General features: G+C 71.1%; 54 protein-coding genes (2 of these 54 only partly in view). 34 read left to right on the forward strand and 20 right to left on the reverse strand.

Annotated features, from left to right (window positions below; genetic code table 11):
* The 3 genes from sucB to HP445_RS15650 all read right to left on the reverse strand — a co-directional run.
* Positions 1–1,086: the 5' portion of a 2-oxoglutarate dehydrogenase, E2 component, dihydrolipoamide succinyltransferase gene (gene sucB / locus HP445_RS15640; protein ID WP_128779818.1), read on the reverse strand. The gene continues 417 nt to the left of window position 1, outside the view; only the first 1,086 of its 1,503 coding nucleotides appear in the window; it begins with the start codon at positions 1,084–1,086; its stop codon lies beyond the left edge, outside the window.
* A gap of 70 nt (positions 1,087–1,156) precedes the next feature.
* Positions 1,157–2,530 carry a dihydrolipoyl dehydrogenase gene (lpdA, locus tag HP445_RS15645; RefSeq protein WP_111022800.1) on the reverse strand — a complete coding sequence of 458 codons (1,374 nt, stop codon included), beginning with the start codon at positions 2,528–2,530 and terminating at the stop codon, positions 1,157–1,159.
* Positions 2,531–2,686: 156 nt separating this feature from the next.
* Positions 2,687–4,177 (reverse strand): leucyl aminopeptidase, encoded by a 1,491-nt coding sequence (locus tag HP445_RS15650; protein ID WP_128779819.1) that lies wholly within the window; start codon positions 4,175–4,177, stop codon positions 2,687–2,689.
* 76 nt (positions 4,178–4,253) lie between these two features.
* Between HP445_RS15650 and HP445_RS15655 the strand changes: the two genes are divergently transcribed.
* The 6 genes from HP445_RS15655 (at position 4,254) to HP445_RS15680 (ending at position 10,736) form a co-directional block, all read left to right on the forward strand.
* Entirely contained in the window at positions 4,254–5,183 is a 930-nt protein-coding gene (locus HP445_RS15655; RefSeq protein WP_027465460.1) for a proteasome assembly chaperone family protein, read from the forward strand.
* Positions 5,184–5,340: 157 nt separating this feature from the next.
* The gene (locus HP445_RS15660; protein ID WP_071403956.1) at positions 5,341–6,660 is read left to right on the forward strand and encodes an MFS transporter; all 1,320 of its coding nucleotides are present in this window, start codon (positions 5,341–5,343) and stop codon (positions 6,658–6,660) included.
* Between the two features lie 193 nt (positions 6,661–6,853).
* A complete protein-coding gene (locus HP445_RS15665) occupies positions 6,854–8,113 on the forward strand; it encodes an RNA polymerase sigma factor (protein WP_027465462.1) in 1,260 nt (419 codons plus the stop codon).
* A gap of 6 nt (positions 8,114–8,119) precedes the next feature.
* On the forward strand, positions 8,120–9,379 hold the full coding sequence (locus tag HP445_RS15670) for a MurT ligase domain-containing protein (RefSeq protein ID WP_128779820.1): 1,260 nt from the start codon (positions 8,120–8,122) through the stop codon (positions 9,377–9,379).
* On the forward strand, positions 9,376–10,149 hold the full coding sequence (locus tag HP445_RS15675) for a type 1 glutamine amidotransferase (protein WP_128779821.1): 774 nt from the start codon (positions 9,376–9,378) through the stop codon (positions 10,147–10,149). Before HP445_RS15670 ends, HP445_RS15675 begins: the two co-directional genes overlap by 4 nt.
* A 128-nt stretch (positions 10,150–10,277) precedes the next feature.
* Complete coding sequence (locus HP445_RS15680; protein ID WP_128779822.1) at positions 10,278–10,736, forward strand: hypothetical protein; 459 nt, start codon at positions 10,278–10,280, stop codon at positions 10,734–10,736.
* Positions 10,737–10,807: 71 nt separating this feature from the next.
* Here HP445_RS15680 and HP445_RS15685 read toward each other — a convergent pair whose 3' ends face one another.
* Positions 10,808–11,032: a DUF7455 domain-containing protein gene (locus HP445_RS15685; RefSeq protein WP_017886093.1), complete on the reverse strand. Its 225-nt coding sequence runs from the start codon at positions 11,030–11,032 to the stop codon at positions 10,808–10,810.
* A 167-nt stretch (positions 11,033–11,199) separates the two neighbouring features.
* Between HP445_RS15685 and HP445_RS15690 the strand changes: the two genes are divergently transcribed.
* On the forward strand, positions 11,200–13,326 hold the full coding sequence (locus HP445_RS15690; RefSeq protein ID WP_071403953.1) for a DNA gyrase/topoisomerase IV subunit B: 2,127 nt from the start codon (positions 11,200–11,202) through the stop codon (positions 13,324–13,326).
* A gap of 265 nt (positions 13,327–13,591) precedes the next feature.
* Here HP445_RS15690 and HP445_RS15695 read toward each other — a convergent pair whose 3' ends face one another.
* Positions 13,592–16,078, reverse strand: a complete 2,487-nt coding sequence (locus HP445_RS15695) for a DNA gyrase/topoisomerase IV subunit A (protein ID WP_128779823.1) — start codon at positions 16,076–16,078, stop codon at positions 13,592–13,594.
* Between the two features lie 43 nt (positions 16,079–16,121).
* Here HP445_RS15695 and HP445_RS15700 point away from each other — a divergent pair, with 43 nt between their 5' ends.
* Entirely contained in the window at positions 16,122–17,288 is a 1,167-nt protein-coding gene (locus tag HP445_RS15700) for an alkaline phosphatase family protein (RefSeq protein ID WP_164941098.1), read from the forward strand.
* A gap of 30 nt (positions 17,289–17,318) precedes the next feature.
* Here the strand turns inward: HP445_RS15700 and sepH are convergent, their stop codons facing one another.
* Entirely contained in the window at positions 17,319–18,347 is a 1,029-nt protein-coding gene (gene sepH / locus HP445_RS15705) for a septation protein SepH (RefSeq protein ID WP_164941099.1), read from the reverse strand.
* Between the two features lie 298 nt (positions 18,348–18,645).
* Here sepH and HP445_RS15710 point away from each other — a divergent pair, with 298 nt between their 5' ends.
* The gene (locus HP445_RS15710; RefSeq protein WP_017886098.1) at positions 18,646–18,945 is read left to right on the forward strand and encodes a DUF4193 domain-containing protein; all 300 of its coding nucleotides are present in this window, start codon (positions 18,646–18,648) and stop codon (positions 18,943–18,945) included.
* A gap of 105 nt (positions 18,946–19,050) precedes the next feature.
* Here HP445_RS15710 and HP445_RS15715 read toward each other — a convergent pair whose 3' ends face one another.
* Complete coding sequence (locus HP445_RS15715; protein ID WP_110859581.1) at positions 19,051–19,482, reverse strand: DUF3093 domain-containing protein; 432 nt, start codon at positions 19,480–19,482, stop codon at positions 19,051–19,053.
* Between the two features lie 63 nt (positions 19,483–19,545).
* On the opposite strand from HP445_RS15715, the gene dut reads away from it, so the two are divergent.
* From dut to dxs, 5 genes are all read left to right on the forward strand, one after another.
* Entirely contained in the window at positions 19,546–20,037 is a 492-nt protein-coding gene (gene dut / locus HP445_RS15720) for a dUTP diphosphatase (protein ID WP_071403948.1), read from the forward strand.
* On the forward strand, positions 20,034–20,756 hold the full coding sequence (locus tag HP445_RS15725; RefSeq protein ID WP_027465470.1) for a DUF3710 domain-containing protein: 723 nt from the start codon (positions 20,034–20,036) through the stop codon (positions 20,754–20,756). Before dut ends, HP445_RS15725 begins: the two co-directional genes overlap by 4 nt.
* Before the next feature lie 32 nt (positions 20,757–20,788).
* Positions 20,789–21,592 carry a DUF3159 domain-containing protein gene (locus HP445_RS15730; RefSeq protein WP_128779826.1) on the forward strand — a complete coding sequence of 268 codons (804 nt, stop codon included), beginning with the start codon at positions 20,789–20,791 and terminating at the stop codon, positions 21,590–21,592.
* Positions 21,593–21,720: 128 nt separating this feature from the next.
* On the forward strand, positions 21,721–24,537 hold the full coding sequence (gene acnA, locus HP445_RS15735; RefSeq protein ID WP_027465472.1) for an aconitate hydratase AcnA: 2,817 nt from the start codon (positions 21,721–21,723) through the stop codon (positions 24,535–24,537).
* Positions 24,538–24,687: 150 nt separating this feature from the next.
* The gene (dxs, locus tag HP445_RS15740) at positions 24,688–26,625 is read left to right on the forward strand and encodes a 1-deoxy-D-xylulose-5-phosphate synthase (protein ID WP_128779827.1); all 1,938 of its coding nucleotides are present in this window, start codon (positions 24,688–24,690) and stop codon (positions 26,623–26,625) included.
* Positions 26,626–26,741: 116 nt separating this feature from the next.
* Here dxs and HP445_RS15745 read toward each other — a convergent pair whose 3' ends face one another.
* From HP445_RS15745 to HP445_RS15760, 4 genes are all read right to left on the reverse strand, one after another.
* Positions 26,742–28,880 carry a 3-hydroxyacyl-CoA dehydrogenase NAD-binding domain-containing protein gene (locus HP445_RS15745; RefSeq protein WP_128779828.1) on the reverse strand — a complete coding sequence of 713 codons (2,139 nt, stop codon included), beginning with the start codon at positions 28,878–28,880 and terminating at the stop codon, positions 26,742–26,744.
* 2 nt (positions 28,881–28,882) lie between these two features.
* Positions 28,883–30,100 carry a thiolase family protein gene (locus HP445_RS15750; protein ID WP_027465475.1) on the reverse strand — a complete coding sequence of 406 codons (1,218 nt, stop codon included), beginning with the start codon at positions 30,098–30,100 and terminating at the stop codon, positions 28,883–28,885.
* Positions 30,101–30,228: 128 nt separating this feature from the next.
* A complete protein-coding gene (locus HP445_RS15755; RefSeq protein ID WP_372496367.1) occupies positions 30,229–31,518 on the reverse strand; it encodes an HRDC domain-containing protein in 1,290 nt (429 codons plus the stop codon).
* Positions 31,515–32,096: a DUF3000 domain-containing protein gene (locus HP445_RS15760; RefSeq protein WP_017886108.1), complete on the reverse strand. Its 582-nt coding sequence runs from the start codon at positions 32,094–32,096 to the stop codon at positions 31,515–31,517. Before HP445_RS15760 ends, HP445_RS15755 begins: the two co-directional genes overlap by 4 nt.
* Positions 32,097–32,119: 23 nt before the next feature.
* Here HP445_RS15760 and HP445_RS15765 point away from each other — a divergent pair, with 23 nt between their 5' ends.
* Positions 32,120–33,343: an alpha/beta fold hydrolase gene (locus HP445_RS15765; protein ID WP_164941100.1), complete on the forward strand. Its 1,224-nt coding sequence runs from the start codon at positions 32,120–32,122 to the stop codon at positions 33,341–33,343.
* A gap of 72 nt (positions 33,344–33,415) precedes the next feature.
* Here HP445_RS15765 and HP445_RS15770 read toward each other — a convergent pair whose 3' ends face one another.
* Positions 33,416–33,874: a SufE family protein gene (locus HP445_RS15770; RefSeq protein WP_128779830.1), complete on the reverse strand. Its 459-nt coding sequence runs from the start codon at positions 33,872–33,874 to the stop codon at positions 33,416–33,418.
* On the reverse strand, positions 33,871–34,782 hold the full coding sequence (locus HP445_RS15775) for a sulfurtransferase (protein ID WP_128779831.1): 912 nt from the start codon (positions 34,780–34,782) through the stop codon (positions 33,871–33,873). Before HP445_RS15775 ends, HP445_RS15770 begins: the two co-directional genes overlap by 4 nt.
* Positions 34,783–34,953: 171 nt before the next feature.
* On the opposite strand from HP445_RS15775, the gene zapE reads away from it, so the two are divergent.
* On the forward strand, positions 34,954–35,976 hold the full coding sequence (gene zapE / locus HP445_RS15780) for a cell division protein ZapE (protein ID WP_111030005.1): 1,023 nt from the start codon (positions 34,954–34,956) through the stop codon (positions 35,974–35,976).
* A 210-nt stretch (positions 35,977–36,186) separates the two neighbouring features.
* Entirely contained in the window at positions 36,187–37,461 is a 1,275-nt protein-coding gene (locus tag HP445_RS15785) for an ammonium transporter (RefSeq protein WP_111030006.1), read from the forward strand.
* A gap of 242 nt (positions 37,462–37,703) precedes the next feature.
* Here HP445_RS15785 and HP445_RS15790 read toward each other — a convergent pair whose 3' ends face one another.
* Complete coding sequence (locus HP445_RS15790) at positions 37,704–38,675, reverse strand: aldo/keto reductase (protein ID WP_128779832.1); 972 nt, start codon at positions 38,673–38,675, stop codon at positions 37,704–37,706.
* 133 nt (positions 38,676–38,808) lie between these two features.
* Between HP445_RS15790 and HP445_RS15795 the strand changes: the two genes are divergently transcribed.
* Positions 38,809–39,216, forward strand: coding sequence for a ChaB family protein (locus HP445_RS15795; RefSeq protein ID WP_128779833.1), 408 nt, complete (start codon positions 38,809–38,811; stop codon positions 39,214–39,216).
* A 72-nt stretch (positions 39,217–39,288) separates the two neighbouring features.
* Complete coding sequence (locus HP445_RS15800) at positions 39,289–40,257, forward strand: beta-ketoacyl-ACP synthase III (RefSeq protein WP_128779834.1); 969 nt, start codon at positions 39,289–39,291, stop codon at positions 40,255–40,257.
* A gap of 93 nt (positions 40,258–40,350) precedes the next feature.
* Here the strand turns inward: HP445_RS15800 and HP445_RS15805 are convergent, their stop codons facing one another.
* Positions 40,351–41,223 carry a hypothetical protein gene (locus HP445_RS15805; RefSeq protein ID WP_175330826.1) on the reverse strand — a complete coding sequence of 291 codons (873 nt, stop codon included), beginning with the start codon at positions 41,221–41,223 and terminating at the stop codon, positions 40,351–40,353.
* Positions 41,224–41,261: 38 nt separating this feature from the next.
* Here HP445_RS15805 and HP445_RS15810 point away from each other — a divergent pair, with 38 nt between their 5' ends.
* On the forward strand, positions 41,262–41,909 hold the full coding sequence (locus tag HP445_RS15810; RefSeq protein ID WP_128779835.1) for a hypothetical protein: 648 nt from the start codon (positions 41,262–41,264) through the stop codon (positions 41,907–41,909).
* Between the two features lie 17 nt (positions 41,910–41,926).
* Here the strand turns inward: HP445_RS15810 and HP445_RS15815 are convergent, their stop codons facing one another.
* The 5 genes from HP445_RS15815 to HP445_RS15835 all read right to left on the reverse strand — a co-directional run bounded on the left by HP445_RS15815 (position 41,927) and on the right by HP445_RS15835 (position 46,261).
* Positions 41,927–42,847, reverse strand: coding sequence for a hypothetical protein (locus HP445_RS15815; RefSeq protein ID WP_128779836.1), 921 nt, complete (start codon positions 42,845–42,847; stop codon positions 41,927–41,929).
* A 253-nt stretch (positions 42,848–43,100) separates the two neighbouring features.
* A complete protein-coding gene (gene fliW / locus HP445_RS15820) occupies positions 43,101–43,469 on the reverse strand; it encodes a flagellar assembly protein FliW (protein WP_128779837.1) in 369 nt (122 codons plus the stop codon).
* Positions 43,466–44,347, reverse strand: coding sequence for a flagellar hook-associated protein FlgL (gene flgL, locus HP445_RS15825; RefSeq protein ID WP_128779838.1), 882 nt, complete (start codon positions 44,345–44,347; stop codon positions 43,466–43,468). Before flgL ends, fliW begins: the two co-directional genes overlap by 4 nt.
* A 2-nt stretch (positions 44,348–44,349) precedes the next feature.
* Entirely contained in the window at positions 44,350–45,771 is a 1,422-nt protein-coding gene (flgK, locus tag HP445_RS15830; protein ID WP_128779839.1) for a flagellar hook-associated protein FlgK, read from the reverse strand.
* A gap of 4 nt (positions 45,772–45,775) precedes the next feature.
* On the reverse strand, positions 45,776–46,261 hold the full coding sequence (locus HP445_RS15835; RefSeq protein ID WP_071403931.1) for a flagellar protein FlgN: 486 nt from the start codon (positions 46,259–46,261) through the stop codon (positions 45,776–45,778).
* 443 nt (positions 46,262–46,704) lie between these two features.
* Between HP445_RS15835 and HP445_RS15840 the strand changes: the two genes are divergently transcribed.
* From HP445_RS15840 to HP445_RS15905, 14 genes are all read left to right on the forward strand, one after another.
* On the forward strand, positions 46,705–47,520 hold the full coding sequence (locus HP445_RS15840; RefSeq protein ID WP_111030012.1) for a sigma-70 family RNA polymerase sigma factor: 816 nt from the start codon (positions 46,705–46,707) through the stop codon (positions 47,518–47,520).
* A gap of 118 nt (positions 47,521–47,638) precedes the next feature.
* The gene (locus HP445_RS15845; protein WP_071403929.1) at positions 47,639–48,478 is read left to right on the forward strand and encodes a flagellin N-terminal helical domain-containing protein; all 840 of its coding nucleotides are present in this window, start codon (positions 47,639–47,641) and stop codon (positions 48,476–48,478) included.
* A gap of 103 nt (positions 48,479–48,581) precedes the next feature.
* On the forward strand, positions 48,582–49,970 hold the full coding sequence (fliD, locus tag HP445_RS15850) for a flagellar filament capping protein FliD (RefSeq protein ID WP_241660354.1): 1,389 nt from the start codon (positions 48,582–48,584) through the stop codon (positions 49,968–49,970).
* An 11-nt stretch (positions 49,971–49,981) separates the two neighbouring features.
* Positions 49,982–50,455, forward strand: a complete 474-nt coding sequence (gene fliS / locus HP445_RS15855) for a flagellar export chaperone FliS (protein WP_084740422.1) — start codon at positions 49,982–49,984, stop codon at positions 50,453–50,455.
* Positions 50,445–50,771 (forward strand): hypothetical protein, encoded by a 327-nt coding sequence (locus HP445_RS15860; RefSeq protein ID WP_071403928.1) that lies wholly within the window; start codon positions 50,445–50,447, stop codon positions 50,769–50,771. Before fliS ends, HP445_RS15860 begins: the two co-directional genes overlap by 11 nt.
* A gap of 512 nt (positions 50,772–51,283) precedes the next feature.
* Positions 51,284–51,628, forward strand: a complete 345-nt coding sequence (locus tag HP445_RS15865; protein ID WP_017886135.1) for a flagellar basal body protein — start codon at positions 51,284–51,286, stop codon at positions 51,626–51,628.
* A complete protein-coding gene (locus HP445_RS15870; RefSeq protein WP_017886136.1) occupies positions 51,625–52,020 on the forward strand; it encodes a flagellar basal body rod protein FlgC in 396 nt (131 codons plus the stop codon). The genes HP445_RS15865 and HP445_RS15870 overlap by 4 nt, the downstream gene beginning before the upstream one ends.
* Complete coding sequence (gene fliE / locus HP445_RS15875; RefSeq protein WP_027465513.1) at positions 52,020–52,361, forward strand: flagellar hook-basal body complex protein FliE; 342 nt, start codon at positions 52,020–52,022, stop codon at positions 52,359–52,361. Before HP445_RS15870 ends, fliE begins: the two co-directional genes overlap by 1 nt.
* Positions 52,361–54,031: a flagellar basal-body MS-ring/collar protein FliF gene (fliF, locus tag HP445_RS15880; RefSeq protein WP_128779841.1), complete on the forward strand. Its 1,671-nt coding sequence runs from the start codon at positions 52,361–52,363 to the stop codon at positions 54,029–54,031. The genes fliE and fliF overlap by 1 nt, the downstream gene beginning before the upstream one ends.
* Positions 54,028–55,080 (forward strand): flagellar motor switch protein FliG, encoded by a 1,053-nt coding sequence (fliG, locus tag HP445_RS15885; protein ID WP_128779842.1) that lies wholly within the window; start codon positions 54,028–54,030, stop codon positions 55,078–55,080. Before fliF ends, fliG begins: the two co-directional genes overlap by 4 nt.
* Entirely contained in the window at positions 55,073–55,738 is a 666-nt protein-coding gene (locus HP445_RS15890) for a FliH/SctL family protein (protein WP_128779843.1), read from the forward strand. Before fliG ends, HP445_RS15890 begins: the two co-directional genes overlap by 8 nt.
* Positions 55,735–57,078 (forward strand): FliI/YscN family ATPase, encoded by a 1,344-nt coding sequence (locus HP445_RS15895; protein ID WP_128779844.1) that lies wholly within the window; start codon positions 55,735–55,737, stop codon positions 57,076–57,078. The genes HP445_RS15890 and HP445_RS15895 overlap by 4 nt, the downstream gene beginning before the upstream one ends.
* The gene (locus HP445_RS15900) at positions 57,078–57,509 is read left to right on the forward strand and encodes a flagellar FliJ family protein (RefSeq protein WP_071403924.1); all 432 of its coding nucleotides are present in this window, start codon (positions 57,078–57,080) and stop codon (positions 57,507–57,509) included. Before HP445_RS15895 ends, HP445_RS15900 begins: the two co-directional genes overlap by 1 nt.
* Positions 57,506–57,535 carry the 5' portion of a C40 family peptidase gene (locus HP445_RS15905; RefSeq protein ID WP_128779845.1) on the forward strand. It continues 708 nt past the right edge of the window, so the window shows 30 of its 738 coding nt (coding positions 1–30); the start codon lies at positions 57,506–57,508; its stop codon lies beyond the right edge, outside the window. Before HP445_RS15900 ends, HP445_RS15905 begins: the two co-directional genes overlap by 4 nt.

Genomic DNA, 57,535 nt, shown 5'->3' on the forward strand with positions numbered 1-57,535 from the left:
CGCGATGGAGACGTTCTCGGACTCCGGGTAGACGATCTCGTCGCCCTCGACCGTGGAGTTGATCTTCGGGTGGGCCTTCAGCGCCTCGGACGCCGCGAGGGCGAAGAAGGGCATGAAGGAGAGCTTCGAGCCGGTCTTCTCGAGGAACTCCGCCTTGTGCGCGTCGCGGAACTGCGCCACCTTCGTGACGTCGACCTCGACGACGCTCGTGAGCTGTGCGGTCGAGGTCATCGACTGCACGGCACGCTCGGCGACGACCTTGCGCAGGCGGGTCATCTTCTCGCGGGTCCCGCGCAGCGGCGAGACCTCGGCGACGAACGGGCCGGACGCGGCGGCGGGTGCTGCTGCTGCCGAGGCGGCCGGGGCCTTCGCGGCGGCGGCGAGGACGTCCTCCTTGCGGATGCGCCCCCCGACACCGGAGCCGGTGACCGTGGACAGGTCCACACCCTGCTCGTTGGCGAGCTTGCGCACCAGCGGGGTGACGTAGCCGGAGGCTGCGCCGTCCTGCGTGGGGTTCGGCACCGCTGCGGCGGCCGTGGTGCTCGGCGCGGACGCCGGAGCCGGAGCGGCCTGGGCCGGCACGGCTGCCGGCGGAGCGGCTGCGGGCGGCGGGACCGGAGCGGCGGCCGGGACCGGCGCTGCCGCGGGCGGGGCGGACGGTGCCTGCGGGGCGGCGGGCTGCGTCTGTCCGGCGGGGGCCGGCTCGGGCTCGGTGGGCTCGGGTGCGGGGGCCTCGGCCTCCTGCTCCGTGCTCGGAGCGGCCTCGGGCTCCTCGGCGTCGGCAGCGGCGGCGTTCGCGTCGTCGGCGCCGGAGTCGGACGAGTCCGAACCGCCGTCGGACGAGCCGGAGCCGTCACCGATCTTCACGAGGGCGGTGCCGACCTCGACGGTCTCGTCCTCGGGAACGAGGATCTCCTCGACGACGCCGGCGATCGGCGACGGGATCTCGGTGTCGACCTTGTCGGTCGAGACCTCGAGCAGCGGCTCGTCGACCTCGACCCGGTCACCGACGTTCTTCAGCCATCGGGTCACCGTGCCCTCGGTGACGCTCTCGCCGAGCGCCGGGAGGTTGACGGATTCGCTCATCGGGTGGACTCCTCTTCGCGGGGGATTGCAGTGGTTGTTGATGTCATTGTCACAGTGCGGCCGGTGCCGGTCACAGCGCGTGCAGCGGCTTGCCCGCGAGGTGCAGGAACGCCTCGCCGAGGGCTTCGTTCTGGGTCGGGTGACCGTGCACCAGGGGAGCGATGTCCTCCGGGTAGGCCTCCCAGTTCACGGCGAGCTGGGCTTCGCCGATGAGCTCGCCGACGCGGGCACCGATCATGCTGACGCCGACGACGGGGCCGTCCACGACGCGCACGACCTTGACGGAGCCGGAGGTCCCGATGATGTGGCTCTTGCCGTTGCCGGCCAGGTTGTACTCGTACGAGTCGACCTTGTCGGCGCCGTACTGCTCCTCGGCCTTGGCCTGCGAGAGCCCGACCGACGCGACCTCGGGGTCGGAGTAGGTGATCTTCGGGATGTTCTTGTCCTCGATGACCACCGGGTTGAGGCCAGCGATCTCCTCGGCGACGAAGATGCCCTGCTGGAAGCCGCGGTGCGCGAGCTGCAGACCGGGGACGATGTCGCCGACGGCGTAGACGTTCGGGATGTTCGTGGCGAGACGCTCGTTCGTGGTGACGAACCCGCGGTCCATCGCCACGCCGACCTCGTCGTAGCCGACGTTCTGCGTGACCGGGCCACGGCCGACGGCGACGAGCAGGACGTCGCCGTCGAAGGTCTTGCCGTCCTCCAGCGTGACGACGACGCCGTTCTCGTGCTGCTCGACGCCCTGGAACCGGACACCGAGCGAGAACTCGATGCCGCGCTTGCGGAACGCACGCTCGAGCTGCTTCGACATCGACTCGTCCTCGGCGGGGACCAGGTGCGGCAGGCCCTCGACGATGGTGACCTCGGCCCCGAAGGACTTCCAGACGCTGGCGAACTCGACGCCGATGACGCCGCCGCCCAGGATGACGACCTTGTTCGGGACGTAGTCCATGCGGAGCGCGGTCTCGGAGGTGATCACGCGGCCGCCGATCTCGAGCCCGGGCAGGGACTTCGAGTAGGAGCCGGTCGCGAGCACGATGTTCTTGCCGGTGACGGTCTGGTCGCCGACCTGCACGGTGTTCTGCGAGGTCAGACGACCCCAGCCCTCGACCACGGTGATGCCGCGGGCCTTGATCAGACCCTGCAGGCCCTTGTACTTGGAGTTGATGATGCCCTGCTGGTAGTCGATGACCTTGGGCACGTCGACACCGGCGAACTCCGCGACCACGCCGTACTTCTCGGCGTCGCGCGTCGCGTCGGCGACCTCGGCCGCGTGCAGCAGTGCCTTCGTCGGGATGCAGCCGCGGTGCAGGCACGTCCCTCCGAGCTTGTCGCCCTCGATGAGCGCGACGCTCATGCCGAGTTCGGCGGCCCGGAGCGCAGCGGCGTACCCACCACTCCCGCCACCGAGGACAACGACGTCGTAAGTCTGTTCCGTCACCTGGTGCAACTCCCTCGTGCGTGTCGGGCCGATCGGGCCCTACGTGGACACCGCGGAGGGCGGCGTCCGACGGTCGGACCGCGTGGTTCCGGTCCCGTCCCGTGCAGTACCGGTGGGAGGCGCGTCAGTGCGCCGTTCCCACCGGTACCAAACCTACTACTCGGACTGGAGGTCTTCTGCGAGAGCGATGAGCGTCCGGACCATCACGCCCGTCGCACCCTTGCCCAACCAGGCGTACCCGCCGCCCTTGTTCTCCGACGGACCCGCGATGTCGAGGTGCGCCCAGGGGACACCCTCGCCGGCGAAGCGCTCGAGGAACTTGCCCGCGAGCAGCATGCCGCCGGCCGGGTTGCCGACCGTGGCGTTGACGATGTCGGCGACGTCGCTGGACAGCCGGGCCTCGAGCTCCTCGGGCAGCGGCATCGGCCAGATCGGCTCCGCGACGCCCTCGGCGACGGCGCGGACCTTCGCGACGAGGTCGTCGCTACCCATCAGGCCGGTGGTGCGGTCACCGAGCGCGACGACCTGGGCGCCGGTCAGCGTGGCGACGTCGACGAGCGCGTCGGGCTGCTCGAGCGAGGCGGCGGCCATCCCGTCGCCGAGCACCAGGCGGCCCTCGGCGTCGGTGTTCGTGACCTCGACCGTGGTGCCGTTCTTCAGCGTCAGGACGTCGCCCGGGCGGGTCGCGGTGCCGGAGGGCATGTTCTCGGCGAGGGCGAGCCACGCGGTCACACGCACGTCGAGTCCCAGGCGGGCGGCGGCGACGGTCGCGGCGAGCACCGTGGCGGCACCGGTCATGTCGGTCTTCATGCCGAGCATCGACGCCGCGGGCTTGAGCGAGAGGCCGCCCGAGTCGAAGGTGATGCCCTTGCCCACGAGGGCGAGGTGCTTCGTGGCGGACTCCGGCGCGTACCGGACGACGACCAGGCGCGGGGGACGCGCCGACCCGCGGCCGACACCGAGGATGCCGCCGAAGCCCTGCTCCTCGAGCGCCTGCTCGTCGAGGACCTCGACGGTGAGCGGCAGGTCCGAGGCGAACCCGGTCGCGACGTCGGCGACGTCCTGCGGCCCGAGGTCGCCCGCGGCGGTGTTCACGAGGTCACGCACGAGCGACGCGGCGTCGGCGACGATCGCGGGGCGCACGGCGGCGTCGGCTGCGACGTCGGCGGGGGCGACGACCTCGATGCGCTGGTCACCGCGGGCCGGGGCCTTGGTGCCGCTGCCCTTGTGCCGGGTGAAGGCGTACGCGCCGAGCGCCGCGCCCTCGAGGGCGGCGTCGACGAGCTCGGCGGAGTCGGTGGGCAGGGCGAGCGTGATCGAGTCGACGCGGGGGAGCTGTCGCACGGCGCTGCCGGCCGCAGCGCGGATCGCCGCGGCGCCCGTGGCGGAGCCGAGCCCGATGAGCGCGACCGACTTCGCACCGACGCCGGTGGCGGGCAGCCGGACGAGCTGGTCCTTCGCGCCGGTGACCCCGATCGCGGCGAGGTCGAGGCCGGCGAGGGCGTCGAGCGTGCCGAGGGCGGTGGGGGCGAGCACAGCGGTGCTGTCGGCCTCGCCGGACGAGCCCGGACGGACCCCGACGACGAGCACGTCGGCGGTGGTGGTCTCGGGGGGTGAACTGGTGGTGGAGAGCGTCGGTCGGACCATGCTCCAACCCTACCGACGGCCTGTTCGCTGTCGGCGTGGTCATCACGCACCGGGGACGTCGGAGGCCCCGCCTAGCATGGGGACGGTGAACCACCCCGAGGAGCTCTACACGTTCGACGCGGACGCCCCGACCGTGCCAGCAGGGTTGCACCTGATCGCCGGGCTGACCGGTTTCGCCGATGCCGGATCGGCCGTCGCGCAGGTGACGAACTCGATCCTCGAGGACCTCGACACCGAGCTCGTCGCCGAGTTCGACCCGGACGTGCTGCTCGACTGGCGGGCCCGTCGCCCGGTCATCACCTTCGAGCACGACCACATCAGCGCCGTCGAGCCGCCCCGTCTGGCGCTGCACCTGGTGCGCGACGAGATCGGCCAGCCGTTCCTGTTCCTGTCGGGCTACGAGCCGGACTTCCAGTGGAACCGCTTCGTCCGCGCCGTCACCGGGCTCGCCGCCGACCTGCAGGTCGCCGACACCACGTGGGTGCAGTCCATCCCGATGCCGGTCCCGCACACCCGTCCGATCAGCCTGACCGTCTCCGGCACCCGGGCCGACCTCGTCGAGCAGATGAGCGTCTGGAAGCCCGAGACCCAGGCGCCGGCGAACGTCCTGCACCTGGTCGAGCACCGCCTCGCCGAGACCGGCGCGCAGGTCACCGGGCTCGTGCTGCTCGTGCCGCACTACCTGTCCGACACCGAGTTCCCCGACGCCGCCGTCGCGGCGCTGTCCGGCATCGCCGCCGCGACCGGGCTCATCTTCCCGACGGACGCCCTGCGCGAGTCGGGTCGCGAGTTCCTCACCCGCGTCGAGGAGCAGGTGGCCGGCAACCCCGAGCTGCAGCGCCTGGTCTCCGTGCTCGAGGAGCGGCACGACACGTACATGGAGGGCAACCCCGTCGCGTCGCCGCTCACCGGCGTGGACGGCGAGGTGCCGACCGCCGACGCGATCGCGGCCGAGCTCGAGCGCTTCCTCGCCGACCGGCGCACCCAGGGCGACGCGACCGACTGACCGTCGCGGGATCCGGACGTCCCCACAGGGCGGCCTGGAGGCCCGTGGCGGCCCCGCACCGCGCCTCCAGGCCGTCCTCCGGTCACCCGCACGACGTGACGCGCGTCGACGACGCTCGTCGCGCATCGACGCTGGGACGCGTCGGTAGCCTGGACCGGTGAACTCCCGTCGTGCCTTCCTGATCTGGGGCGTCGCGGTCCTCGCGTACGTCCTCGCCGTGGTGCAGCGGTCCTCGCTCGGGGTCTCCGGTGTCGACGCGCAGGACCGGTTCGCCGTCTCCGCCGCGGTCCTGTCCACCCTCGCCGTGGTGCAGATCGCCGTCTACGCGGGGCTGCAGATCCCGGTGGGGATCGCGCTCGACCGCGTGGGCCCGCGCCGGCTGGTGCTCCTCGGCGCCGCGCTGCTGGTCGTCGGACAGGCGATCGTCGCCGTGTCCCCGTCGATCGGGCCGGCCATCGCGGGGCGGGTGCTCGTCGGTGCCGGTGACGCCATGACCTTCATCTCGGTGATCCGCCTGGTTCCGATGTGGTTCAGCGGCCGGATCCTGCCGCAGATCTCGCAGTGGACGGGCAACCTCGGGCAGATCGGCCAGATCCTGTCGGCGTTCCCGTTCGCGGTGCTGCTGCACACGGTGGGCTGGACCCCGGCGTTCGGCGTCGCGGCCGCGGCCAGCGCTGTCGGTCTCGTGCTCGCCGCGGTCTTCGTGCGGAACGGTCCCGTGCCGGTGCGGACGGACACCATCCCGCTGCCGCACTCGTGGGGCGCCGCGTTCAGCACCTTCGGGCACGCGCTCCGACGCCCGGGCACGCAGCTCGGGTTCTGGTCGCACTACGTCACCCAGTCGTCGGGCACGGTGTTCTCGTTGCTGTGGGGCGTGCCGATGCTCCGAGGGCTCGGGTACTCCCCGGGTGAGGCTGCCGGGTTCCTCACGATCATCGTGGTCGTCGGGTTCGTCGCCGGTCCGGTGCTCGGCGTGCTCTGCGCGCGGTTCCCGATGCGCCGGTCGAACCTGGTGCTCGGCGTGGTCGTCCTGCTCGCGGTGCTCTGGACGGCGATCCTGCTCTGGCCCGGGCACCCGCCGACGTGGTTGCTCGTGCTGCTCGTCGTCGCGATGGGGATCGGTGGGCCCGGTTCCCTGATCGGCTTCGACTTCGCCCGGACCTTCAACCCCGTCGGATCGCTCGGTTCGGCGAACGGCGTCGTGAACGTCGGCGGCTTCCTGGCGGCCTTCGTGATGATGTACCTGATCGGCGTCGTCCTCGACGTCGCTGCGCGGGCTTCGGGCACCGAGGTGTTCGCCTGGGAGAACTTCCGGATCGCCCTCACCGTGCAGTACGTCGTGGTCGGTTTCGGCGTCGGGATGCTCCTGCACGCCCGCCGTCGGACCCGCCGGGTGCTGCACTCGGAAGAGGGAATACGCGTCGGACCACTCTGGGTTGCACTCGTTGCACGCCTGCGGAAGCGGCACGTGCAATAATGATCACGGACCCGTTCGGGACCCCTGTCTGTCGGAACACTTCGGTGCGCCGGTGAACTCGGGGGACTTGACATGGGTCCTAGTGCTGCCCGGAACGGTAGGACTCGTACGACGCGGGGGACTGCGGCGCGGGACCTGGGCGGCGAGGGAGGCCACGACCCCACGAACGTGGCACGACGAGAGAGGTGATCGCATGGCTGCCCGGAGCACGACGATCGATCCCACGAAGGACACCGAGCCCGAGGGCGCTGTGGCAGAGGACGCCACGGACACCGAGGGCACCGCAGCGCCGAAGAAGCGCGCCACGAAGGCCCCCGCCAAGAAGGCGCCCGCCAAGAAGGCGGCGCCCAAGGCGAAGAAGACCGACGCCGTCGACGAGGCGATCGCCTCCGACGAGCCCGTCGAGGAGCCGACCGACGAGGCCGACGACACCGACGACAAGACGGCGAAGCCCGACGCTGCTGCTGCAGTCGCCGCCGGTGCGCTCGTCATCTCGCAGACCGACGACGACGAGGCGCCGGTCTACTCGACGACCATCACGGGTGCCACCGCCGACCCGGTGAAGGACTACCTGAAGCAGATCGGCAAGGTCGCCCTGCTCAACGCCGAGCAGGAGGTCGAGCTCGCGATGCGCATCGAGGCCGGCCTGTTCGCCGAGGACAAGCTGCAGCACGCGACGGGGCTCTCCAAGCCCGCCGAGCGTGAACTGCGCTGGGTCGCCCGTGACGGACAGCGTGCGAAGTCGCACCTGCTCGGCGCGAACCTCCGCCTGGTCGTCTCGCTCGCGAAGCGCTACACCGGTCGTGGCATGCAGTTCCTGGACCTCATCCAGGAGGGCAACCTGGGCCTGATCCGTGCGGTCGAGAAGTTCGACTACACCAAGGGGTTCAAGTTCTCGACCTACGCGACGTGGTGGATCCGTCAGGCCATCACCCGCGCCATGGCCGACCAGGCCCGCACCATCCGCATCCCGGTGCACATGGTCGAGGTCATCAACAAGCTCGCCCGCGTCCAGCGGCAGATGCTGCAGGACCTCGGTCGCGAACCCACTCCGGAAGAGCTCGCCCGCGAGCTCGACATGACCCCGGAGAAGGTCGTCGAGGTCCAGAAGTACGGCCGCGAGCCGATCTCGCTGCACACGCCCCTGGGCGAGGACGGCGACTCGGAGTTCGGTGACCTCATCGAGGACACCGAGGCGGTCGTGCCGGCCGACGCAGTGGGCTTCACGATGCTGCAGAAGCAGCTCGAGAGCCTGCTCGACTCCCTGTCCGAGCGCGAGGCGGGCGTGATCCGCATGCGCTTCGGCCTCGGTGACGGCCAGCCGAAGACCCTCGACCAGATCGGTGACACGTTCGGCGTGACGCGTGAGCGCATCCGTCAGATCGAGTCCAAGACGATGGCGAAGCTCCGCCACCCGTCGCGGTCGCAGTCGCTGCGCGACTACCTCGAGTAAGCCGGCATGCGCTTCTTCATCCCGATCCTGATCGGGCGGATCCTCCGTGCTCTCGCTCGTGCGCGGGGCGGCGGGTCCGCCTACCCGGGGTTCATCGTCCTGAAGCTCGTGCCGGACTTCCTGCAGCACGTGACGAAGCAGTTCCCGAACGGCGTCGTCTTCGTGCTCGGCTCGAACGGCAAGTCGACGACCACGCACATGATCTCCGACATCGTGCGGGCCCACGGGCTGCGGGTCTTCACGAACCCGTCCGGCGCGAACCTGCCGCAGGGCATCGCGTCGGCCCTGCTGTCCGAGGTCTCGCTGACCGGTCGCCTGAAGGCGGACATCGGCATCCTCGAGGTCGACGAGGCCTTCGCGGTCGAGCTCGCCGGGATCCTGTCGCCCTCGACGGTGACGATGCTCAACGTGCAGGTCGACCAGCTGTACCGGTTCTTCGAGACCGAGCGTGTGGCGACGATGATGCTCGACACCGCCGCACTGTCGACGGCGAACGTCATCACGAACCACGACGACCAGTTCCTCGACGGCTACTCCGGTACCCCCGGGCAGCGTGTCCTGCGGTTCGGTGCGAGCGACGAGGTCATCGCCGCAGCGCCGAACGGCCTGCAGAACGCCGACTCGTTCGACGCCGGTGACCGTGCCCAGCACGCCGCCGAGGCCGAGGTCGTTGCCCACACGGGCGACGGCGCGACGATCCGCTTCGACGGCGCCGAGATCCCGGTCCGCCTGCCCGCCCGTGGCCTGCACTACGCGGTCGACGCCGCTGCGGCCACCGCGACGGCGAGTGCGGCCCTCGGTGCGCAGTTCCGCGCGGACGCCGTGACCAAGGCCTTCGGGACGATGAAGCCCGCGTACGGTCGTGGCGAGCGACTGCCCATCGCGGGCGAGTCCGCCGAGTTCACGATGTTCAAGAACGCCGCGAGCCTGCAGCTCAACCTCGACGCCCTGCCGGACCAGCCCGAGCAGGTCCTCATGGCGATCGACGAGGGCACGCCCGACATCTCCTGGATCTACGACATCGACTTCTCGAAGCTCGACCACGTGGACGTCGTCTCCGGTGACAAGGCGTGGCAGATCGCGATCGCGCTCGAGCACGCCGGTGTCCGCATCGGCCGGGTCGAGCCCGACGTCGAAGCGGCCATCAAGCACATGGAGCAGCTCGGCTCGACGACCCGCGGGACGAAGAACTTCATCGTCAACTACGAGATCATGATGATCGCCCGCAAGGCCCTCGGCCACCCGGACATGGAGAAGACCGCATGACGGCCGACCGGCTGACCATCCTGCACGTCTACCCCCGGCAGATGGGCGTCTCGGGCGACCGTGGCAACGTCGCGGCGTTGGTCCGCCGTGCGGCCGCCGCGGACATCGAGACCCAGGTCCTCGAGTACGCGCCCGGTGACGACCTGCCGACCTCGGCGGACGTCGTCGTCATCGGCAACGGTCCGCTCAGCGCGATGCGTTCCCTGGGCGACGACGTCACACGCGTCGGCGGGGCGCTCCGTGCGTTCGCGACCGACGGTGTGCCGCTGCTCGCCGTCGGCGGTGGGTTCGACCTCGCGACGAACGAGGTCGTGCCGACCGAGGGTGCGCCGGTCGCGGGCTTCGGCGTGTTCGACGCCCGAGCCGTCCGTGGTGCCGAACGTCGCGTGAACTACTTCGTCCTCGAGACTCGGTACCCGCTGCTCCCCGGAGCACCGAAGCGTCTCGCCGGCTTCGAGGACCACGCAACCCGCATCGAGCTCGCAGCCGGGGTCACCCCCTTCGCCGACGTCGTCTCCGGCGGCGGCAACCAGGCCGGCTCCCCGGTCGAGGGCGCGATCGTCGGGAACTCCTTCGGCACGCACACCCAGGGTCCGGTCCTGCCGCTCAACCCGCAGCTGACCGACGGCGTCCTCGCCGCAGCAACCGCGCGCCTCGGCCGCGAGTACGCACCGGACGCCGAGCGCACGGCGACCATCGACCGCTACGCCCGCGAAGCGCGAGCGACAGTCGACCGCTACGTCGACAAGGCGTTCAAGCGCATCGCCTGACGCACGAAGCAGAAGGCCGGGTCCCGACGGGGCCCGGCCTTCGTCGTCTCTAATGAGTGGCAACTATTGCCAAGTCGGTCCGCTCGTGTTCGAGATGTGAAATGTTGAAAGCCGACAAAGGAGGCTTCATGCTCACCAACAAATCCGTCCTCGCCCTGGTCGGCGCACTCGTCGTGGCGATCACCACTGCCGGTGCCGTCGTCCAGACAGCTCCGGCTGAGGCCGCGACGCCCCGCATCAGTTCGGCCTGCAGTTCGGTGCCGACGACCACGACCGAGTTCGACGGGGTTCCGGGGACGATCTTCTACAAGCGGCTCCAGTGCCTCGGCAGCATGGCGGGGTACTACGGCTACAAGGGACCGATCGACGGGATCATGGGTCCGAACTCGTGGACGGGTATCTCCGAGCAGCTCGCGAAGGGCGGGTACTTCCGTGCAGGCGACCTCCACAACTGGCAGAGCCCCGAGATCATCCGGGCACTGCAGCGATGGGCGGCCGCCCACGGCCGCTACAGCGGCCCCATCGACGGCATCTGGGGGCCGAACAGCTACCGCGGCGCCGCCTGGGCGCTGAACCGAGCGTTCTGAGACGCGCAACAGACAGACAGGAGGCGCGGTGCCAGCTGGCACCGCGCCTCCCGTCTTCGTGTCGGTCGCGACTACTTCGACTCGTAGAGTCGGCTGCTCTCGTCGTGCCACTCGATGGCGGTCGCCGCGAGCTTGTCCTTGAACTCGGCGCCGTGGTGGGCGCAGAAGTAGAGCTCGCCGCTCGACATGGTGGCTCGGATGTAGGCCTGCGCCCCGCAGCTGTCGCAACGGTCGGCGGCGGTCAGCTGGTGGTTGCTGACTTCGTCGATGGAGGGGTCCTGCACGGTCTGGGTCATTGCTGTGCTCCTCACGGATCGCAGGTGGTGCCGGGTGGTTGCACCATTTCAACACGTGATGCCTGAGAGCGACGCATTGTCGGGGCCTGTTTCGCTCAGCGCGGATCGCTTGGCCCCAGTGCGAGTGTCCCCACGGTGCTGTCGGTGCCGCTCGGTAAACTCTCACGGTGAGCTCCGACTACTCCGCACGCCATCTCTCCGTCCTCGAAGGGCTCGAGGCGGTCCGGAAGCGGCCGGGCATGTACATCGGCTCGACGGACTCCCGGGGCCTCATGCACTGCCTGTGGGAGATCATCGACAACTCGGTCGACGAAGCCCTCGCGGGACACGGTGACGAGATCGGCGTCGTGCTGCACGCCGACGGCTCGGTCGAGGTCCGGGACACCGCCCGGGGCATCCCCGTCGACGTCGAACCGAAGACCGGCCTCACCGGGGTCGAGGTCGTGTTCACCAAGCTGCACGCCGGCGGGAAGTTCGGCTCGGGGTCCTACGCGGCCTCGGGTGGCCTGCACGGGGTCGGCGCCTCGGTCGTGAACGCGCTGTCGGAGCGCCTCGACGTCGAGGTCGACCGGGGCGGCAAGACGTACGCCATGTCGTTCCACCGCGGCGAGCCGGGCATCTTCGACGACAGCAAGGGCATCGGCCCGGACGCCCCGTTCGCGCCCTTCACCTCGGGCAGTGAACTGCGTGTGGTGGGCAAGGTCAAGAAGGGCGTCACCGGCTCCCGGATCCGCTACTGGGCGGACCGCCAGATCTTCACCGCCGACGCCCGGTTCAGCACCGACGACCTCGTCACGCGGGCACGCCAGACCGCGTTCCTCGTGCCCGGCCTCGGCATCACCATCACCGACGAGCGCGCGGCGTCGATCGAGGCCGCTGCTGCCCGGGCCGAGGCGACGGGCACCACCGTGGCCGCCGGACCGGTGGTCGAGCGCTTCCGGTACGAGGGCGGGATCGGCGAGTTCGTCGAGCACCTCGCCGTCGACAGCCCTCTCACCGACGTCTGGCGCGTGCAGGGGACCGGCACCTTCACCGAGACCGTGCCGATGCTCGACGACAAGGGCCACATGGTCTCCACCTCGGTCGAGCGCGAGTGCGAGGTCGACCTGGCGCTCCGCTGGGGCAGCGGCTACGAGACCGTGTTCCGCAGCTTCGTCAACATCATCGCGACGCCGAAGGGCGGCACCCACCAGGCCGGGTTCGAGTCGGGCGTCGTCAAGGCGGTCCGTGCCCAGGTCGAGGCGAACGCCCGCAAGCTCAAGGTCGGGCAGGACAAGCTCGACAAGGACGACGTGCTCGCCGGCATGACCGCCGTGCTGACCGTGCGCCTGCCCGAGCCGCAGTTCGAGGGGCAGACGAAGGAGATCCTCGGCACCCCCGCGGTCCGCAAGATCGTCGACCAGGTCGTGTCGAAGCGCATCACCGAGATCCTCACCTCGACGCAGCGCACCGAGAAGGCACAGTCGGCCGCCCTGCTCGAGAAGGTCGTGTCCGAGATGAAGACCCGCATCTCGGCGCGGGCCCACAAGGAGACGCAGCGCCGCAAGAACGCGCTCGAGAACTCGTCGCTGCCGACGAAGCTCGCCGACTGCCGCTCGCAGGAGACCGAGGGCACGGAGCTCTTCATCGTCGAGGGGGACTCGGCCCTGGGCACCGCGAAGCTCGCCCGCAACAGCGAGTACCAGGCGCTGCTGCCGATCCGCGGCAAGATCCTCAACGTGCAGAAGGCGTCCGTGTCGGACATGCTCTCGAACGTCGAGTGCGCGTCGATCATCCAGGTCATCGGCGCCGGTTCGGGCCGTACGTTCGACATCGACCAGGCCCGCTACGGCAAGATCATCATCATGTCGGACGCCGACGTCGACGGCGCCCACATCCGCACGCTGCTGCTGACGCTGTTCTTCCGGTACATGCGGCCGATGATCGAGCAGGGCCGGGTCTTCGCCGCCGTGCCGCCGCTGCACCGGGTCGTCGTGGTGAACCGCGGCAAGCCGAACGACACGCTGTACACGTACTCCGAACAGGAGCTGCAGACGGTGCTGAAGAAGCTCGAGAAGACGGGCAAGAAGTACCAGGAGCCGATCCAGCGGTACAAGGGCCTCGGCGAGATGGACGCCGACCAGCTGGCGGAGACCACGATGGACCGCGCGCACCGCACCCTGCGCCGGGTGAACGTGACCCATGCCGAGGGTGCCGCGAAGGTGTTCGAGCTGCTCATGGGCAACGACGTCGCGCCGCGCAAGGAGTTCATCCTGGCCGGCGAGGGCCTGGACCGCGACCGCATCGACGCGTAGCGCGTCGCGCGTCGCGCGTCGCGCGTCGCGAAAGCGACACCGCTCGGCCGACTCACGCGGTCCATCCCGCGGAAGCGACAGAACCCCGCCGACAGTCGGCGGGGTTCTGTCGCTTCCGCGACGGCGGACGGGAGGCCCGTGGCGGGGCCGCCCCGCGCCTCCAGGCCGGTGCGCCCTGCGTTCTCACGCGCTGGGCGACACCTCATGGGTCTCGCAGGCCGTGAGGTGTCGCCAGGCGCGAAACGAGGCGGACACTGCCGCGCGCCTACGCCTCGCCGGCGGTGCCGTCGAGCGTCGCGGCGCTGCCGCCGATCGAGCCGATGACGGCCTCGAGCGGGGCACCCGACCCGTCACGCTTCGACAGCCAGTCGGGCAGGGTCCGCGCGGCGCCGTCCGTGCCGACGGCGTGCGGCGGCGCGATGCCGGCCCAGCCCACGGTGAGCCCGTCCTCGCCCTTCAGGAACGCGTGCGCCCGGACACCCTGGGTGGCGCGGCCCTTCGCCGGGAACTCCGAGAGGGCGGAGACCTTGGCGCGACCGGCGTCCGTGCCGGGCAGGGCGGTCGAGGTGGTGGACACCGTGGCGACCACGGCGTCGTCGGAGCGTGCGACCGAGCCGAACCAGATCACGGAGGCGCCGTCAGCGAGTGCCATGCCGGCCACTCCACCGGCGGGCAGCCCCTGCGCCCGGACGACGGACGCCGGGAACCGCAGCAGCTGCGCGTTCGAGCTGATGAACACGAGGTCGTCGGACTCCGGGGCCTGGGCAGCGCCGACGACCTGGTCGCCGGGCTTCAGGCCGATGGCGACGAACTCGGGCTTGTCGGGCCATGCACCCGCCACGACGCGCTTCACCACGCCGTGTGCGGTGCCGATCGCCAGCGAGTCCGAGGACGCGCCGGACAGGTCGACGATCGCCACGACCGTCTCGCCCTTGGTGAGCGCCAGGAAGTCGGTGACCCGGACGCCGGCGTCGAGCCGGACCGCGGCGGGCGGTACGGCGGGGACGTCGACGGGGGAGAGCCGGAGGACCCGCCCGGTCGAGGTGATCGCGCCGATCTGCCCCCGCACCGTGCTCACCACGGCGGAGCGGACGGCGTCGTGCTTCGAGCGCTTCGGCACGCGGACGATGCCGAGCTCCGACGTCGGGATGTCGACGCGGATGAGCCGTCCGGTGGTGGAGAGGAGCACGCGGCAGGGGGAGTCGGCGATCTGCAGGGACTCCGGGTCGACCGCGGCCTTCCGACCGCCCTTCACCGGGGCGTCGGCCTCGGTGAGCAGGGTGCGGCGCGGGGTCGCGAACTTGTCGGACACCTCGGTGAGCTCGAGGGCGACCTGCGCGCGGAGCCGTTCGTCGGACGCCAGCAGTTCTTCGAGCGCGGCGATGTCCGCGAGCAGCTGGTCGCGCTCGGCCTCGAGCTCCATCCGCGAGAACTTCGTCAGGCGGCGCAGGCGCAGCTCGAGGATGTACTCGGCCTGCACCTCGGACAGGTCGAAGACGTCGCGCAGGCGGTTGCGCGCCGCCTCGGAGTCGTCGGAGGTGCGGATGACCTGGATGACCTCGTCGATGTCGAGGATCGCGATGAGCAGGCCCTCGACCAGGTGCAGCCGTTCCTTGCGTCGTGCCAGCCGGTACTGCGACCGGCGGGTGACGACGTCGAGCCGGTGCTGCACGTAGACGTCGAGCAGCTCGCGGAGCCCGAGGGTGCGCGGTGACCCGCCGACCAGCGCGACGTTGTTGATGCCGAAGCCGTCCTCGAGCGGGGTGTGCTTGTAGAGCTGCTCGAGCACGGCGGTGGGGTTGAAGCCGCTCTTGATGCCGATGACGAGCCGGAGCCCGTGGTTGCGGTCGGTCAGGTCGTTGACGTCCGAGATGCCGACGAGCTTCTTGGACTGGACGCCGTCCTTGATCTTCTCGATGACGCGTTCGGGGCCGACCAGGTACGGCAGCTCGGTGACGACGAGCCCCACCTTGCGCGGGGTGAGGTTCTCGACGCTCACCTTGGCGCGGGTGCGGAACGAACCGCGGCCGGTGGCGTAGGCGTCGCGGACCCCGGAGAGCCCGACGATGGTGCCGCCGGACGGCAGGTCGGGGCCGGGCACGAACTCCATGAGCTCTTCGAGGCTGGCCTGCGGGTTCATGAGCAGGTGCTTCGCGGCCTCGACCACTTCGCCCAGGTTGTGCGGCGCCATGTTCGTCGCCATGCCGACCGCGATGCCGGAGGCGCCGTTGACGAGCAGGTTCGGGAACGCCGCCGGCAGCACGCCCGGCTGCATGATCTGGTTGTCGTAGTTCGGGACGAAGTCGACGACGTCCTCGCCCAGGCCCTCCGTCATCGCCATCGACGGTTCGGCGAGCCTGGCCTCGGTGTACCGGGCCGCAGCGGGGCCGTCGTCGAGCGAGCCGAAGTTGCCGTGACCGTCGACGAGCGGCACGCGCATCGTGAACGGTTGGGCCATGCGGACCAGCGCGTCGTAGATCGCGCCGTCGCCGTGCGGGTGCAGCTTGCCCATCACCTCGCCGGTGACGCGAGCGCTCTTGACGTGTCCGCGGTCGGGCCGCAGCCCCATCTCCGCCATCTGGTACAGGATGCGACGCTGCACCGGCTTCAGGCCGTCGCGGGCGTCGGGCAGCGCCCGCGAGTAGATGACGGAGTACGCGTACTCGAGGAAGGAGCCCTGCATCTCCTCGGAGACGTCGACGTCCTCGATGCGCTCACCGTCGGGCAGGCCGACTACGTCCGTGCGTGCCATGGCACCTTTCTGGAGAACCGGAGTCGTCTGGGAGACTCGTGGGATGGGAACAAGCGTACCGACGGCCCCCGTCGCCGTCGCGAACCTCGCCGACGTCTTCCCGAGTTGCCTCGTGGCGCTCGGCGCTGCGGACGACGCGTGGTTGCGGAACGACGGCCTGGAGGCCCGGATCACCCTCCGCCCCGCCCGCTCGGCGATCGTCGTGCTGGTCGACGGCCTCGGTTCCGCCGCGCTGGCGGCGCGCGCCGGGCACGCCCGCTGGTTGACCGGTGCGAAAGGCACCGGCACCGCGAAGAAGCTGCGGAGCGGGTTCCCGACGACGACGGCGGCGGCGCTGAGCACCCTGACCACCGGCCGCTCGCCCGGCACCCACGGCGTCGTCGGGTACAGCGGCTGGAACCCGGACACCGGTGCCGTGATGAACCTGCTCGGCGGCTGGGACACCGAGGTGCCCGCCGACTGGTTCCTGACGCAGACCCTGTTCACCCGGGCCGCGGAGCTCGGGCTCGACCCGGTCGTCGTCGGGCCGGACCGGTACCGCTCGTCCGGGATGACCGCGAACGTGCTCGGCGGCGCCCGGTACGTGTCGGCGGACACCATCCCGCAGCGTGTCGACGCCGCACTGGCCGAGACCGCCACCGGTCGCTCGCTCGTCTACCTGTACGTGCCGGAGCTCGACTCGATCGGGCACAAGTACGGCTGGCAGTCCGACCGGTGGACGGCTGCCCTCGAGCTGCTCGACGGGGAACTCGCCCGCCTCGATGCACGGACCGCCGACGACGTGGGAGTCCTGGTGACGGCGGACCACGGTGTGCTCGACGTGCCGGACCACGCGAACATCGCCATCGACCCGCTGCTGCTCACCGACGTCGTCGGCGTCGCGGGTGACCCGCGCTGCCGGCAGCTCACCGTCGCACCCGGCACGGACGTCCGCGCCCTCGTCGGAGCGTTCCGGGCGCGCTACGGCAAGAAGGCGTCCGTCGCCAGCCGTGCCGAGGCGATCGAGGCCGGGTGGTTCGGGCAGGTGTCCGACCAGGTGGTGCCGCGCATCGGCGACGTGCTCGTCGTGGCGCGCGGCTCGTGGGCGTTCAACGACGACCGTGCCCTGCGCGAGGACGAGACGCCGAAACGCATGATCGGCCAGCACGGGGCGATGACCGACGAGGAGACGATCGTGCCGCTCCGGCTCGCCGGCGCGTTCGCCCACTGAGGGCGCCAGCGCCGACCGGCGACGTGCCGATCAGGCGGGGTCGTCGTCCGGGCGGGTGCCGAAGACGATCTCGTCCCAGCTCGGCATCGAGCGGCGGTTGCGCTTCTTGCGTTCGCCACGGCTCTCGGGCTCCGGCGCCGAGGCCGGACGGGCATCGGCCGACTGTGGTGCGGTGTCGTGCGCGCCGCCGTCCTCGAAGCCCTGCAGCGGGATGTCGACGACGCTGATGGAGGTACCGCGGGCGGACTCGTCGCGCTGCTCGCCGAAGGACGCTGCTTCGCGCTCACCGCGGCGACGGCGGAGCGCCTCGAGCAGGTCGGCGGTCTCGTTGCCGGGAGCACGCTCTTCCACGGCGGCCTGGCCGATGCGGGGCAGCGGTGCACGGAGCGGCGCGTGCTGGGACGGCTCGGGCTCCGCGGCCGGCTGCTCCGGCTCGTCGACGCGGAAGGCGCCGGAGTCGAAGCGGGTGCCGTCGTCGTCCTGCTGCTCGAACTCGACCGCACGCAGGCGCGGGGCGATGCCCTCGTCGTCGGTGTGCGAGAGCCGGTGCGCGTCACCGTTGTCCGGCACGAGGGTCGAGGTCTTGGGGTCGAAGTGCCACTGGGCGTCGTGCTCGACCTCGCCAGCGGTGTAGCGGACGCGGACCTGCCAGCCGCTCTCCGGGTGCTTCCAGGAGCCCCAGGTGATCGCGGTGGCCTCGCCGGCCTCGAGCTTCGCGGTGATCGCGGGGCCGAAGGTGTCGGGGGCCTCGTCGTCGACCGGGGTGACCGGCACACGGTGCGAGGCGTCGAGGATGAAGGCACGCTCGGCGAGGACCGGGCCCTCGAAGCGGCGGACGTACTCGACGTCGACGTCGAGCGCGGCGGCCACGTCGGCGGCGTCGGCGCCACCACGGATGCGCGCCTGGACGTCCTTGGGGGAGACCCGCTTCTGCGGACCGGCGTCGGGGTTCGCCTGGCGCACCTGGCCTGCCAGCGACGACGTGACGGGCAACCGGAACTCGGTGCCGCCGTCGGTCGCCAGGAGGAGTGCGCCGGACTCGACTCCGATGACTCTCACGTCTTGCATGGTTCCGCCTTCCCAGCGTCGCGTACGGTCCTGCTGTCGTACCCCGTGAGTATGCAGGGACGACGGGCGGTTTCCGGGGAGGCGCACGGGCGTGCCGCGGACATCCGCACGGCCGATCCCGGGCGTGCGGCGCTCCGGCAACGGGTGTCGGGAATGTCCGGTTCCGGTCATGGGTTGCACAGCCAGCACGACCCGCCGCAGCACTCGGTTTGCGCTCTGGCGGGGCGTGGTGCAAACTGTCGCCGCCGATCACCCGGCGACGACCTCTCGATACGAGAAATGGATGGGCATGGCCACCGATTACGACGCCCCCCGGAAGACCGACGACAACTCTGACTCAGAGTCGATCGAGGCCCTCAAGGAGCGCGTTCCCGACAAGATGTCGGGGGTCGTCGACGATGATTCCGACAACCCCGGCAGCTTCGAACTCGCCGGGCAGGACCTCAGCGACGTCGACCTCGACGTCGTTGTGCTGCCCCCGCAGGTCGATGAGTTCACCTGCGTCGAGTGCTTCCTCGTGAAGCACCGCTCCCAGCTCGACCACGAGTCGAAGCTCGGACCGGTCTGCGCGGAGTGCGCTTCGCTGTAGACGCAACGATCAGCGAAGGCCCCGCATCCTCCAGGGATGCGGGGCCTTCGTCGTGTGCTGCGAGGCGGGGCCGAACCGCGCCTCCAGGCCGTGGGCAGTGGTCCGTCAGGACCGCAGCGCCTCGACGACCTTGCCCGGGTGCCGGACGCTGACCAGCCAGTAGGGCGTCGGGTCCGCGTCGTCGCGCACCTCGACCTTGACGACCCCGCGGACGTAGCCGCGGAAGAGGGTCCAGGCGCGGGCGTCGAGTGCCGGCCCGCGCTGCTCGGTGGCCGCTGCGCCCTCGAACGCCTCGGTCGTGCCGACGAGCGTGCGGGGGAGGTGTGCCTTGCCCGCGCGGAACTCGGTGTCGGTGACCTCGATGGTGGGTGCGAGTGCCCACAGGAGGACCAGGACCCCGAGCTCCATCCCGATCGCCACGAGGACGCCGGCCAGGACGCTGATGGGGAGGAAGACGAGCAGGGTGGCGGGGATGACGAGCGCCGTCGCCAGGTAGAGGGCGGGCGGGGCCCAGAGTCGTTCGCGGTACAGGGTCACGGGACCATTCGATCACGAGCGAGCGAGGTCACGGAACGGTCACGGCTGCACTACCCTCGTCACGTGACCGAACCAGTCGACGTCCTCTGGACCGGGGAGCACGCTCCCGGCCACGCCCACCCCGGCGACGCGGGTGCCGATCTCGTCTCCACCGAGGCCTTCGTGCTGCAGCCGGGGGAGCGACACCTGGCCGCCACGGGGCTGCGCATCGCACTGCCCGAGGGGTACGCCGCGTTCGTGGTCCCACGGAGCGGCCTGGCTGCGAAGCACGGCATCACGATCGTGAACAGCCCCGGCACCGTCGACTCCGGCTACCGCGGGGAGATCAAGGTCGCCCTGCTCAACACCGACCAGACGGAACCGTACGAGGTGCACGTCGGCGACCGCATCGCCCAGTTGATCGTGATGCCGGTGCCGCAGGTGACCTACACCCGGGTCGACGACCTGCCGGACAGTGTCCGCGGACAGGGCGGGTTCGGCTCGTCGGGCTACGGTGACCGGAGCGACGCCGTGACCGGTGCCGCCGCAGACGCTCAGGAAGGAACGCGCGCATGAAGTTCGGCCGACGCAAGCGGGACGAGGTCGAGGTGGCGGACGCCGTCGCCGACGACATCGAGGTCGCGGACACGTCCCCCGAGGTCGACATCGCGACGGATGCCGACGCGGACCTCGACGAGGTCGACGCGGTCGCCCCGACGGACAAGTCCGCTCCGGAGGACCGGGCCGAGAACGGCCCCCACGACGAGACCGAGGCGAACCTGGTCCGCCCCTACGTCGACCTGGGCGGGGTGAAGGTGCTCCCGCGCGAGGGCCTGCACCTGCGCCTCGAGGTCGAGGAGGGCTCCCAGCGCGTCGTCGCGGTCGGGCTCGACTACGATGAGTCCACGCTGCAGGTCCAGCCGTTCGCTGCGCCCCGGTCCACCGGCCTGTGGCACGAGATTCGCGCGCAGATCGCCGAGCAGATCGAGCGCCAGGGCGGTGTCGTGACCGAGGTCGATGGCCCGTTCGGCCCCGAGCTCCGCGCGTCCGTCCCGGTCGCCGTGGACGGCGACGGCGGCACCGCCGGCTCCCGCCCGGCCCGCTTCGTCGGCGTCGACGGCCCGCGCTGGTTCCTGCGTGGCGTGATCGCCGGCAAGGCCGCCGAGCAGCCCGACGACGCGAGCGAGATCGAGGAGCTGTTCCGCAGCGTCGTCGTCGTGCGCGGCACGACGCCGATGCCGCCGCGCGACCTCATCCCGCTGCACATGCCCAAGTCGACGCAGACCGCGATCTGACCGACTGACGACCAACCCCGCCTGGAGGCCCGGTGCCGGACCACGACGACACCCCCCGACCCGAGACGGCTGGCTCCGACCCCGCTGCACCGGCGGCTGAGTCATCGGCGACGCCGGCGGCCGAGCCGCCGGTCGCACCGTCCTTCTCCGCGCAGTTCCGCGACGCCGTGCAGAACGCGGGCATCGCCCGCGTGGCACCCGGTGAGGCACCGTCCGGCCGGGCGCTGCTCGGCGCGGTCGGCGGGGTGCGCGGCCTCGCCGAGTCGGTGCTGCCCGGGTTCGCGTTCCTGGTCGTCTACGCGATCACGAAGGAGCTCGTGCCGAGCGTCGTGATCCCGGTGGCCGTCGGGCTCGTCTTCGTGGTGCTCCGGCTGCTGCAGCGGCAGTCGGTGACGATGTCGTTCGCGGGCATCCTCGGCGTCGCCGTCTCTGCCGGCCTGGCGCTCATCACCGGCCGTGCGGAGAGCAACTTCATCCCCGGGATCGTCATCAACGCGGTCTGGCTCGTCGGGCTGCTGATCACGCTGGCGATCCGCTGGCCGCTCATCGGGCTCGTCGTCGGCTTCCTGCTGCCGGCGAACGAGGACGGCTCGCACGTCGACTGGCGCGCCGACCCCGTCAAGCGCCGCGTGCTGACGGTCGCCACCTGGATCTGGGTCGGGCTGTTCGCGGTCCGGCTCGCGGTGGAGGTCCCGCTGTACCTGACGGCGCAGGTCGAACTGCTCGCCGGGCTGAAGCTCATCCTCGGCGTGCCGCTGTACGCGGCGGTGCTCTGGGTGACCTGGCTGCTGGTCCGCACCGTGTTCGTCCGACGCGACGACGTCACCCCGGTGTAGAGTTCTCTCGACATCAAGATAGTTCTCGCAGGGCGCGCACGCGTCCTCGGGATTAGGTTTGCCTTGCTGGTGGTACGGTCCACGGCCCGCGAGGATGAGGGCAAACCGATCAGTAGGGAGGCGGCACGGTGGCTGCAGTCAATAGCTTCGGCTCGAAGGACACACTGTCGGTTGGGGGTGTCGACTACGCGATCCACCGGATCGACTCGGTTCCCGGGCACGAGAAGTTGCCCTACAGCCTGAAGGTGCTGCTCGAGAACCTCCTCCGCACCGAGGACGGCAAGAACGTCACCGAGGGACAGATCCGGGCGCTCGGCTCCTGGCGGCCCGACGCGGAGCCCGACACCGAGATCCAGTTCTCGCCGGCGCGCGTCGTCATGCAGGACTTCACGGGTGTGCCGTGCATCGTCGACCTCGCCACCATGCGCGAGGCCATGGCGGACATCGGCGGCGACCCGAACAAGATCAACCCGCTGTCCCCGGCCGAGATGGTCATCGACCACTCCGTCATCGCCGACCTGTTCGGCAGCACGGACGCCCTGCAGCGCAACACGGACCTGGAGTACGAGCGGAACGGTGAGCGCTACCAGTTCCTCCGCTGGGGCCAGACCGCGTTCGAGGACTTCAAGGTCGTCCCGCCGGGCACCGGCATCGTCCACCAGGTGAACATCGAGTACCTGGCGAAGGTCACCTACACGCGTGACTTCGACGGCGAGACCTACGCGTACCCGGACACCCTGGTCGGAACCGACTCGCACACCACGATGGTGAACGGCCTCGGCGTGCTCGGCTGGGGCGTCGGCGGCATCGAGGCCGAGGCCGCGATGCTCGGACAGCCCGTGTCGATGCTCATCCCGAAGGTCGTCGGCTTCAAGCTCTCCGGTGAGATCCCGGCCGGCGTGACCGCGACCGACGTGGTGCTCACCATCACGCAGGAGCTCCGCAAGCACGGCGTCGTCGGCAAGTTCGTCGAGTTCTACGGCGAGGGCGTCGGCGCCGTCCCGCTCGCCAACCGCGCCACCATCGGCAACATGTCGCCCGAGTTCGGTTCGACGGCGGCGATCTTCCCGGTCGACGACGTCACGCTGGACTACCTGCGGCTGACCGGTCGCGACGAGGCACAGATCGCCCTGGTCGAGGCGTACTCCAAGGCCCAGGGCCTGTGGCACGACGCGTCGGTCGAGCCGAACTACTCCGAGTACATGGAGCTCGACCTCTCCACCGTCGTGCCCTCCATCTCCGGCCCGAAGCGTCCGCAGGACCGCATCGAGCTGACGAACGCGAAGAGCCAGTTCGAGCTCGACCTGAACAACTACACGACGCCGTCCGAGCAGACCGACCTCGACGACGCGGTCGAGGAGACGTTCCCGGCCTCCGACCCGATCGCCGCCGGTTCGACCAACGAGGACACGGCGCTGCACGAGCACGTGCACGTGTCGAGCGCACCGTCGACGGCCTCGGCACCGACGAAGGTCGCGATGGACGGGGCCGACCCGTTCACGATCGACCACGGTGCCGTCGCGATCGCGGCGATCACCTCGTGCACGAACACGTCGAACCCGTCGGTCATGATGGCCGCCGGCATCCTCGCCCGGAACGCCGCGAAGAAGGGCCTCACCGCGAAGCCCTGGGTGAAGACCACCCTCGCACCCGGGTCGAAGGTCGTCACCGACTACTACGAGAAGGCCGGTCTCACCACCTACCTCGAGCAGCTCGGCTTCTACACGGTCGGCTACGGCTGCACCACCTGCATCGGCAACTCGGGCCCGCTGCCCGAGGAGATCTCGCAGGCCGTGCAGGACAACGACCTCGCCGTCACCGCGGTGCTCTCGGGCAACCGCAACTTCGAGGGCCGGATCAACCCCGACGTCAAGATGAACTACCTGGCGTCCCCGCCGCTGGTCATCGCCTACGCCCTCGCCGGGTCGATGCACTTCGACTTCGACAAGGACGCCCTCGGCACCGACCAGGACGGCAACGACGTCTACCTGACAGACATCTGGCCCGACGCGGCCGAGGTGCAGCAGGTCATCGACGAGTCGATCGACACCGAGATGTTCACCCACGAGTACGGCTCCGTGTTCGAGGGCGACGACCGCTGGAAGAACCTGCCGACCCCGACCGGCGACACCTTCGAGTGGGACCAGGAGTCGACCTACGTCCGGAAGCCCCCGTACTTCGAGGGCATGACGATGCAGCCCGACGCGGTGTCGGACATCTCCGGCGCCCGGGTGCTCGCGAAGCTCGGCGACTCGGTCACGACCGACCACATCTCGCCGGCCGGTTCGATCAAGGCCGACAGCCCCGCCGGCCAGTACCTCGCCGAGCACGGCGTCGACCGCAAGGACTTCAACTCCTACGGCTCGCGTCGCGGCAACCACGAGGTCATGATCCGCGGCACGTTCGCGAACATCCGTCTGCGCAACCAGCTGCTCGACGGCGTGGAGGGCGGGTACACCCGTGACTTCACGACGCCGGACGGTGCGCAGTCGTTCATCTACGACGCCTCGCAGCACTACCAGGAGCAGGGCATCCCGCTCGTCATCTTCGGTGGCAAGGAGTACGGCTCCGGCTCGTCCCGTGACTGGGCTGCCAAGGGCACGAACCTGCTCGGTGTCCGTGCGGTCATCACCGAGAGCTTCGAGCGGATCCACCGCTCGAACCTCATCGGCATGGGCGTCGTCCCGCTGCAGTTCCCGGCGGGCGAGACGGTCGAGTCCCTCGGGCTCGACGGCACCGAGGTCGTCTCGATCTCCGGGCTGACCGAGCTGAACGAGGGCCGCACGCCGAAGACGGTGCACGTCACCGCGACGCCGAGCGAGCACTCGCCGGCCGGCAAGCAGCCGATCGAGTTCGACGCGGTCGTCCGCATCGACACCCCCGGCGAGGCAGACTACTACCGCAACGGCGGCATCCTGCAGTACGTGCTCCGCTCGCTCGTCTGAGTCCGTTGACCGACAGGAGCGACGTGCGCACGGGTCGCTGACGCGACCACAGGACGGACGGGAGGCCCGTGGCGACACCGCCACGGGCCTCCCGTCCGTTGTCGGGTCCCGAGAATAGAGTGGGCCGACAGCCCCACGAAAGGAGCGCCCGTGAGCCTGCTCGCCAGCATCACGTCGCCGCGCGACCTGAAGCGTCTCTCCGACGCGCAGATGACCGACCTCGCCGCCGAGATCCGGCGCTTCCTGGTCGCCGAGGTCGCGAAGACCGGTGGGCACCTCGGGCCGAACCTGGGCGTCGTGGAGCTGACGCTCGCGATGCACCGTGTGTTCGACTCGCCGAACGACCCGTTCGTCTTCGACACCGGGCACCAGTCGTACGTGCACAAGCTCGTCACCGGGCGCCAGGACTTCTCGAAGCTGCGCGAACGCGGCGGCATCGCCGGCTACCCGCAGCGGAGCGAGTCCGAGCACGACATCGTCGAGTCCTCGCACGCGTCGTCGTCGCTGTCGTGGGCCGACGGCATCTCCCGCGCGTTCGGGCAGACCGGGCAGACCGACCGCACCGTCGTCGCGGTGGTGGGGGACGGCGCTCTCACCGGCGGCATGACGTGGGAGGCGCTCAACAACATCTCCGACGACAACGACCGTCGACTGGTCATCGTCGTCAACGACAACGGCCGCTCGTACGCCCCGACGATCGGTGGCATGGCGCGGTTCCTCAGCTCCGTGCGCACCCGCCGCGAGTACCGCGCCCTGTACGAGGGCACGCAGGCTGTGGCGGCGCGGTTCGGCGCTCCGGGTCGTGCGGTGTACCGCGGCATGCGCGGGGGCCTGCACGGCTTCCTCTCGCGGCTGACGAACAACGAGGCGCTGTACTCGAACCTCGACATCAAGTACATCGGCCCGGTGAACGGCCACGATCAGCAGGCGATGGAGGCAGCACTCCGGCAGGCGAAGGAGTACGGCGCTCCCGTGATCGTGCACGCGATCACCGAGAAGGGCCACGGCTTCGAGCCCGCCCTGCGCGACCAGGCCGACCAGTTCCACGCCGTCGGGCACATCGACCCGGAGACGGGGGAGTCGCTCGACGCCGCATCGGGCCCGTCGTGGACATCGGTGTTCGCGTCCTCCCTGGCCGAAGCCGGTGCCTCGGATCCCCGGATCGTCGCCATCACGGCGGCGATGCTCCGACCGACCGGGCTGCACCTGTTCCAGGAGCAGCACCCCGACCGCGTGTACGACGTCGGCATCGCCGAGCAGCACGCCGTGACGACCGCCGCGGGTCTGGCCTACGGGGGACTCCACCCCGTGGTGGCGCTCTACGCGACGTTCCTGAACCGCGCGTTCGATCAGGTGCTGATGGACGTCGCCCTGCACAGGGCCGGCGTGACGTTCGTGCTCGACCGTGCCGGGATCACCGGCCCGGACGGCCCCTCGCACCACGGCATGTGGGACCTCGCGCTGCTGCAGGTCGTGCCGGGGATCCGGATCGCCGCGCCCCGCGATGCTGCGACCCTGCGCGAGGAGTTCCGCGAGGCGATCGCCGTCGACGACGCCCCCACCGTGCTGCGGTGGTCGAAGGGGCAGGTCGGGCCGGACATCCCCGCGGTCCGTCGACTCTCCGATGGTGTGGACGTCCTGCACGCCGCCGCGGACGACGTCGAGGACGTGCTCTTCGTCGCCGTCGGGTCGATGGTGCCGGTGGCCCTCGAAGCGGCTGCGCTGCTCGAGGCGCAGGGCATCGGCGTCACCGTCGTGGACCCACGCTGGGTGGTGCCGATCCCGGCGTCGCTGATCGAGCTCTCGCGGACGCACCGACTCGTGATCACCATCGAGGACGGCGTGCGGGTCGGCGGCGTCGGGACCCGCCTGCGGCAGGACCTCCGCGCCGCCGGGGTCGACACCGGGGTGAACGAGCTCGGGCTGCCCGACGCGTTCATCGACCACGCGACCCGGTCGCAGATCCTCGCCGACGCGGGGCTGACGGCGCAGGCCATCGCCCGCGACGTCATCGACCAGGTCGTCGGGACGAAGTTGCCGCAGGCGAAGCCCGCGCGGTCCCGCGAATCGGCGGCGTCCGACCGCTGACGGCTCGGCCGCGGCCGGCTGGTTCGGGTCCGGTCAGCAAAACACCGGTGTTCGCGCTCCACGCCGTACTTTGCGGGTGTTCGGTGCGCGAACACCGGTGTTTTGGGTGATGGGCTCTAGCGGGAAGCGGGGCCGACGATCCGGGGCGCGTGGAACGTGCCGCCGAAGACCCGCTCGGACGCACCGGAGCGGTCGAGGTACGGGCTGATCCCACCGGCCTGGAACGGGTAGCCGGCACCGAGGATGAGCCCGAGGTCGATCTCCTCGACGTGCTCGACGACCCGGTCCTCGAGCATGCGGTGCAGCTCGTCGGCCAGGGCGTCCTCGAACCGGCGCTGCATCTCGGCGGCGTCGACGGGCTTCGCGTCCTTCTTGGACGGCGCGACGAGCTTCACGGCGGCGGGGTCGTACCCGGTCGCGTTGCCCTTCTTGTCGCGGGTCAGGATCGTCCCGTGCTCGGCGATCTTCTTCAGCCCGTCACCGGGGTAGAAGCGCTCCGGCCAGGCCGCGTGGTGCGAGTCGAGCACGTGCGCGCCGACCGGCAGCCCGACGAGCTCGAGCAGCTCGAACGGTGACATCGGCAGACCGAGGGGCGCGGCACCCTGGGCGACGGTGTCGAACGAGGTCCCTTCCTCGACGCCGCGCATCGCCTCGCCGAGCACCCGCGCGAGCACCCGGTTGACGACGAAGCCCGGCTGGTCCGCGGTGATGATCGCGGTCTTCTTCAGGGTCTTCGCGACGGCGAGGGCCGTGACGAGGGCCTCGTCCGAGGTCTTCGCGGCACGCACCACCTCGAGCAGCGGCATGACCGCGACCGGGTTGAAGAAGTGGAAGCCGACGAGCCGCTCCGGGTTGGTGAGGACCGAGGCCATCTCGTCGACGGAGAGCGACGACGTGTTCGTGGCGAGGATGGCGTCCGGTGCGATGACCTGCTCGATCTTCCGGAGGACCTCCTGCTTGACGGTCATCTCCTCGAAGACGGCCTCGATCACCCAGTCGGCGTCGGCGAAGGCGTCGTAGGACACCGAGCCGCTGACGAGTGCGGTGATGCGGTTCGCGTCGTCGGGAGAGATCCGGCCCTTGTCGAGCAGCTTCGCGACCTCGCCGCGGATCCGCTCGACACCGGCGTCCACACGGGACTGGTCGACGTCGGTGATGACGACGGGGACGCCCAGGCGTCGGGCGAACAGCAGCGCGAACTGCGACGCCATCAGCCCGGCGCCGAGGACACCGACCTTCGTGATCTTCTTCGCTTCGACGCCCTCGGGAGCGCCGACGGGCTTCTTCGCACGCTTCTGCACGAGGTCGAAGGCGTACATCGACGCGGCGAACTGGTCGCCCGAGATGAGGTCGGCGAGGGCCTCGTCCTCGTCGGCGAAGCGCTCGTCGAGCGAACCCGACTTGGCGGCGGCGACGAGGTCGAGCGCCCGGAACGGCGACTTCGGCACGGTGCCGATCTTCGACGCGACCTGTCCGCGGGCGACCTTGACGACGGTGCCCCATGCGGCCTTCTCGAGCATGCCCGGTTCGTTCTTCCGCACCACCTTGGTCGTTCCGGTGATGACGCCGTCCGCCCAGGCCACGGCCGAGGGCAGGAACGTGACGGACGGGACGAGCACGTCACCGATGCCGATCTCGACCGCGGACGGACCGTCCATCAGGCGGTTGTTCTTGAGCGGGTTCTCGACGATGACGCGGAGCGCGCGTTCCGGGCCGATCAGGCGGGGGAGCAGCGTCGCGCCGCCCCAGCCGGGGATGATGCCGAGGAACACCTCGGGCAGGCCGATGCCCTGCGCCGCGGACGAGAACGCCCGGTAGGAGCAGTGCAGGGCGATCTCGAGCCCACCGCCGAGCGCCAGGGTGTTCACGAACGCGAACGACGGCACCCCGAGGTCGGCGAACTTGCGGAGCGTGGCGTGCCCGAGGGCGGCCAGGTCGTGGGCGGCCTCGCGCGACGGGACCGCCGCTGCCTGGGACAGGTCGGCCCCGGCGGCGAAGCAGTACTCCTTGCCGGTGATCGCGACGCCCTGGATCGTGCCGGCGGCGGCCTCGGTCTTCAGGGTGTCGAGCACGCCGGACAGCTCACGGAGCGTGCGGGGCCCGAGGGTGTTCGGCCGCTTGTAGTCCTTGCCGTTGTCGAGCGTGATGAGTGCCAGCGTGCCACCCGAGGGCATCGTGACGTGCTTGACGAACGAGTGCGTGACGACCTCGTCCTCGCTGAGTTCGGCCAGTCGGTCGTTGTCGACGATGGTCATGGTCACGCCCCCTTCCGAGCCGAACGCTCGGCCGACTTGCTGTGGTTCGGGTTCTCCCAGATGACGGTGCCGCCCTGGCCGAGCCCGATGCACATCGTGGTGATGCCGTACTTGACGTCCGGTCGCTCGGCGAACTGTGCGGCGAGCTGGTTCATCAGCCGAACACCACTCGACGCGAGCGGGTGGCCGACGGCGATTGCGCCGCCCCAGGCGTTCACGTTCGGGGAGTCCTGGGCGATGCCGTAGTTGTCGAGGAACGCGAGCACCTGGACGGCGAACGCCTCGTTGATCTCGAACAGGCCGATGTCGTCGATCGACAGGCCGGCCTTCGACAGGGCCTTGTCGGTCGCGGGGACCGGGCCGACGCCCATCACCTCGGGCTCGACGCCGGCGAAGGCGAACGAGACCATGCGCATCTTCGTCGACAGTCCGTGCTGCTTCGCGCCGTCCTCGGACGCGAGCAGGCTCATGGTCGCACCGTCGTTCAGACCGGCGGCGTTGCCGGCGGTGACCCGTCCGTGGGGCCGGAACGGCGTCTTCAACGCGGCCAGCGCCTCCAGGGTGGTCCCCGGCCGCGGCGGCTCGTCGGTGCTGACGACGTCCCAGCCGTCGCCCTTGTTGACCTCGACCGGGATGACGTCCGGCTGGAGCTTGCCGTTCGCCCAGGCGGCGGCGTAGCGCTGCTGGGACTGGACGGCGTAGGCGTCCGTGCGGTCCTTCGTGATCGCGGGGAAGCGGTCGTGCAGGCGCTCGGCGGTCGCGCCCATGACGAGGGCGTCGCTCGAGACCATGCGCTCCGCGACGAAGCGCGGGTTGGGGTCGGCGTTGAAGCCCATCGGGTGCCGACCCATGTGCTCGACACCACCGGCGATCGCGATGTCGGCGGCGCCGAAGGCGATGGCGCCGGCGAGCGTCGTGACGCTCGTCATGGCACCGGCGCACATGCGGTCGATCGCGTAGCCGGGCACCGACTTCGGCAGACCCGCGAGCATGCCGACGGTGCGCCCGAGCGTCAGCCCCTGGTCACCCTGCTGCGTGGTGGCCGCGACGGCGACGTCGTCCACCGCTGCGGTGTCGAAGGCGTTCCGGTCGAGCAGTCCGCGCATCGCGTGCACCGCGAGGTCGTCGGACCGGGTCTTCCAGAACACCCCCTTCTCGCCGGCTCGTCCGAACGGTGTGCGAACGCCGTCCACGAACACGACGTCTGATGCCTTTGGCAATCCGGGCCTCCCAGATCCTCATCGATCGGGCCGGAACGCAGGTCGCTCCGGCCTGGCCGGGCCTCGCCCGGCGACCCTCCCGACGCTATGCCCCCAGCCTGGGCGGCCGCATGCCGGTTGGGCAGTTCCTACGACTCGTCGTCGTCCGTCGCCGCGGGCCGCTGTGCAGCAGCGACAAAGGCCGACGCGATGATCGACGCGAGTTCCTCGACCTGCCACGGGCGGGCGTCGTGCTCGGCGAGGGCGGCGCCGACCAGCTCGGTCGACACGGGCGACGGGGGGGCCCACGACACGAGCCGGAGTGTCTCCGGCGTGAGCAGGTTCTCGAGCGGGATGTCGAGTTCCTCGGCACGCTTCGTCACCGCGGCGCGCGCGGCCTTGTACCGGCGGTCGGCGGCCGGGTTGCGGTCCGCCCAGGCGCGGGGCGGGGGCAGCGTCGCCTCGCCGGCACCGCGCAGACGGGGGAGGTCCTCGGTGGTGCGGCCTTCCTCGACGGCGGCCCACCAGCGGTCGAGCTCGGAACGGCTGGCGCGGCCCGTGAACGTCTTCAGCGCACCGAGTTCGGCGCGGGACTCGGGTGCCGCGGCCGCGGCGGCCACGATGGCGGCGTCGGGGATGGTGCGCCCGGGGGCGATGTCCGCCTGGCGGGCGTACTCGTCGCGGGCGAGCCAGAGCGACCGCGCGATCGCCAGTGCTCGCGCACCACGGAGCGCGTGCATGCCGGACAGCCGACGCCAGGGCTCGGCACGGGCGGGCTTCGGCGCACGGTGCAGGACCGCGTCGAACTCCTCCTGCGCGATCCGGGTCTTGCCCGCCTCGTCGAGCTTCTCGGCGAGGGCGTCGCGGAGGTCGGGCAGCAGCTCGACGTCGAGCGACGCGTAGACGAGCCACGACTGCGGCAGGGGACGGGTCGACCAGTCGGCGGCCGAGTGCGCCTTGGCCAGGGTGATCCCGAGCAGCTGCTCGACGACGGCGCCGAGGCCGACGCGGGGGAACCCCGCGATGCGGGCACCGAGCTCGGTGTCGAAGATGCGCGTCGGGACGAGGCCGACCTCCTGCAGGCACGGCAGGTCCTGCGAGGCGGCGTGGAACAGCCACTCCTCGTCGACGATGGCGGCCTGCAGCTCCGAGAAGTCACCGATCGGGATCGGGTCGAACAGGAACGCTCCGGCACCGCGGCGGAACACTTGGATCAGGTACGCGCGCTGCGAGTAGCGGTACCCGCTGGCGCGCTCGGCGTCGACTGCGACGGGGCCGCGGCCGGCGGCGATGGCGGCGACCGCCTCGAGGTAGTCCTCGCGCGTGTCGATGACCTTGACGGCGTCGTGCGATGCCTCGAAGGCGGGGCCGGCGGCGGCGGCCGGGGCAGCCGAACCGGCAGCGGGGCCAGCGGCGTCCTGGGGAGCGGGGTCGGTCACTTGGCGAGCCTCCTCGGGGCCAGCAGGGTCACGCCGTCCGATGCGGGCGGCAGACCGGCGAGCATGGCGACGATGTCCTGCCAGGCCCGGACGTGTGCGGTGAGGTCGTCGCCGCGTGGTGTCCACGACGCGCGGAGTTCCAACTGGGCGCCGTCGCCCTGTGCGGCGAGGTCACCGTACCCGCGCGAGATGATCTTGGTGGCCGTGCCCGACGCGTGGTCGTACGTCGCACCGTGCGACTCGAGGGCGTCGACGAGCCAGCTCCAGGTCACGTCGGCGACGAACTCGTCGACGCCGATCTCCGGCTCGAGCGGCGCCTGGGCGAACGAGACGACACGGAACGCGCCGCCCCAGCCCTCGGGTTCTTCCGGGTCGTACAGGGCGATGAACCGACCGGTCCCCAGGTCCGACTCGACGCCGTGCGCGGTGCCGGACACGTCCGCCGCCAGGGCGATCGAGAACGGTGCGATCCGGGTCGGCGAGGGGATCTCGGTGACGGTGGTCTCGGCACGGCCGCTGCCGCCGGACACGAACGCGCGGAGCCGCGCGAAGGCGTCGGGCTCTCGGGTTTCGGACACACATGCAGACTAGGCTCCGGGCCATGTCCCGATCCGCGCGACCCGCCGAGGACGTCGTCCAGGAGACCGCTCGATCGGCCGGGTTCATCGCACTCGGCGCCGGTCTGGCAGCTGCCGCGGTGGGGACGGCCGTCATCGGCGGCTTCGTCGCCGCCGTCGCCCGTGCCGTCGTCACCCCCGACCGCAAGCGCAACGAACGCGTCCCGATCCACGCCGTCGACCCCGTCCGGAAGACCGTCACGATCGAGCGCACCGCCGACACCGAGCTGCAGGGCCGCTACTCGCTCTGGTTCGGCGGCGGCACCGGCCACATGCGCGTCGGCGAGGTCCTCGGCACGACCGACACCACCGTCACGCGCCGCATCATCGCGATCGACGCCGGCGACCCCACCGCCGCCCGTCGCGGTCGCTGGGGTGGCTGGTTCTACCTGACCCCGGGCGAGCTCGACGTGCCCGTCGAGGACGTCGACATCCCCACCTCGAACGGCCCGGCTCCCGCGTGGGTCGTCCGCGCCGACGACCCGGCAGCGCCCTGGGCCGTTCTCGTGCACGGCCGTGGCGTCACGCGTGCCGAGACGATCCGCGCCGTCCCCGTCTTCCGCGCCGCCGGGTACTCGGTCGTGCTCGCCTCGTGGCGGAACGACGGTGTCGCCCCGCCGAGCGTCGACGGCCGCTACGGCCTCGGCAGCACCGAGTGGGAGGACGTCGATTCCGTCCTCCGCTGGCTCACCGCGCAGGACGCTCAGAGCGTCGTGCTCATGGGCTGGTCGATGGGCGGCGCCGTCGTGCTGCAGACCCTGCTCCGCTCGCGCTTCGCCGGCCTGGTCGACGGGGTGGTGCTGGAGTCCCCGGTCGTCGACTGGCACGCCGTCCTGAAGTCGCAGAGCCAGCTCCTGCGTCTGCCGCGTCCGGTCCGCAAGGTCGCGCAGCGGCTGCTCCGCACGCCCGTGCTGTACCGGCTCGCCGGGCTCCAGGCTCCTGTGGACCTGCGCGAGCTCGACATGGTCACGCGCTCCGACGAGCTCACGGTGCCGATCCTGCTGCTGCACAGCGACGACGACGGGTTCGTGCCGTCCTCGGCCTCGCACGACCTGGCCCGCGCACGGCCCGACCTGGTCCGGCTCGAGATCCAGACCACGGCCCGGCACACCAAGCTCTGGAACCACGACGCCGACTGGTTCGACGCCCGGATCCTCGCGTGGCTGACCGAGGTGGTCCAGCGGCGCGGGGCGGCCAGCGCGCGGTAGACGCGACCGAAGGGCGGACGGGAGGCGCGGTGCCAGCGGGCACCGCGCCTCCCGTCCGTCAACGGGTCGCGTCTACGCGACCGCCGCCTGCACCTGACGCTGCACGCGGCCGAGCATGCCCACCATGCCGCGGATCCGCAGCGGGCTGACCGCCTCGGACAGGCCGATGGTCAGCGGGTAGTCCGTCGGGACGGCGAGCACCTTCTCGACGGTCAGGCCGGACAGGCCCTGCGCCAGGATCGAGGCGAAGCCGCGGGTGGTCGGCGCCTCGCGCGGGGCGGTGGCGTGCATCCGGACCACGTCCGGGGCGTCGCCGTCCTCGCCCACCGTCACGGTGATGAAGACGGGGGACTGGCACTCCTCGACGCGTTCGAGCTCGTCCTCGTGCCCCTGCAGGCGTTCGGGTAGCGCAGGCAGCTCGTTCGAGAACTCGAGCAGGAGCTGCAGGCGGTCCTTCTGGCCCAGGGCGAGGAAGTCGTCGCGGATCTCGGCGAGGGTGGCGGGGAGTGGTGCGTCGGTGCTGTCGTTCATCGGTTCGGAACAGTACCCGGCTCGGATCCCTGCACGATGGGGACGCGGACGGCGCTGCCCCACTCGGTCCAGGAGCCGTCGTAGTTGCGGACGTTGTCGTAGCCGAGCAGGTGCTGCAGGACGAACCAGGTGTGGCTCGAGCGCTCACCGATGCGGCAGTAGGCGATGACCTCGACGGCGTCACCGATGCCGGCGCCGTCACGGTAGACGGCGTCGAGCTCCTCGCGCGACTTGAAGGTGCCGTCGGGAGCGGCGGCCGTCGCCCAGGGGATGTTCACGGCGGTGGGGACGTGGCCGCCGCGCAGCGCGCCCTCCTCCGGGTAGTCGGGCGCGGTCGTGCGCTCCCCGCTGTACTCCGGGGCGCTGCGGACGTCGATGAGCGGCTTGCCGAGGTGCGCGAGGACGTCGTCCTTGAAGGCTCGGACGGGCTCGTCGTGCCGCTCGACGACGGGGTACTCGACGGGCGTGGTCGCGGTCTCGTCGGTGGTCAGGGCGCGGTCCTCGGCGATCCACTTGCCGCGACCGCCGTCGAGCAGGCGGACGTCCTCGTGGCCGAACAGGGTGAACACCCAGAGGGCGTACGCGGCCCACCAGTTGTTCTTGTCGCCGTAGATCACGACGGTGGTGTCGCGGCCGATGCCCTTGCCGCCGAGGAGCTCGGCGAACGCGGCGCCGTCGATGTAGTCGCGCTGCACCGGGTCGTTGAGGTCGGTGTGCCAGTCGATCTTCACGGCGCCCGGGATGTGTCCCGTCTCGTAGAGCAGGACGTCCTCGTCGGACTCGACGACCACCAGGTCGGGCGCGCCGGCCCCGGCGTCGAGTTGCTCCTGCAGCCACTCGGTGGAGACGAGGCGCTCCGGGTGCGCGTAGGCGGCGAACTTCTCGGACGGGTCGACCGGTGCGGTCATCGGGGGTACCTCCAGGGGTGCGGGGGAGCGTGGTGCGGGGCGAGCGTGGTGCGGGGCGGGCTTGGTGCCCGGGTGCGTGCTGCCGGTGCCGGACTAGGATCGGGCGTCGGTGCCTGTGGGCAACGGTACGCGGACGTACCGTGCTCCTGACGCAACGTGACACCCCACGACATGCTTCCCGGAAGGGTTCCCCGATTGCCCGCTCACCTCGTCGACCGTGATCCCCAGGTGACGCCGCAGCAGATGGCTGCGGCGCTCGTGCCCCCGCCGCAGTTCACGGACGCGTCGTTCGACTCGTACCGGCCGGACCCGGACTACGACTCGCAGGCCTCGGTCCGCGATGCCGTCGCCGCGTTCGTGGCCGCCGGTCCGACCGAAGCCCCGCGGCGCGGGCTGTTCGGGCGTCGGAAGCAGGCGGCGGAACCCGCGGCGAAGTCCGGCGTGTACCTGGACGGCGGGTTCGGTGTCGGCAAGACCCACCTGCTCGCAGCCGCCTACCACGCGGCCACCGGCCGGAAGACGTTCGGCACCTTCATCGAGTACACCGCGCTCGTGGGCGCCCTGGGGTTCCAGGGGACCGTCGACCTGCTCCGCGGCACCGCACTGGTGTGCATCGACGAGTTCGAGCTCGACGACCCGGGCGACACGATGGTGATGACCCGGCTCATCAAGGAACTGACCGAGACCGGCACCCGCTTCGCCGCGACGTCGAACACGCCCCCTGGCGCGCTGGGTGAGGGACGCTTCGCCGCGCAGGACTTCCTGCGCGAGATCCAGGCGATGTCGGACCGGTTCGACACCATGCGCATCGACGGCCTCGACTACCGCCGACGTGCCGTGGACGAGTCGGCGCAGGTCGTGTCCGACGTGCCCGCCGCGCTGCCGTCCGGCTCCGTGACGCTCGACGACTTCGGCGCGGTGGTCGCGCACCTGGGTTCCGTGCACCCGTCGAAGTACGTCGCGCTGGTCGAGGACCTCGACGCCGTCGGGCTCACCGACGTCCGGGCCTTCACCGACCAGACCGACGCGCTGCGCTGGGTCGCCCTGGTGGACCGGCTGTACGACGCGCAGGTGCGCATCGTCGCCTCGGGCACCCCGCTCGACCAGGTGTACCCCGACGTGATGCTCGAGGGCGGGTACCGCAAGAAGTACCTGCGCGCGGCGTCCCGCGTGGTGGCGCTCACCCGCGCCTGAGCGTCGCTCGCCGTCAGACCGATCTGTCCACGGCGGTCTCCTGCCCCTCGCGCAGGGGACATCGGGCCGCTGGAAACACGACGTTTACAAACGGCGCGGTCGCGTTACATCCGCGAAACAGTTCGTGCTCCCTCGTGAAACCTCGCCTCGCCAGACTCTGTGACACCCGAGGCGGTCCAAGAGCCGCTCGTGCAATCGAGAGGTGAGCAGATGCTTGATCAGGGCAACACGACGTTCGTGTTGGTGATGGCTGCGCTGGTGTTGTTCATGACACCCGGCCTGGCCTTCTTCTACGGCGGCTTGGTGAAGGCCAAGTCCGTCATCTCCATGATGATGATGTCGTTCGGTGCGATCGCGCTCGTGAGCGTGCTCTGGGTGGTCTACGGCTACGCGATCGCCTTCGCCAACCACGGCGACGGCACGGCGGTCTCCGGTGTGGTCGGGTTCTTCAGCATCGACTGGAACCAGATCGGTCTCGGCCAGGCCTTCGAGGAAGCGCAGTCCTCGAACATCCAGGCGGCGTACCCGTCGATGGCCTTCGTCGGGTTCCAGGCGACGTTCGCGATCATCACCGTCGCGCTCATCTCCGGCGCCATCGCCGACCGCGCCAAGTTCGGCGCGTGGATGGTCTTCGCCGGCGTCTGGGTCACGGTCGTCTACTTCCCGGTCGCCTCGTGGGTCTTCAACCTGACCTCGGGCTGGGCCGCCACGTGGGGCGTCATCGACTTCGCCGGTGGCACCGCGGTGCACATCAACGCCGGTGCAGCGGGTCTCGCCCTGGCGATCGTGCTCGGCAAGCGCGTCGGCTTCGCCAAGGGCGCGCACAAGCCGCACAACCCGCCCTTCGTCCTGCTCGGTGCCGCCATCCTGTGGTTCGGCTGGTTCGGCTTCAACGCCGGCTCCGAGGGCGCTGCTGACGGCATCGCCGCGATCGCCTGGGTGAACACCCTCGCCGCCCCGGCCGCCGCCATCCTCGGCTGGCTGCTCATCGAGAAGCTCAAGGACGGCAAGGCCACCTCCGTCGGTGCCGCATCGGGTGCCGTCACCGGCCTCGTCGCGATCACCCCGGCCTGTGCCGCGCTGACCCCGGGCTGGGGCATCCTGCTCGGCTTCCTCGCCGGCATCGTCTGCTGCTTCGCGATCGACTGGAAGTACCGCCTGGGCTTCGACGACTCGCTCGACGTGGTCGGCGTCCACCTGGTCGGCGGCATCTTCGGCACGCTGTTCCTCGGCTTCTTCGCCAACGACACCGGCCTGATCTACTCCGGCTCGTTCGAGCAGCTCGGCAAGCAGGCGGCCGCAGCGGGCGCCGTCGGCGCGTACTCGTTCGTCCTGGCCTTCGTCATCGGCTGGATCATCGAGAAGACGATGGGCTTCCGCGTCAAGACCGAGGACGAGGTCGCGGGCATCGACACCGCGGTCCACGGCGAAGAGGGCTACGTCCTCTACGAGCAGACCGACGACAGCCCGGTCAGCGTCCGCTAGTCACCAGGCACCACCCGCACGACGACGGGCCCCGCGCACACAGCAGCGCGGGGCCCGTCGTCGTTCCGTTGGTCGCGTTCTCGACGTGACCACGGCCGGGAGGCGCGGTGCGGGTCCGACCCGCACCGCGCCTCCAGGCAGATGGTCGCGTCAGCGACCCGTTGGTTCCGTTGGTTCCGGTGGTTCCGGTGGTTCCGTTGGTTCCGTTGGTTCCGTTGGTTCCGTTGGTTCCGCCGGTTCCGTCACCAGGCGTAGTCCTCCGGCGAGGTCTCGTGCCCCGGGAAGATCTCGTCAAGACGGTCCAGCGCACGCTGGTCGAGGCGGATGTCGACGGCACGGACCGCGGACTCCCACTGCTCCATCGTGCGGGGGCCGGTGATCGGCGCCGTGACGCCGGGCTGGTGCAGCAGCCAGGCGAGGGCCAGCTCGCCGGGCGTGTGGCCGAGCTCCTTCGCGAACGACTCGTACGACTGCAGCTGCTCGCGGTGCGCGTCGACGTACTCGGCGCTGCGGCCGGAGAGCCGACGGGAGCCGTTCTCGGTCTTCTCGATGACGCCGCCGAGCAGGCCGCCCTGCAGCGGCGACCAGGGGATCACGCCGAGGCCGTACGCGCGGGCGGCGGGCAGGACCTCGCGCTCGACGTCGCGGACCACGAGGTTGTAGATCGACTGCTCGCTGACCAGGCCGAAGGTGTTCCGGCGCTTCGCTGCCTCCTGCGCCTGGGCGATGTGCCACCCGGCGAAGTTCGACGAGCCGACGTACAGGACCTTGCCCTGCTGCACGGCGACGTCGATCGCCTGCCAGATCTCGTCCCACGGCGTCGCACGGTCGACGTGGTGGAACTGGTACAGGTCGATGTGGTCGGTCTGCAGCCGCTGCAGGCTCGCGTCGAGCGACTGCCGGATGTTCAGGGCGCTGAGCTTGCCGCCGTTCGGCCAGTCGGTCATCTCGCCGTAGACCTTCGTGGCGAGGACCGTCTTCTCGCGGCGACCGCCACCCTTGGCGAACCACCGTCCGATGATCTCCTCGGTGGCGCCCTTGCCCACCGAGCCGCCGTAGCCGTTGGCGGTGTCGAAGAAGTTGACGCCGAGCTCGTGGGCCCGGTCCATGATCGCGTGCGAGTCGTCCTCGCTGGTCTCCGGGCCGAAGTTCATCGTGCCGAGCACGGCGCGGGAGACGGACAGACCGGTGCGACCGAGGTGTGTGTACTCCATGAGACGGGTCTACTCGTGACGCGCTGGGGGCGCCAGGCCCTGGGAGTACCGGCCGGTGCTTGACGCCGGTCGGGGCTTGGCGCTCGTTGTGCTGGTCGGAGTAGTCAGGGTGGACCACTCGAGAGGAGCAGCCATGCCAGCCAAGGACGAGATCCCCAGCACCCTGCAGCGGTCCCCGGAGCACGCGCAGGAGATCTTCGAGAAGACACTGGACTCGGCGAACGAGACGTACGGCCCGGGCGAGCGCGCGCACCGAACCGCGTTCGCCGCCGTGAAGCACGAGTACGAGAAGGTCGGCGACCACTGGGAGGAGAAGGAGTCCTCCGGGCCGTCCGACTCCGGTGCCGCCGGTCCGCGTGGTGCTGGCTCGGGCTCATCCGGGAAGACCGAGGGCGGTGTCGACGCGAACGCCTCGAAGACGCACCTGATGGACGTCGCGAAGCGGCTCGACGTCAGCGGCCGCTCGAAGATGACGAAGGACGAGCTGGTCGAGGCGATCGGCAAGGCGAACAACCGCGCGACCGCTGCCGCGCGGAAGTGACCATGGGTGAGTGGGTGCCGTGCATGCCCCGCTCGGCATGCGGCGGTGGGGTGAGGGGGTAACGTGCCGACGATGAACATCCCAGCACTCCGCGGCAGCCGGATCCTCGGGTTCGGACACCACCAGCCCGAACGCGTCCTGACCAACGACGAGCTCTCGACGATGGTCGACACGAACGACGAGTGGATCCGCACTCGCACCGGGATCCAGACGCGTCGGATCGCCGGTCCAGACGACACCGTCACGTCGATGGCCATCGAGGCCGGACGCCGTGCCCTCGCCGACGCCGGGGTGTCGCCCTCGGCCGTCGGACTCGTCATCGTCGCCTCCACCACCCATCAGGACCGCGCCCCGTACACGGCAGGCCGCGTCGCCGCCGCACTGGGCATGACGAACGGCCCGGCGCCGATCGACATCAACACCGCGTGCAGCGGGTTCGAGTACGCGCTCGGGCTCGCCGACCAGTCCATCCGCACCGGTTCGGCCGACGTCGCGCTCGTCATCGGGTCCGAGGTGCTGTCCGGCATCGCCGACTGGACCGACCGGTCGACGTGCGTGCTCGTCGGTGACGGGGCCGGTGCCGCCGTGCTCGGGGTCGCCGAGACGCCCGAGATCGGCCCGGTGTCGTGGGGGAGCGTGCCGCACCTGCTCGACGCCGTGCGTGTCGAAGGGTCGCCGGGGCGCTTCAACCAGGAGGGCCGCTCGATCTACCGGTGGGCCATCACCGAGGCCGAGGGGCACGCCCGCAAGGTCGTCGAGGCCGCCGGGCTCACGATGGACGACATCGAGGTGTTCGCGTTCCACCAGGCGAACCTGCGGATCATCGAGCCGCTCGTCACCGCGCTCGGCGGGGAGTCGAAGTTCGTCATCCGGGACGTCGTCGAGTCCGGGAACACCTCGGCCGCCAGTGTGCCGCTCGGGCTCTCGAAGGCGTGGGAGCGTGGCGACCTCCCGGAGGGAGTGCCGGCCCTGCTGTTCGGGTTCGGTGGCGGGTTCGCCCACGCGGGGCAGGTCGTGACGACGCCGGTGCGGTCCTCCTAGCACGCAGCTGCACGAGGGCCCGGGTTCGGCTGCTCAGCAGCCGTGCCCGGGTTCCTCGTGGTCGTGGCGCCGGGCCCGTCTGGGTCGTTGCGACTAGCGCTTCGAGCGGGGGTCGTCCTGCCCCGGCTCGGTCCAGAGGTCCTGGTCCTTGCCCGCGCCGCGCTTCCACGGCAGGGCTCGCCGGGTCTTCTCGGCAGCCGGGGTGACCGTCAACACGATCGGGAACTCCGCCGGCGGCATGCCGAAACCCGTCCGCGACGCCTGGATCACCTTGCGACCAAGCGCGTGGTTGCCGAGGCCACCGACGGCTGCACCGATACCGAACGGCAGCGCACGTCCGAGGACGGAACCGCCCTGTCGGATGGCGAAGCGCTTGATGAACTGGTCACGGACCTGTCCACCGATGCCGTTGACGACCTGCTTCGGAAGCGAGGACGTCACCATCTCGCCCCAGAACGCGGTCCGGGCCTGCCCGCCGGCGGCCTGTCCGGCGAGCTGCTTGATGAGCTGCGTGCCCGGCGCACCGAGGATCATCGCCATCACCAGGGTGCGCGCGCGCTCCGGGTCGTCCAGCGCGATGCCGTGCACCTCGGTCACCGATTGTGCGAACAGCGCGGTGGTCTCCAGGAACCCGACCGTCTCGGCGCCGCTCAGTCCGAGCGCAGCGGCCATCCCGACTCCGGGGATCACCGCACTCGCACCGACCGCGGCGCCACCGGTCGTGACGGCGGCCAGGTACTGCCGCTCGAGGATCTGGATCACCTCGGCGGGGGTCGCGTCGGGCTTGCGGCGACGGATCGCGTTGACGTGCGCGACCACGACGGGGCGCTGCACACTGATGACCCGATCGAGCCACTTGGCCCAGCCCGAGGGCTGGACCTGCTGCGTTCGGGGGTCGGACATGGTGGGGGAGACCGGTGCGGTCGGCAGGGGCACGATCGACCGGTCCTTCGGGGCGCGGGCCATGCGATCACCGTACGCCGCACACGTGAGAGGCTCGCTGGATGGACACCGACCCCGCGCAGCGAGCCCGCGACGATACCCGTCGTGCAGCCGGGTTCCTGACCGTCCGGCAGGTGGCCGCCCTCGCACCCGAGGTCCGGGTGCTCGATCCGGCGTCCGTCCTGATCGGGGTGGGCGTGTCGGTCCTGCCCGGCGTGGTGCTGTACCCGTCCACGACGCTCGAGACCCGTCACGGTGGAGTGATCACGCTGGCTACCGGTGCCCGCTTGGGCCCCGGACCCGTGACCGTCGTGGCGTCTGCGGCGACCGTGCACATCGGGGAGGGCGCCGAACTCGGCCCGGGCCCCGTCACCGTCGTCGCGGACGGGTCCGACGTCGTGATCGGCGGTCGGGCTCGCCTGACGGCCGGATGTCTCGTCGAGGGGCCGGCGCGGATCGGTGTGGGCGCGCAGGTGCTCGGGCCGGTGTCCGTGCGCGACGTCGAGCTCGAGGACGGCGGCGACCACCGGGAACCCGACCCGGACCACCGCGGCGGCGTGGTGAAGGGCACCGGGCCGGTCCGTGGGGTGCGCGTGGGGCTCGGCGAGGTCGTGGTCGGCGGTGTGACGCACACGGGGGCATCGTCCGGTCTGCCGACGGTCGAGCGTCAGCGCATGTACCACCCGGATGCGCCACGGCGCCCGCGCTGATCGTCCGGCACGCACCCTCAGCACGGGACACCCGCACGCCGGAGGGCGGCCCGCACCCGGTCGGGGTGCATCACGTCGGCCCACGAGAGCCGCACGACCGCCCGGACCTCGGGGAACGACCGGATGAAGTCCTCACGCCGCTTCTCGCGCCAGTGCGCGTCCGCGGTGGAGCGCCCGTTGAGCAGCACCGGGTCCTCGTACTTCGCGCGGCCGTCGATCTCCACCACGACGCCCTGGTCCGGGAACCAGAAGTCCACGACCGCCGTGGCCGATCCGGCCCGGGCGAACACGTGCTGCTGCACCGGCTCCGGCACCCCGAGCTCCCGGAAGCGGACTCGGCACACCGACTCCGCAGGTGACCCCGACAGCTCCGACCCCATCCCCACCGCGATCCCCGCCTTCGTCCGGGCGAAGGCCAGCGATGTGAGTTCCGCGTCCAGCGCCTCACGGTCGGCGAGCCGCCGGGAGAGCACGGCATCGACGACGGGGAGTGCTTCGAGCAAGGAGCGCGTCGCAGCGACGTCGATGGCGGTCCTCGCGGCCGTCGTCGTGGGGGTCGCCTGCTGATCGACGAGGACTGCGGGTGGTCGCCCCTGTGCACCGTGCCGGACGAACCACGCCGTGACACGCGTGTGCGTCGTGGTCGGATCGGCGAGGTGCACCTTGGGTGGGGCGGTCCCGATCAACGGGAGTCCGAGGACCGCGCACGCGGACTGGTGTGAGACGACATCGGTCGCTCGGAGTCGGTGCGCCGAGGCCCGGACGAGCACGTGGTGCTGCTCACCGGGGTGCAACCCGTCGAGTGCATCCGGGCGGACGAGGACGCCGGGGCGGAGGCGTTCGTACCGTCCGCGGCGGACATCGCGCTCGAGCGCGCGGCGTTCAGCGGAGGTCGCACCCGTCGTGCGGATCAGTTCGACGTCGTTCGCTCTGGACATGGCACCAGGCTCGCCGAACCTCGTGGCCCAGCTCTCGCCATCGCCCAATCTGTGGAGAGCCGGGCGGCGACGACGACCTGTGCAGGACTGATCAGCTGCAATGCGCGTGCATCTTGCGACGATCCACGCGTCGAACGACTCGTGTCTTGTCGTCACATGCACACGCAACCTCTGCGTGTAGATCTTCCGACGATCCACGCCGTGAACGACTGGTGGAATGTCGCAGAACGGGTGCGAAGCAGCCGCGCCCGCGCTACACCCGCGCGAGCTCCGCCCGCAGCGGCAGGTCCTGCTCCTCGAGGATGACCTGCGCGCCCACGGCCGTCCGGGCGTTCACGACGATCGGCGCGAGCAGGTTGACCGTGGTGCCGGACGCACCGGGGTTCGCGACCACGAGCAGCATCGCGTCGGCGGGGTCGGTCAGCCCGAGCCCGGCGGCCTGCTCGTCGGTGAGCTCCGGCGCGTACGACGGCAGGTGCACCGCGGCGTCGAGCAGGAACAGCCGTGCGTCGTCGCCGACGAGCGTGAAGAGCCCCTCGGCGCCGTCGACCGGCGACAGCTCGAAGGTCGCGGCGGGGGCGAGCCCGAACGGCGGGACGGCGAAGGCCAGGGAGATGCTCATCGGAGGTAGTCCATCAGGGTCGGCTGCAGGACCTTCGCGGTGACGGCGAGGGCTGCCTGGTAGTTGGTCTGCTGCACCTGCAGGTCGAGGACGGCCTTGGCGAGGTCGACGTCCTCGATGTCGGCGCGACGGCTCTCGAGCGAGACGGTCGCCGACTTCAGCGAGTCCTGCGCCGTGAGCGCGGCGGCGTGCCGGATCCCGACGTCGGCCTGGGCGCCGCGGACGGTCCCGAGTGCGCCGTCCACGTCGTTGATCCGAGCGTTCACGTTCACCCCGTTCTGCAGGTCGTTGACGATGGAGTCGATCACCGCGAACACCGAGTCGTCGCCGGACCCGAAGACCGCGGTGCCGGCGGTGTCGACGCGCACGGTCGTGCCGTCACCGACCCGCCGGGACACGTCGGTGCCGGCGGCCGCCCAGCCCGTGGCGGGGTCGTAGGCAGCAGCGGCGGTCGAGGATCCCGCGAACACCGAGCGGGTGCCGTAGGTGGTGTTGGCCCGCGCCTCGAGGTCCGCCTTGAGCGACCGGAACTGCGTGACGAAGGCATCGCGGTTCGTGTCGCTCATGGTGCCGGAGTTCGCGGCCTGCACCGTGAGGTCGCGGACGCTGTTGAGCACCGAGTAGACGCTCGACAGCGCACTGTCGGTGGTCGCGAGCCAGGCCGCGGCGTCGTTCGCGTTCCGCGAGTACTGCGCCGCAGCGGCCTGCTCCTTGCGCACCTGCATCGACGACGCGGTGCCGACCGGGTCGTCCGAGGGCTTCTGGATCGCACGCAGCGTCGTGGCCTGGTCGGTGAGCTCGGCGACCCGCGCGGCACCGGCCTGCAGCCGGGCCGACGCGGCCGCCATCGACATCTGGGTGGTCACACGGGTGATCACGATCAGCCCCTCCCGACGAGTCCGACGCGGTTGATGATGGTGTCGAGCATCTCGTCGACCGCGGTCAGGACGCGCGCCGCGCCCTGGTACGCGTGCTGGTAGCTCAGCAGGTTGACGTTCTCCTCGTCGAGGTCGACGCCGGCGCTCGACTGCTGCTGGGTGCGTGCGTTGGTGAGCGCGAGTCCGGTCATCGTGGATTCCGACGTCGCCGACCTGGAGGCGGTGCCCACCCCCGCCACGAACGTCGCCCAGACCTGGTCGGCACCGTCCGACGACGCCCCGAGTCGCGCGAGCGCGTCGGCGAACGAGTCGTCGAGTTCCCCCGCCGCGTTCCGCGTCGCCAGCCCACTGGCGTCCGTGGGGACGACGCCGAGTGCCTGGGCGGCGGGGACGCCGGCCGCCAGGGAGAAGAAGGGTGCGCCGGTGGTGCCGGCCGGGGTGGTCCCGGCGGCGTGCAGGGCGTTCACGGTGGTGGCGAGTCGCGTGGCCACGGCGTCGTAGGACGCGGAGGCCTCGGCGAGTGCGCCGCCGGTACCGGTGCCGGACGCCGGCGCGAGGACCGCGAGGGCGCCGCCGATGGAGCCGCCGCTCAGCCCGACCGCCCCGGCCGTGCCGGTGGTCCAGGTCAGGGTGACGGCGGTGCCGTCGGCGAGACGCTCGCCGCCGCCGAGCGCGACCGAGCGGGCGTCGGTGCCCTGCACGAGCGGGTTGCCGCCGAGGAGCACGTCGACCGTGCCGTCGGCGTTCGTCCGGGTGGTGCCGCCGGCGAGCGTGGCGATCTGCTGCGTGAGCTGGTCGCGCTGGTCGAGCAGCTCGTTGGCGGTGCCGCCCGAGGCGAGCGCGGTGCGGATCCGGCCGTTCAGGTCGGCGACCTGCTCCGCGGCGCCGTTCAGCTGGGCGACCTGCCCGGTCAGGGTGCCGCGCACCGAGGACCACTGCGCGTCGACGGCCTTCGAGCCGGCGGCCAGGGCGGTGACGACGGTACCGGCGGCCCCGAGCACGGCGCTGGCGGCACCCGGGTCGTCGGGGTGGCTGGCGAGCTCGCTCCAGGACGACCAGAACGCGTCGAGCTTGGCGCTCAGGCCGTCCTTGCCGGGCTCGTGCAACCCGGTCTCGAGGGCGGACAGCGCCGTGGCGCGGGCGTCGGCGTAGGCGGACGAACCGGCGGCGACGCGGACGCCGGCGTCGAGCGTCAGGGACGCCAGGCGGGCGATGCCGTCGACCGAGACGCCCTGGCCGGCGAGGGCCGCGGTGCCCCGCATGAACCCGGTCTGGGTCGCGGGGATCGAGTTCTGCGTGACGCGCTGCCGCGTGTACCCGGCGGTGCCGGCGTTCGCGATGTTCTGGCCGGTGACGTCGATGCCGGCACGGGCGGCGGCGAGGCCCGAGTACGCGGTCGCGAGGGATCCGAAGGTGCTGACCACGGTGCTACAGCGTCCCCTCGAACAGGCGGGCGCCGTCCTGGCCTGCGCCGGACGTGCCACTGGCGTCGTAGGTGGCGGCACCGGTGACGGTCCCCGCCAGGGTCTCCTCGGTGGCCTGGGCGGCGGCACGGAGGAACCGGTCGTTCTCGTCGCGCAGGGCGCCGATCTGGGTGGTCAGCTCGACCATCGCGGTGAGGTGCGACGACAGGATCTCGCCCCACGGCCCGTTCGGTGCCGCGGCGACGACGTCGCGCAGGGGAGCGTCGGCGGGGACGCCCCACTCCTCGGCGACCTCGGCGCTCTGTGCGGCGCGTTCGAGACCGGTGCTGCGGAGCCGATCGAGGACCTGCTCGACCTCGCGGCTGGCGTGCGACACCCAGCGGGAGCGGCCCGCGGTGAGCAGGAGCTGCTCCTCCTCGAGCTTGAAGGTGAGCAGTTCGAGCAGCTCGCGTTCGCGCCAGAGCACGGCGGACAGGTCGTTCACGCTCATCAGCTCCTCCCAGGTGGTGGTTCGTCGGGGTGGCCCCCGGTCCGTCATCCTGCGGACACCGGGACCTATCGACTCGGTGACCGCGACCGTAAGCCCCGGCGACCGAGTGCCGTCACCCGTACTCGTCGACGCTGTGACCCGATGACCCCCGTCGGGGGACAAGAACGACCGTTCCCGACCCCGGGTCCCCCCAAATGCCGACCGGAAACGGGGCCTGACACCCCCGCACTGGGGACGGTTGTGCACCTGTTCAGCGCATTGCCAGCCGATACATTCAGAACGCACCCCGGGGGACACCCGGAACCGCTCGGGAACGACGCGGGGTGCACCGCTCGGAGGGACCCGGGCGGGTCTTCGGCGTACGCACCGGCCATCCGAGGCCGGCGTCCGTCGCGCCCACGGACGGGTGAGCCGACACACGTCAGGTCGACCAGGGGAACAACATGGACCGCACCGAACGCAACGCGATGATCGTGGAGCACCTCCCGCTCGTGGGCTACATCGTGGCCGACGTCCGCTCCCGGGCGACGCACCTGGACCGCGACGACCTCGCCGCCGTCGGGTCCCTCGCACTCGTCGCAGCCGCCGAGGCGTTCGACCCGACCCTCGGTGTGCCGTTCGGTGCCTACGCCCGCACCCGGATCGCTGGCGCGCTGGCGGACGACATGCGCTCGGCCGACTGGGCGTCCCGCGGCACCCGGAAGCGGATCCGCGAGACCCTCGCCACGCAGGAGGCCCTGTCCGCGCGCCTCGGCCGGAGCGTCGGTGCGCAGGAGATCGCCGATGCCATGGGCGTCGACAAGCAGACCGCCGTCGACGCCATGAGCGACGCCGCCCGCACCGTCGCGCCGCTCGACGAGACCGTGCACGACCTCGTCGCCGCGGACCTGCCGCTCCCCGGGGACGACCTGCTCGAGACCGAGAAGCGCCGGTACCTCCGCGCCGCGGTCGAGGCCCTGCCGGAGCGGATGCGCTTCATCGTCGAGGCCGTCTACTTCGGCGACCGCTCGGTCACCGACGTCGCCGCCGAGCTCGGCATCACGCACTCGGCCGTCTCGCAGCAGCGCTCCGAGGCGATGCGCCTGCTCCACGACGGTCTCGCCGCCCACTACGGCGACGGCACCACCGTCGAGCCCGCGAGCCGCACCACCGCGGCCCGCCGCAGCGCCTACCTCGCCCGTGTCGCCACGAACGCCGCCGCCGGTGTCGCACGTGCCGTGCACGACGCCGCAGCAGGACCGGCCGTCGCGGCGAGTTGAGACGTCGGCGGAAACTTCTCCGCCGATCCCCTAACGACTCCCGGCAACCGGTCGAGAGTCATCCATGTCAGCCCACGGACGGGCCGACGCACGACCCACATTCACGGAGGAAACCACCATGGGTATGTCCATCAACACCAACCTCTCGGCACTCAACACGTACCGGAACCTGAACTCGACGCAGAACGACCTGTCGAAGTCCCTCGAGAAGCTCTCGAGCGGCCTCCGCATCAACCGTGCTGCCGACGACGCGTCCGGTCTGACGATCTCCGAGGGGCTGAAGTCCCAGGTCGGTGGCCTCACGGTCGCCGCCCGCAACGCGCAGGACGGCATCTCCGTCGTGCAGACCGCTGAAGGTGGCCTCACCGAGACCCACTCGATCCTCCAGCGCATGCGCGACCTGGCCGTCCAGGCCGGCAACGACTCGAACAACGCGGACTCCCGCACGGCGATCACCACCGAGGTCGGCGAGCTCACCAAGGAGCTCACCCGCATCTCGGCGTCGACCAACTTCAACGGCATCAACCTGCTCGACGGCTCCGCCGGCGCCGCAGGCGTCCTGAAGTTCCAGGTCGGCGCGAACGGCGACGCGGCGAGCCAGATCGACGTGGACCTGTCGAAGTCGAACGTGGAGTCCGTGTCGACCGCGGTCGGCGCGCTCACCTTCGACTCGGCGACGAACGCTCAGGCTGCCATCACCGCGATCGACGAGCAGATCAAGTACGTCTCCGCCGCCCGTTCGAGCATCGGTGCAGTCCAGAACCGCTTCGACCACGCCATCAACGTGACGAACGTGGCCAAGGAGAACCTCACCGCTGCCTCCTCGCGCATCACCGACGTCGACATGGCGGAGGAGATGGTCAAGTACACGCGCGACAACATCCTCAGCCAGGCCGGCACCTCGATGCTCGCGCAGGCGAACCAGAGCACCCAGGGCGTGCTCTCGCTCCTGCGCTAGCCATCACGTGGTCCGCCCTCCGGGCCCCTTCGGGCGCGGAGGGCGAACCTCGCCGTCCTGACCACCTCCACGACGCCAGGGAGTGTCGACGATGTCCTCGTCCGTGTCATCGAGCACCAGCCTCGCGATCGACGGTCTGGTCAGCGGTCTCAAGACGACCGACCTCATCAACTCGCTGATGAGCGTCGAGGGGGTCCCGCAGACCCTGCTCAAGAACAAGCTCACCACCACCAACTCGTTCATCTCGTCACTGCAGACGCTCAACGGGTTGATCCAGGGGCTCGCCACGAAGGCCGCGGACGCCGCGAAGGCCTCGTCGCTCGACCTCTTCGCCGCGACGAGCACCGCGTCGAGCGTCACCGCGGTCACCGGTACCGGAGCGACCGCGGGCTCCATCAGCTTCACCGTCGGATCGACCGCCTCGGCCCAGGTCGGGGTGACGGCCGCGATGTCGACGTGGTCGACCGGTGCGCAGCCGATCACGATCGTCGGCGCGGACGGGAAGTCCACCACCGTGACGCCGGCGTCCGGCTCGCTCGACGACGCCGTGTCCGCCCTGAACAAGTCCGGTGCGGGCGTCACCGCGACGAAGGTCTCCGCCGGCACCGACGCCGACGGCACCAAGCTCTACCGCCTGCAGCTCACGTCCGCCACGACCGGGGCGGCAGGCGGGTTCCAGGTGTACCGGGGCGGCGCGGACGAGGTGGCAGCGGGCACCGCGACGAACGTCCTCACCGAGACCGGTGCCGCCGTCGTCACCGCGGCGACCGACGCCAGCGTCACCCTCTGGGCCGGCACCGCCGCCGCGCAGACGGTCACGAGCGCCACGAACACCTTCACCGGTCTCGTCCCCGGGGTCGATGTGACCGTCTCGAAGGCCACCACCGAGCCCGTCACCGTAACGGTCGCGCAAGACACCACCAAGGCCCAGTCCGTGGCCTCCGGGCTCGTCGACGCCATGAACGCGATCGCGGCCTACTACAAGACGAACACCGCGGTGTCGAGCTCGACCAGCGCGACGTCCGGCACCACGACGACGAAGGCCGGCGTCCTGCTCGGCGACGGTGCGTCCCGCGACGCCGTGCAGCGGCTCACGAGCACGATGTCCGCCCCGGTCGACGGCAAGTCCCCGTCGACGATCGGCATCGTGATCACGAAGGACGGCACGTTCACCTTCGACCCCGAGGTCTTCCAGAAGGCCCTCGCCACGGACCCGAAGGCCACCCAGGCGATGCTCTCCGGGGTCGCCGCGAACGTCGGCGCCGCGGCCACCGCTGCGTCCGACAAGTACGACGGCTCGGTCACCACGTCCATCACCGGGCAGCAGGCCGTCGCCAAGGACCTCACCACCCAGATCGACAGCTGGACCGACCGGCTGGCGATGCGCCGGGCCTCGCTGCAGACCCTCTACTCATCCCTCGAGACCAGCCTCAGCAAGCTCCAGTCGCAGTCGAGCTGGCTCGCCAGCCAGCTCGCATCGACGTCGAGCTGACGGGAACGACCATGACCTTCGACTTCCAGGCAGCGGCCTTCCGCCAGGCCGCCCAGCCGCGCACCGTCACCGACCAGCGCCGTGCCCAGTACACGAACGAGGCCGTGCTGTCGGCGACGCCGGCCCAGCTCGTGACGATGCTCTACGACCGGCTGCTGCTCGACCTGCACCGTGCCGAGGCCGCGCAGGTCGCCGCCGACTGGGAGGCTGCCCGCGAGCAGCTCCTGCACGCCCAGGCGATCGTCGGCGAGCTCTCGAGCACGCTCCGGATCGACGTCTGGGACGGCGGCGAGGGCCTGCTCGCCGTCTACAACTACGCCTCCACCTCGCTCATCACGGCGAACGTGCACCGCGACGTGCAGGCCACCCGCGACTGCATCCGGATCCTCGAACCGCTGCGGCAGTCGTGGCACGAGGCAGCCGCGTCGCTGCCCGCGACGCCCGCCACGCAGCAGCCGACCGGGGGAGCCCTCGGTGTCGCCTGAGCCGTCCGCAGAGCTGTCGCCTGAGCCGTCCGACGGACGAGCCGCATGGGAGGCCCTGCTCACCTCCCTGGAGCACGACGCCGCCGGGCAGGCGGCCGACTCCACGGCCGTGGCCGGGTGGTCGGAGCCGGCCGGGCTGGGACCGCTGCCGCGTGACCTGGTGGGACGGGCCTCCCGGCTGCTCGCCGCGCAGCGGGACCGCATGACCGTGCTCGAGGCGGACCGCCGCTCGACGCTGGAGCACCTCGGTGCCCTGCGCGCCGTCGACGCCACGCGCGAGCCCCGCGGGTCCGTGTACCTCGACGCTTCCGCCTGACCCGCGCCCCCGAGCGACGATGTCGTCGTCGTACGACGGCGACCCTGTCGCTTGCGCGCGCGTGCAACTGTCCGCGTCCGCAACCTGCAGCGTCTGCACGGAGCGACGATGTCGCCGTTGTACGACGGCGCCCCTGTCGCTCGTGAGCGGGTGCAACTGCCGGCGCGCGCGACCTGCGACGTCGTCGTTGTCGTACGACATCGACTCCGTCGCTTCCGCGCGCGGACAACTGGTGGCGCGTGCACGGGGCGACGATGTCGTCGTCGTACGACGGCGACGGTGTCGCTCCCGCGCGCGTGCAACTACCGGCGCGCGCAACGGGCGACACCGACCCGCACCCGCACCCCGCAGCGCCGCAGCCCGCACCGCCCCCCGTTCGGGGCGACGTCTAACGCGGCGGACGACGGGCTCCGATAGCGCCACTCGAGCACGGATCGCTCACCAGTTCGGCCAGGGATCGGCCACCACCGCACGGCGACGTCGCACCGACGACGCCTGACGAGGGGACCCCCGTGTTCGATTCCGTGACGAGCGTCGCGCTGCAGAGCGCACTCGACGGCCTGTCGATGCGCCAGAAGGTGATCGCGAACAACATCGCGAACATCAACACGACGAACTACCACGCCGAGAAGGTCCAGTTCGAGGACGCCCTGGCGAAGTCGATCGTGGACGGCGACGGCGCCACCACGCCGACGATGGCGCGCAGCCTCGAGCCGACGAACACGAACGGCAACAACGTCAACCTCGACGAGGAGACGCTGTCGAACATCGACACCGTGCTGCGGTACCAGTTCGCCACGCAGGCGATGAACTCCGAGCTCACCAGCGTCCGTGCGGCGATGCGGACGAACTCGTGACGACCTTCGACGCGATCGGCATCGCGAGCACCGGCCTGACCGTGCACCGGAAGTGGCTCGACGCCGTCTCGGACAACATCGCGAACGCGAACACCGTGAAGTCCATGGACGACACTGCGTTCCAGGCACGGTACGTCGAGGTGCAGGAGGGCGCCGGCGTCTCCGGCGCCTACGTCAAGGGCGCCGCGTTCGGCAGCGCCGCCGGCCGGGTGACCTACGACCCGGACAACCCGCTCGCGAACGAGGAGGGCTACGTCCGCATGCCCGACATCGACCTCGGCACGCAGATGGCGGACCTCATCATGGCCCAGCGCGGCTACCAGGCGAACGCCGCCGTGGTCGACCGTGCCAAGACCGCCTACGAGGCGGCACTGCAGATCGGGAAGAACTGATGCCCATCGACGCCGTGAACGGTGTGACCACCAACGCGATGACGAACGCCCTGACGAGTGTGTCGGGGACGTCCAGCGACAGCACGAACGCGACCGGTGCTGCCGGCGCGACGACCGACGGCAGCGGGTTCGCCGCGAGCCTCGGCAACGCCGTCGACGGGCTGCAGTCGCTGCAGAGCGACTCGAAGACCCTCGCGCTCAAGGCCGTGACCGGCAACCTCGACGACATCCACGACGCCACGATCGCCGCCACCCGCGCGCAGGTCACGCTCGAGCTCGTCTCCGCCGTCCGCAACAAGGGCGTCGACGCCTTCAACGAGATCATGAGGATGCAGGCCTGATGCCCGTCGCCGTCAAGAACGTCTTCGCGCGCCTCAGCGCCTACGTGCAGGGCTTCTCCGCCGCCCAGCGCACCATCGCGATCCTGGCGATCGCGGCGCTCGTGCTCGGTGGGATCGCCCTCGCGTCCTGGCTCGGCAAGGCGTCCTACGCGCCGCTCTTCACCGGGCTCGCCGCGGCCGACGCGAGCTCCATCACGGACCAGCTGCAGACCGACGGCGTGCCGTTCCAGCTCACCGACGGCGGCGCGACGATCCTCGTGCCGCAGGCGCAGGTCTACTCGGAGCGGCTCAAGGCGGCGTCGAACGGCCTGCCGTCGTCGAACGAGGGCGGCTACTCGCTGCTCGACAAGATGGGCGTGACGAGCTCGGAGTTCCAGCAGGACGTCACCTACAAGCGCGCGATGGAGGGCGAGCTCGCCAAGACCATCGGCGCGATGGACGGCGTGCAGACCGCCACCGTGCAGCTCGCGATCCCGGAGAAGTCGGTGTTCGTCTCCGAGGAGAAGGACCCGACCGCGTCGGTGTTCATCGCGACCGACAACGGCGCGCAGCTCAGCACCGACCAGGTGCAGGCCATCGTGCACCTGACGAGCGCCTCGGTCGAGGGCATGCAGCCCACCGACGTCTCGGTCGTCGACGCGAAGGGTCAGACCCTGTCCGCCGTCGGCACCGGTGCGACCGGGAGCGGCGCGGACCAGGCCGCCGACTACGACGCGGCGACGAGCAAGAAGATCCAGGACCTGCTCGACACGACGCTCGGCGTCGGCAACGCGACCGTTGTGGTATCCGGGACGATGAACCAGGAGTCCGGCACCCGGACGTCCGAGAGCTACACGAGCCCGACCTCGGGTCCGGTCGCACTGAACGAGTCGAGCACCACCGAGGAGTACGGCGCCGGCTCCGGCGCGGGGAGCGGCGCGACGGGGGTCCTCGGTCCGGATAACATCGCCGTTCCGAACGGCACCGCGACGAGCGGCGCCGGCGACGACGGGTACAAGAACGAGTCGGCGACGAAGAACAACGCCGTCGACCACACCACCGAGACCACGCAGATCCCCTCGGGCGGGCTCGACCGGCAGACCATCTCGGTCGCGCTGAACTCGAAGGCCGACGCCGTGCAGAACGCGAACCTGCAGAGCATCAACGACCTGGTGTCCGCCGCCGCCGGGGTCGACCAGGACCGTGGCGACCAGGTCAAGGTCGCGATGATGGACTTCGACACGAGCGCCTCCGACCAGGCCGCCAAGGCCCTGGAAGCCCAGCAGAAGGCCGACCAGCAGGAAGCACTGTGGTCGTCGATCCGCACCGCCGGCATCGTGATCGGCATCGTCCTCGCAGTCATCGCGATCATGTTCTTCGTCGCCCGCCGCAACCGGAAGCAGGAGCGCGAGGCCGTCGACCTCGGCGAGCTCGACGCCTTCGCCGGTGAGACGTTCCAGCTGCCGCTCGCGATGGACGGCGTCGACGACCGGGCCACGCTCGGTGCCGGTGACGCCCCGACCGCCGTGCTGTCGGCGATGCCCGCCGGCGACGCCCCCACCGAGGTGCTGACGACCGAGGAGATCACGGCCGAGCGCCGCCGTCAGGACATCTCCGCCCTGGCCGAGCGCGACCCGAAGCGCACCGCCGAGCTCCTGCGCGGGCTCCTGGACGACCGGGCACCGGTGTGAGCGCGCTCACGCCGAGCCCCGGCGGCGGCTCCGGTCCGAGCGACCGTGCCCTGACCGGTGCGCAGAAGGTCGCGCTCATCCTCATGCAGATGGAGACCGACCGCGCCGCCGAGGTGATGAAGCAGTTCACCGAGATGGAGGCCGAGGAGATCTCCGCCGAGATCGTCCGGATGCGCCGCGTCGAGGACACCGTCGTCGATGAGACGCTGTCGGAGTTCCACCGGATCACGATGAGCGGCCGGCTGCAGAAGCGCGGCGGCAAGGAGACCGCCCTCGGGCTGCTCGAGGCGTCGTTCGGCGCCGAGCGGGCCGCCGGCGTGATGGACCGTCTGGCCTCGAACCTCGCCGGCCAGTCGTTCGACTTCCTCGACGACGCCGAACCCGGCCAGGTCATCTCCCTGCTCGAGGGCGAGCTGCCGCAGACGATCGCCCTCGTGCTCGCCCACCTGGGCCCCGGGCAGGCCAGTGCCGTGCTCGCCGGGATCGACGAGCGCGTCCGCACCGACGTCGCCCAGGCCTTCGCCACCATGGGCAGCGCGACCCCCGAGGCCGTCGGCATCGTCGCCGGTGTGCTGCGCCAGCGCGCCGGGGCCGTCGTGTCGCCGCGCGAGAGCGTCGAGGTCGTCGGTGGCATCGCGCCCCTGGTCGACATCATCAACCGCTCGGACGTCGCCACCGAGAAGGCCGTGCTCGAGGGACTCGAAGCCCGCGACCCGGAGCTCGCCGAGGACATCCGCTCCCGCATGTTGACCTTCGAGGACATCGTGAAGCTCGAGTCCCGCGACATCCAGCAGGTGCTGCGCGGCATCGACTCGAAGATCCTCGCGACCGCCATGAAGGGCGCAGCCGGGCCGGTCGTCGAGACCATCCGCGCGAACGTGTCCGAGCGCAACCGCGAGCTGCTCGACGACGAACTGCAGGCCATGGGCCCGGTCCGCGTCTCGCAGGTCGAGGAAGCCCGCGCCGAGGTCGTCCGCTCCGTGCGCGAGCTCGAGGCCCAGGGCGTCGTCACCGTGCACCGCGCCGAGGAGGACGAGCTCGTTGACTGACACCGTCGTGCACCGCGTCGCCTTCCCGGTGCTCGCCGATCCCGCCGGACGCGAGCGTGCGTCGAGCGCGGACGTCCGCGGGCACGCGGCCGGGTACACCGCCGGCCTGCGGGCCGCGCAGGCCGAGACCGACGCCCTGCGCGCCCGGCTCGAGGCCGAGCACGCCGCGCGGATCACCGCGCTGCAGGCCGACACGGCCCGCCGGATCGCGGTCCTCGACGCCGCCACGAACGCCATGCTGTCCACGGTCGCACCCGTCCTGGCGGACGCCGAGGCGTCGGTCGCGAGTGCGGCAGTCGACCTGGCCGAGGCCATCGTCGGCAACGTGGTCCGCGCCTCCAGGCCCGCACACGATGCGACCGTCGCCGACGGACCGGGCAGCCGGGAGGCCCGGATCGCGTCCGGCGCCGAGGCCACCGTCCGGCGGGTGCTCGCGTCCGTCGACCGCACGGTCCCGGTGGCCGTCCGGCTCAGCCCGGCGGACGCCGCGCGCGTCGCCGGCCTCGACCTGCCGGTGCCGGTCGTCGCCGACGGCGCCCTGCGCGACGGCGACGCCGTCGTCGACCTGCCGGACGGCATGCTCGACGCGCGCATCGCCACGGCGCTCGACCGCGCCCGCACCGCCCTCGGTGTCGACGCGACGGGAGCCGACCGGTGACCGCCACGCTGCTCCGTCCGCGCGGTCTCGACGAGGCGCTCCTGCGGGCCGCCCCCCAGCGGGTCGGTGTCGTCACGAGCGCCGTCGGCCTGGGGCTGACGATCGCCGGGCTCGACGCCCGCGTCGGCGAGGTCGTCACGGTCGGTGCCGAGGACGGCGAACAGACCGCGGTCGAGGTCGTCGCCACCGATGCCTCGGGCGTCCGCTGCATGCCGCTCGGCCGCCTGACCGGCGTGACCGCGGGCACCCCGGCGCGTCCGACCGGCGGCCCGGTGCTCGTGCCGACCGGATCCGGTCTGTTCGGCCGCGTGCTCGACGGACTCGGCCGACCGATCGACGACCGCGGCCCGCTCGAGGGCCCCGGCGGCGAACCGGTCACCTGGGTCCCGCTCGACCACGACACCCCGAGCGCGATGGCCCGGACCCGCATCGACACCCCGATGCAGCTCGGCGTCCGCGTGCTCGACACCCTGACCACCGTCGGCCGCGGGCAGCGCATGGGCCTGTTCGCCGGGTCCGGTGTGGGCAAGTCGTCGCTGCTGTCGATGATCGCGCGCGGGAGCGACGCGGCCGTCAACGTCATCGCCCTGGTGGGGGAGCGCGGCCGTGAGGTGCGCGAGTTCCTGGAGGACGACCTGGGACCGGAGGGGCTCGCCCGCTCGATCGTCGTCGTGTCGACCTCCGACGAGCCGGCGCTCATGCGCCTGCGCGCCGCGTTCGTGGCCACCCGCATCGCGGAGTCGTTCCGCGATGCCGGGCAGGACGTCGTGCTCATGATGGACTCGCTCACCCGCGTCGCGATGGCGCAGCGCGAGATCGGGCTGTCGGTCGGAGAGCCCCCGGCCACCCGGGGCTACCCGCCGTCGACGTTCTCGGTGCTCGCCGGACTGCTCGAGCGCGCCGGGACCGACCGCGTCGGCAGCATCACGGGCATGTACACCGTGCTCGTCGACGGCGACGACCACAACGAGCCGATCGCCGACGCCGCTCGCAGCATCCTGGACGGCCACGTCGTGCTCGACCGCAAGCTCGCGATCACCGGGCACTTCCCGTCGGTCGACGCCCTCGGCTCGGTGTCCCGCGTCGCCTCGAAGGTCACCCGACCCGAGCAGCGTGCCGCCGCCACCGTGCTGCGGAAGGTGATGGCCGCCCGTGCCGGTGCCCAGGACCTGCTCGACGTCGGTGCGTACCAGCGCGGGTCGAACCCGCTCGTGGACGCCGCCGTCGACCACCAGGGATCGATCGACGCGTTCCTGCGCCAGGGCATGGACGAGCGGGCCACGGCCGACGCGTCCTGGCAGCGCCTCGGCGGCCTCGTGCAGCAGCTGGGGGTGTCGTGATGGCCCGCCGTTTCCCGCTCGCCGGGCTCCTGCGCCTGCGCCACACCGAACAGGACCGTGCCGCCGCGACGCTGGCCACCGCGAACGAGCGCGTCCGGGATGCCGCCGACGCCCGGATCGCCGCACGCCGCAGCCTCGCCGACAGCGAGGACGCCCAGCCGATCCAGGACGCCGCCACCCTGAGCGCCGTCGCCGCAGCCCGTGCCGCGACCCGCGGGATGCTCGAGGAGCTCGACGCCGTGGTGCAGAACCGCCGTGCCGACGCCGACCGGGCGCAGCAGGACTACACCGCCGCCCGTCGCGCCGCCGTCGGCCTCGAGAAGCTCGAGGGCAAGCACACCGAGCAGCAGGCGGCCGAGGAACTCCGGACCGAACAGAACGCCCTCGACGAGATCGCGGCACGACGCCGCACGGAAGGTGGTGCCCGATGAGCGTCGAAGCGGTGCTCTCCCGGATC

This window comes from Curtobacterium flaccumfaciens (genome assembly GCF_013359815.1).
In the GTDB taxonomy this organism is placed as follows: Bacteria; Actinomycetota; Actinomycetes; order Actinomycetales; family Microbacteriaceae; genus Curtobacterium; species Curtobacterium flaccumfaciens.

Excerpts from the sequence above, each read along its gene's own strand:
- HP445_RS15790 (WP_128779832.1), bottom strand. The coding sequence starts at position 38,675 with ATGGAGTACACACACCTCGGTCGCACCGGTCTGTCCGTCTCCCGCGCC.
- HP445_RS15900 (WP_071403924.1), top strand. The coding sequence starts at position 57,078 with ATGGCCCGCCGTTTCCCGCTCGCCGGGCTCCTGCGCCTGCGCCACACC.
- HP445_RS15695 (WP_128779823.1), bottom strand. The coding sequence starts at position 16,078 with ATGGCACGCACGGACGTAGTCGGCCTGCCCGACGGTGAGCGCATCGAG.
- HP445_RS15675 (WP_128779821.1), top strand. The coding sequence starts at position 9,376 with ATGACGGCCGACCGGCTGACCATCCTGCACGTCTACCCCCGGCAGATG.
- HP445_RS15670 (WP_128779820.1), top strand. The coding sequence starts at position 8,120 with ATGCGCTTCTTCATCCCGATCCTGATCGGGCGGATCCTCCGTGCTCTC.
- zapE (WP_111030005.1), top strand. The coding sequence starts at position 34,954 with ATGCTTCCCGGAAGGGTTCCCCGATTGCCCGCTCACCTCGTCGACCGT.
- HP445_RS15655 (WP_027465460.1), top strand. The coding sequence starts at position 4,254 with ATGGGGACGGTGAACCACCCCGAGGAGCTCTACACGTTCGACGCGGAC.
- HP445_RS15775 (WP_128779831.1), bottom strand. The coding sequence starts at position 34,782 with ATGACCGCACCGGTCGACCCGTCCGAGAAGTTCGCCGCCTACGCGCAC.
- HP445_RS15685 (WP_017886093.1), bottom strand. The coding sequence starts at position 11,032 with ATGACCCAGACCGTGCAGGACCCCTCCATCGACGAAGTCAGCAACCAC.
- HP445_RS15765 (WP_164941100.1), top strand. The coding sequence starts at position 32,120 with ATGTCCCGATCCGCGCGACCCGCCGAGGACGTCGTCCAGGAGACCGCT.
- HP445_RS15840 (WP_111030012.1), top strand. The coding sequence starts at position 46,705 with ATGGACCGCACCGAACGCAACGCGATGATCGTGGAGCACCTCCCGCTC.
- fliE (WP_027465513.1), top strand. The coding sequence starts at position 52,020 with ATGCCCATCGACGCCGTGAACGGTGTGACCACCAACGCGATGACGAAC.
- HP445_RS15665 (WP_027465462.1), top strand. The coding sequence starts at position 6,854 with ATGGCTGCCCGGAGCACGACGATCGATCCCACGAAGGACACCGAGCCC.
- HP445_RS15805 (WP_175330826.1), bottom strand. The coding sequence starts at position 41,223 with ATGGCCCGCGCCCCGAAGGACCGGTCGATCGTGCCCCTGCCGACCGCA.
- HP445_RS15770 (WP_128779830.1), bottom strand. The coding sequence starts at position 33,874 with ATGAACGACAGCACCGACGCACCACTCCCCGCCACCCTCGCCGAGATC.
- fliF (WP_128779841.1), top strand. The coding sequence starts at position 52,361 with ATGCCCGTCGCCGTCAAGAACGTCTTCGCGCGCCTCAGCGCCTACGTG.
- HP445_RS15700 (WP_164941098.1), top strand. The coding sequence starts at position 16,122 with ATGGGAACAAGCGTACCGACGGCCCCCGTCGCCGTCGCGAACCTCGCC.
- HP445_RS15810 (WP_128779835.1), top strand. The coding sequence starts at position 41,262 with ATGGACACCGACCCCGCGCAGCGAGCCCGCGACGATACCCGTCGTGCA.
- HP445_RS15785 (WP_111030006.1), top strand. The coding sequence starts at position 36,187 with ATGCTTGATCAGGGCAACACGACGTTCGTGTTGGTGATGGCTGCGCTG.
- HP445_RS15795 (WP_128779833.1), top strand. The coding sequence starts at position 38,809 with ATGCCAGCCAAGGACGAGATCCCCAGCACCCTGCAGCGGTCCCCGGAG.
- HP445_RS15845 (WP_071403929.1), top strand. The coding sequence starts at position 47,639 with ATGGGTATGTCCATCAACACCAACCTCTCGGCACTCAACACGTACCGG.
- HP445_RS15800 (WP_128779834.1), top strand. The coding sequence starts at position 39,289 with ATGAACATCCCAGCACTCCGCGGCAGCCGGATCCTCGGGTTCGGACAC.
- HP445_RS15835 (WP_071403931.1), bottom strand. The coding sequence starts at position 46,261 with ATGAGCGTGAACGACCTGTCCGCCGTGCTCTGGCGCGAACGCGAGCTG.
- HP445_RS15650 (WP_128779819.1), bottom strand. The coding sequence starts at position 4,177 with ATGGTCCGACCGACGCTCTCCACCACCAGTTCACCCCCCGAGACCACC.
- HP445_RS15725 (WP_027465470.1), top strand. The coding sequence starts at position 20,034 with ATGAAGTTCGGCCGACGCAAGCGGGACGAGGTCGAGGTGGCGGACGCC.
- HP445_RS15680 (WP_128779822.1), top strand. The coding sequence starts at position 10,278 with ATGCTCACCAACAAATCCGTCCTCGCCCTGGTCGGCGCACTCGTCGTG.
- HP445_RS15745 (WP_128779828.1), bottom strand. The coding sequence starts at position 28,880 with ATGACCATCGTCGACAACGACCGACTGGCCGAACTCAGCGAGGACGAG.
- fliW (WP_128779837.1), bottom strand. The coding sequence starts at position 43,469 with ATGAGCATCTCCCTGGCCTTCGCCGTCCCGCCGTTCGGGCTCGCCCCC.
- HP445_RS15815 (WP_128779836.1), bottom strand. The coding sequence starts at position 42,847 with ATGTCCAGAGCGAACGACGTCGAACTGATCCGCACGACGGGTGCGACC.
- HP445_RS15710 (WP_017886098.1), top strand. The coding sequence starts at position 18,646 with ATGGCCACCGATTACGACGCCCCCCGGAAGACCGACGACAACTCTGAC.
- fliS (WP_084740422.1), top strand. The coding sequence starts at position 49,982 with ATGACCTTCGACTTCCAGGCAGCGGCCTTCCGCCAGGCCGCCCAGCCG.